This window comes from Rhodococcus sp. T2V (assembly GCF_029269925.1).
Lineage (GTDB): Bacteria > Actinomycetota > Actinomycetes > Mycobacteriales > Mycobacteriaceae > Rhodococcus_F > Rhodococcus_F koreensis.
On record NZ_JARJBD010000066.1, the window covers coordinates 1 to 55,878 of the forward strand.

Annotated in this window: 48 protein-coding genes and 7 pseudogenes; 28 read left to right on the plus strand and 27 right to left on the minus strand. The window is 67.5% G+C overall.

Annotation, left to right across the window (positions count from 1 at the left end):
* Nucleotides 1-43 precede the first annotated feature (43 nt).
* The 4 genes from P3H15_RS37335 to P3H15_RS37350 form a co-directional block, all read right to left on the minus strand.
* Nucleotides 44-418, minus strand: coding sequence for a hypothetical protein (locus tag P3H15_RS37335; protein WP_276141861.1), 375 nt, complete (start codon nucleotides 416-418; stop codon nucleotides 44-46).
* A 150-nt stretch (nucleotides 419-568) separates the two neighbouring features.
* Entirely contained in the window at nucleotides 569-841 is a 273-nt protein-coding gene (locus P3H15_RS37340) for a hypothetical protein (RefSeq protein WP_276141862.1), read from the minus strand.
* Between the two features lie 241 nt (nucleotides 842-1,082).
* Nucleotides 1,083-1,883: an ester cyclase gene (locus P3H15_RS37345; protein ID WP_276141863.1), complete on the minus strand. Its 801-nt coding sequence runs from the start codon at nucleotides 1,881-1,883 to the stop codon at nucleotides 1,083-1,085.
* 944 nt (nucleotides 1,884-2,827) lie between these two features.
* On the minus strand, nucleotides 2,828-3,376 hold the full coding sequence (locus tag P3H15_RS37350) for a GNAT family N-acetyltransferase (RefSeq protein ID WP_276141864.1): 549 nt from the start codon (nucleotides 3,374-3,376) through the stop codon (nucleotides 2,828-2,830).
* A 424-nt stretch (nucleotides 3,377-3,800) separates the two neighbouring features.
* Here P3H15_RS37350 and P3H15_RS37355 point away from each other — a divergent pair, with 424 nt between their 5' ends.
* Nucleotides 3,801-4,970, plus strand: a complete 1,170-nt coding sequence (locus tag P3H15_RS37355) for a hypothetical protein (protein WP_276141865.1) — start codon at nucleotides 3,801-3,803, stop codon at nucleotides 4,968-4,970.
* Between the two features lie 41 nt (nucleotides 4,971-5,011).
* Entirely contained in the window at nucleotides 5,012-5,236 is a 225-nt protein-coding gene (locus P3H15_RS37360) for a hypothetical protein (RefSeq protein ID WP_276141866.1), read from the plus strand.
* Between the two features lie 389 nt (nucleotides 5,237-5,625).
* Here the strand turns inward: P3H15_RS37360 and P3H15_RS37365 are convergent, their stop codons facing one another.
* A complete protein-coding gene (locus tag P3H15_RS37365; RefSeq protein WP_276141867.1) occupies nucleotides 5,626-6,000 on the minus strand; it encodes an alpha/beta hydrolase in 375 nt (124 codons plus the stop codon).
* A gap of 421 nt (nucleotides 6,001-6,421) precedes the next feature.
* On the opposite strand from P3H15_RS37365, the gene P3H15_RS37370 reads away from it, so the two are divergent.
* Nucleotides 6,422-6,880 (plus strand): SRPBCC family protein, encoded by a 459-nt coding sequence (locus tag P3H15_RS37370; protein ID WP_276141868.1) that lies wholly within the window; start codon nucleotides 6,422-6,424, stop codon nucleotides 6,878-6,880.
* A 224-nt stretch (nucleotides 6,881-7,104) separates the two neighbouring features.
* Here P3H15_RS37370 and P3H15_RS37375 read toward each other — a convergent pair whose 3' ends face one another.
* Nucleotides 7,105-7,764: a hemerythrin domain-containing protein gene (locus P3H15_RS37375; RefSeq protein WP_276141869.1), complete on the minus strand. Its 660-nt coding sequence runs from the start codon at nucleotides 7,762-7,764 to the stop codon at nucleotides 7,105-7,107.
* A gap of 97 nt (nucleotides 7,765-7,861) precedes the next feature.
* On the opposite strand from P3H15_RS37375, the gene P3H15_RS55555 reads away from it, so the two are divergent.
* From P3H15_RS55555 to P3H15_RS37385, 3 genes are all read left to right on the plus strand, one after another.
* On the plus strand, nucleotides 7,862-8,116 hold the full coding sequence (locus P3H15_RS55555; RefSeq protein ID WP_346348820.1) for a hypothetical protein: 255 nt from the start codon (nucleotides 7,862-7,864) through the stop codon (nucleotides 8,114-8,116).
* The gene (locus P3H15_RS37380) at nucleotides 8,113-9,051 is read left to right on the plus strand and encodes a LuxR C-terminal-related transcriptional regulator (RefSeq protein ID WP_346348821.1); all 939 of its coding nucleotides are present in this window, start codon (nucleotides 8,113-8,115) and stop codon (nucleotides 9,049-9,051) included. The genes P3H15_RS55555 and P3H15_RS37380 overlap by 4 nt, the downstream gene beginning before the upstream one ends.
* Nucleotides 9,052-9,391: 340 nt before the next feature.
* Nucleotides 9,392-9,580: a hypothetical protein gene (locus P3H15_RS37385; protein WP_276141870.1), complete on the plus strand. Its 189-nt coding sequence runs from the start codon at nucleotides 9,392-9,394 to the stop codon at nucleotides 9,578-9,580.
* Nucleotides 9,581-9,864: 284 nt separating this feature from the next.
* Here the strand turns inward: P3H15_RS37385 and P3H15_RS37390 are convergent, their stop codons facing one another.
* The 4 genes and pseudogenes from P3H15_RS37390 to P3H15_RS37405 form a co-directional block, all read right to left on the minus strand.
* Nucleotides 9,865-12,102, minus strand: a complete 2,238-nt coding sequence (locus P3H15_RS37390) for a bifunctional diguanylate cyclase/phosphodiesterase (RefSeq protein WP_276141871.1) — start codon at nucleotides 12,100-12,102, stop codon at nucleotides 9,865-9,867.
* A gap of 28 nt (nucleotides 12,103-12,130) precedes the next feature.
* Nucleotides 12,131-12,568 carry a hypothetical protein gene (locus P3H15_RS37395; RefSeq protein WP_276141872.1) on the minus strand — a complete coding sequence of 146 codons (438 nt, stop codon included), beginning with the start codon at nucleotides 12,566-12,568 and terminating at the stop codon, nucleotides 12,131-12,133.
* The gene (locus P3H15_RS37400; protein WP_276141873.1) at nucleotides 12,535-12,720 is read right to left on the minus strand and encodes a hypothetical protein; all 186 of its coding nucleotides are present in this window, start codon (nucleotides 12,718-12,720) and stop codon (nucleotides 12,535-12,537) included. Before P3H15_RS37400 ends, P3H15_RS37395 begins: the two co-directional genes overlap by 34 nt.
* A gap of 445 nt (nucleotides 12,721-13,165) precedes the next feature.
* Nucleotides 13,166-13,270 (minus strand): annotated as a pseudogene (locus P3H15_RS37405) (alpha/beta hydrolase); the annotation flags it as partial.
* Between the two features lie 61 nt (nucleotides 13,271-13,331).
* Here P3H15_RS37405 and P3H15_RS37410 point away from each other — a divergent pair.
* Entirely contained in the window at nucleotides 13,332-13,595 is a 264-nt protein-coding gene (locus P3H15_RS37410; protein WP_276141875.1) for a hypothetical protein, read from the plus strand.
* A gap of 58 nt (nucleotides 13,596-13,653) precedes the next feature.
* Here the strand turns inward: P3H15_RS37410 and P3H15_RS37415 are convergent.
* The 6 genes and pseudogenes from P3H15_RS37415 to P3H15_RS37440 form a co-directional block, all read right to left on the minus strand.
* Nucleotides 13,654-13,907, minus strand: a pseudogene (locus P3H15_RS37415) (hypothetical protein).
* Nucleotides 13,908-14,006: 99 nt separating this feature from the next.
* Nucleotides 14,007-14,653 (minus strand): annotated as a pseudogene (gene phoU / locus P3H15_RS37420) (phosphate signaling complex protein PhoU).
* Between the two features lie 1,287 nt (nucleotides 14,654-15,940).
* Nucleotides 15,941-16,150, minus strand: coding sequence for a hypothetical protein (locus P3H15_RS37425; protein ID WP_276141876.1), 210 nt, complete (start codon nucleotides 16,148-16,150; stop codon nucleotides 15,941-15,943).
* Nucleotides 16,151-16,168: 18 nt separating this feature from the next.
* Complete coding sequence (locus P3H15_RS37430) at nucleotides 16,169-16,450, minus strand: molybdopterin-dependent oxidoreductase (protein WP_276141877.1); 282 nt, start codon at nucleotides 16,448-16,450, stop codon at nucleotides 16,169-16,171.
* Between the two features lie 262 nt (nucleotides 16,451-16,712).
* Entirely contained in the window at nucleotides 16,713-18,296 is a 1,584-nt protein-coding gene (locus P3H15_RS37435) for an ABC transporter substrate-binding protein (protein WP_276141903.1), read from the minus strand.
* Nucleotides 18,296-19,510 carry an MFS transporter gene (locus tag P3H15_RS37440; RefSeq protein ID WP_276141878.1) on the minus strand — a complete coding sequence of 405 codons (1,215 nt, stop codon included), beginning with the start codon at nucleotides 19,508-19,510 and terminating at the stop codon, nucleotides 18,296-18,298. The genes P3H15_RS37435 and P3H15_RS37440 overlap by 1 nt, the downstream gene beginning before the upstream one ends.
* Before the next feature lie 336 nt (nucleotides 19,511-19,846).
* On the opposite strand from P3H15_RS37440, the gene P3H15_RS37445 reads away from it, so the two are divergent.
* The 12 genes and pseudogenes from P3H15_RS37445 to P3H15_RS55870 all read left to right on the plus strand — a co-directional run.
* Complete coding sequence (locus P3H15_RS37445) at nucleotides 19,847-21,136, plus strand: lysine N(6)-hydroxylase/L-ornithine N(5)-oxygenase family protein (protein WP_276141879.1); 1,290 nt, start codon at nucleotides 19,847-19,849, stop codon at nucleotides 21,134-21,136.
* Nucleotides 21,137-21,174: 38 nt separating this feature from the next.
* A complete protein-coding gene (locus P3H15_RS37450; protein WP_276141880.1) occupies nucleotides 21,175-21,516 on the plus strand; it encodes a cupin domain-containing protein in 342 nt (113 codons plus the stop codon).
* Nucleotides 21,517-21,524: 8 nt separating this feature from the next.
* Nucleotides 21,525-23,039, plus strand: a complete 1,515-nt coding sequence (locus P3H15_RS37455) for a class I tRNA ligase family protein (RefSeq protein ID WP_276141904.1) — start codon at nucleotides 21,525-21,527, stop codon at nucleotides 23,037-23,039.
* Between the two features lies 1 nt (nucleotide 23,040).
* Complete coding sequence (locus P3H15_RS37460) at nucleotides 23,041-24,111, plus strand: FAD-dependent oxidoreductase (protein ID WP_276141881.1); 1,071 nt, start codon at nucleotides 23,041-23,043, stop codon at nucleotides 24,109-24,111.
* Nucleotides 24,108-25,406 carry an acetyl-CoA carboxylase biotin carboxylase subunit family protein gene (locus P3H15_RS37465; protein WP_276141882.1) on the plus strand — a complete coding sequence of 433 codons (1,299 nt, stop codon included), beginning with the start codon at nucleotides 24,108-24,110 and terminating at the stop codon, nucleotides 25,404-25,406. The genes P3H15_RS37460 and P3H15_RS37465 overlap by 4 nt, the downstream gene beginning before the upstream one ends.
* A complete protein-coding gene (locus P3H15_RS37470; protein WP_276141883.1) occupies nucleotides 25,403-25,726 on the plus strand; it encodes a hypothetical protein in 324 nt (107 codons plus the stop codon). Before P3H15_RS37465 ends, P3H15_RS37470 begins: the two co-directional genes overlap by 4 nt.
* Nucleotides 25,723-27,069 (plus strand): FAD-binding oxidoreductase, encoded by a 1,347-nt coding sequence (locus P3H15_RS37475; protein ID WP_276141884.1) that lies wholly within the window; start codon nucleotides 25,723-25,725, stop codon nucleotides 27,067-27,069. The genes P3H15_RS37470 and P3H15_RS37475 overlap by 4 nt, the downstream gene beginning before the upstream one ends.
* A gap of 2 nt (nucleotides 27,070-27,071) precedes the next feature.
* Nucleotides 27,072-27,605, plus strand: coding sequence for a flavin reductase family protein (locus P3H15_RS37480; RefSeq protein WP_276141885.1), 534 nt, complete (start codon nucleotides 27,072-27,074; stop codon nucleotides 27,603-27,605).
* The gene (locus tag P3H15_RS37485; protein WP_276141886.1) at nucleotides 27,602-28,795 is read left to right on the plus strand and encodes an acyl-CoA dehydrogenase family protein; all 1,194 of its coding nucleotides are present in this window, start codon (nucleotides 27,602-27,604) and stop codon (nucleotides 28,793-28,795) included. Before P3H15_RS37480 ends, P3H15_RS37485 begins: the two co-directional genes overlap by 4 nt.
* Entirely contained in the window at nucleotides 28,792-29,016 is a 225-nt protein-coding gene (locus P3H15_RS37490) for a hypothetical protein (protein ID WP_276141887.1), read from the plus strand. The genes P3H15_RS37485 and P3H15_RS37490 overlap by 4 nt, the downstream gene beginning before the upstream one ends.
* A gap of 335 nt (nucleotides 29,017-29,351) precedes the next feature.
* Nucleotides 29,352-29,492: pseudogene (locus P3H15_RS55865) on the plus strand (hypothetical protein); the annotation flags it as partial.
* An 88-nt stretch (nucleotides 29,493-29,580) separates the two neighbouring features.
* A pseudogene (locus P3H15_RS55870) lies at nucleotides 29,581-29,646 on the plus strand (hypothetical protein); the annotation flags it as partial.
* Between the two features lie 229 nt (nucleotides 29,647-29,875).
* Here the strand turns inward: P3H15_RS55870 and P3H15_RS37500 are convergent.
* The gene (locus P3H15_RS37500) at nucleotides 29,876-30,646 is read right to left on the minus strand and encodes an ABC transporter permease (RefSeq protein ID WP_276141905.1); all 771 of its coding nucleotides are present in this window, start codon (nucleotides 30,644-30,646) and stop codon (nucleotides 29,876-29,878) included.
* A 258-nt stretch (nucleotides 30,647-30,904) separates the two neighbouring features.
* Between P3H15_RS37500 and P3H15_RS37505 the strand changes: the two genes are divergently transcribed.
* Nucleotides 30,905-32,341 carry an amidase gene (locus tag P3H15_RS37505; RefSeq protein ID WP_276141889.1) on the plus strand — a complete coding sequence of 479 codons (1,437 nt, stop codon included), beginning with the start codon at nucleotides 30,905-30,907 and terminating at the stop codon, nucleotides 32,339-32,341.
* Between the two features lie 420 nt (nucleotides 32,342-32,761).
* Here P3H15_RS37505 and P3H15_RS37510 read toward each other — a convergent pair whose 3' ends face one another.
* Genes P3H15_RS37510 through P3H15_RS37530 form a run of 5 tightly spaced genes read right to left on the minus strand, consistent with a single transcriptional unit; the run spans nucleotide 32,762 to nucleotide 36,474 of the window.
* On the minus strand, nucleotides 32,762-33,220 hold the full coding sequence (locus P3H15_RS37510) for a hypothetical protein (RefSeq protein WP_276141890.1): 459 nt from the start codon (nucleotides 33,218-33,220) through the stop codon (nucleotides 32,762-32,764).
* The gene (locus P3H15_RS37515; RefSeq protein WP_276141891.1) at nucleotides 33,217-34,950 is read right to left on the minus strand and encodes an aminotransferase class V-fold PLP-dependent enzyme; all 1,734 of its coding nucleotides are present in this window, start codon (nucleotides 34,948-34,950) and stop codon (nucleotides 33,217-33,219) included. Before P3H15_RS37515 ends, P3H15_RS37510 begins: the two co-directional genes overlap by 4 nt.
* Complete coding sequence (locus P3H15_RS37520) at nucleotides 34,947-35,384, minus strand: MBL fold metallo-hydrolase (protein WP_346348822.1); 438 nt, start codon at nucleotides 35,382-35,384, stop codon at nucleotides 34,947-34,949. Before P3H15_RS37520 ends, P3H15_RS37515 begins: the two co-directional genes overlap by 4 nt.
* Before the next feature lie 45 nt (nucleotides 35,385-35,429).
* A complete protein-coding gene (locus tag P3H15_RS37525; RefSeq protein WP_276141892.1) occupies nucleotides 35,430-36,086 on the minus strand; it encodes a peroxiredoxin in 657 nt (218 codons plus the stop codon).
* A gap of 13 nt (nucleotides 36,087-36,099) precedes the next feature.
* Complete coding sequence (locus P3H15_RS37530) at nucleotides 36,100-36,474, minus strand: helix-turn-helix transcriptional regulator (protein WP_276141893.1); 375 nt, start codon at nucleotides 36,472-36,474, stop codon at nucleotides 36,100-36,102.
* A gap of 1,069 nt (nucleotides 36,475-37,543) precedes the next feature.
* Between P3H15_RS37530 and P3H15_RS37535 the strand changes: the two genes are divergently transcribed.
* From P3H15_RS37535 to P3H15_RS37555, 5 genes are all read left to right on the plus strand, one after another.
* A complete protein-coding gene (locus tag P3H15_RS37535) occupies nucleotides 37,544-38,680 on the plus strand; it encodes an NAD(P)/FAD-dependent oxidoreductase (RefSeq protein WP_276141894.1) in 1,137 nt (378 codons plus the stop codon).
* A gap of 55 nt (nucleotides 38,681-38,735) precedes the next feature.
* Nucleotides 38,736-39,047: a hypothetical protein gene (locus P3H15_RS37540; protein ID WP_276141895.1), complete on the plus strand. Its 312-nt coding sequence runs from the start codon at nucleotides 38,736-38,738 to the stop codon at nucleotides 39,045-39,047.
* A 141-nt stretch (nucleotides 39,048-39,188) separates the two neighbouring features.
* Nucleotides 39,189-39,860 (plus strand): cytochrome P450, encoded by a 672-nt coding sequence (locus P3H15_RS37545; RefSeq protein ID WP_346348823.1) that lies wholly within the window; start codon nucleotides 39,189-39,191, stop codon nucleotides 39,858-39,860.
* A 229-nt stretch (nucleotides 39,861-40,089) separates the two neighbouring features.
* Entirely contained in the window at nucleotides 40,090-40,320 is a 231-nt protein-coding gene (locus P3H15_RS37550; protein ID WP_276141896.1) for a hypothetical protein, read from the plus strand.
* Between the two features lie 197 nt (nucleotides 40,321-40,517).
* Entirely contained in the window at nucleotides 40,518-40,874 is a 357-nt protein-coding gene (locus P3H15_RS37555; RefSeq protein WP_276141897.1) for a hypothetical protein, read from the plus strand.
* 665 nt (nucleotides 40,875-41,539) lie between these two features.
* Here P3H15_RS37555 and P3H15_RS37560 read toward each other — a convergent pair.
* The 3 genes and pseudogenes from P3H15_RS37560 to P3H15_RS37570 form a co-directional block, all read right to left on the minus strand.
* Nucleotides 41,540-43,777, minus strand: a complete 2,238-nt coding sequence (locus P3H15_RS37560; protein ID WP_276141898.1) for an ATP-dependent RecD-like DNA helicase — start codon at nucleotides 43,775-43,777, stop codon at nucleotides 41,540-41,542.
* 427 nt (nucleotides 43,778-44,204) lie between these two features.
* A pseudogene (locus tag P3H15_RS37565) lies at nucleotides 44,205-44,411 on the minus strand (hypothetical protein); the annotation flags it as partial.
* A 439-nt stretch (nucleotides 44,412-44,850) separates the two neighbouring features.
* On the minus strand, nucleotides 44,851-44,982 hold the full coding sequence (locus P3H15_RS37570; RefSeq protein ID WP_276141906.1) for a hypothetical protein: 132 nt from the start codon (nucleotides 44,980-44,982) through the stop codon (nucleotides 44,851-44,853).
* Here P3H15_RS37570 and P3H15_RS37575 point away from each other — a divergent pair.
* A pseudogene (locus P3H15_RS37575) lies at nucleotides 44,927-45,240 on the plus strand (heme-dependent oxidative N-demethylase subunit alpha family protein); the annotation flags it as partial. The gene P3H15_RS37570 and the pseudogene P3H15_RS37575 overlap by 56 nt on opposite strands.
* 269 nt (nucleotides 45,241-45,509) lie before the next feature.
* On the opposite strand, the gene P3H15_RS37580 reads toward P3H15_RS37575, so the two are convergent.
* Complete coding sequence (locus P3H15_RS37580; RefSeq protein WP_276141899.1) at nucleotides 45,510-48,992, minus strand: serine/threonine-protein kinase; 3,483 nt, start codon at nucleotides 48,990-48,992, stop codon at nucleotides 45,510-45,512.
* A 692-nt stretch (nucleotides 48,993-49,684) separates the two neighbouring features.
* Between P3H15_RS37580 and P3H15_RS37585 the strand changes: the two genes are divergently transcribed.
* Both P3H15_RS37585 and P3H15_RS37590 read left to right on the plus strand, forming a co-directional pair.
* Nucleotides 49,685-51,154, plus strand: coding sequence for an APC family permease (locus P3H15_RS37585; protein ID WP_276141900.1), 1,470 nt, complete (start codon nucleotides 49,685-49,687; stop codon nucleotides 51,152-51,154).
* Between the two features lie 76 nt (nucleotides 51,155-51,230).
* Nucleotides 51,231-52,571, plus strand: coding sequence for an FAD-binding oxidoreductase (locus tag P3H15_RS37590; RefSeq protein ID WP_276141901.1), 1,341 nt, complete (start codon nucleotides 51,231-51,233; stop codon nucleotides 52,569-52,571).
* A 652-nt stretch (nucleotides 52,572-53,223) separates the two neighbouring features.
* Here P3H15_RS37590 and P3H15_RS37595 read toward each other — a convergent pair.
* Nucleotides 53,224-54,972, minus strand: a complete 1,749-nt coding sequence (locus P3H15_RS37595) for a DUF4407 domain-containing protein (RefSeq protein ID WP_276141902.1) — start codon at nucleotides 54,970-54,972, stop codon at nucleotides 53,224-53,226.
* Nucleotides 54,973-55,878: the final 906 nt, after the last annotated feature.

Below are 55,878 nucleotides of genomic sequence, written 5' to 3' on the forward strand. Positions count from 1 at the left end.
GCACCGTTCGGTCCGGCGATGGCGTGCAGGACGGGATCGGGGCTCAAGCGTCGGCCGACCCGCCCTCGTGTGCGGGGTGCCGAACGATGTTCCCGTGTTTGTCCAGCTCGACGTAGGAACGGCCGGAGTCGGCGAACTGTTCTGCCAGGTTCAGTCCTTCGCGGCGCTCGGTGATGCGCTCGGTCCATTCGGCGCGGACGACCGCCTGTTCCCGGTCGGTCAGCTCGTCGTAGTCGCGTCGGCCGTCCAGCACGTCGGCGACGTCGCGGTAGGACACGCTGTGAGAGGCCTCCAGCTCGCGGCCGATCCGCGCCCAGTGCGCGATCTGTTGCGCGGCGCTGCGGCTCATCCGTCCACCGACCAGTTTCGCCGATGCGTAGAGCTCGTTGTCGATTCGAGTGGGGGATGTGGCTGCCATGTCGTGCACCTTCCTCTCGACACCACTGTAGCAGTCTGCAACAGCCCAGGTGGGTGTGGTGCCGGAGGTCACGCCCGAAGCGTTTCCGAGCGGGCCTGCTGCGGACATTTTGCTGTTATCGGCGAGTGGATCGGTCGGCACCGGCGGCGGTCATGGGCGTTCTGTCAACCGTGCGGTGTGCCGCTTCGCTACGTCGAGGTCGGCGTCGGCGATTCCGAGGGTGTCCTGGGCGGCGCGGAGGGCGTCGACGGCGCTCTCCAACGTCTCCGGTGCGGTGGTCGGGTCGCCGGGCTCGTTCACGTCGAGCGTGTGCGCGTCGAGGGCTGCGTAGGTGCGCTCGAGGTCGAGGAGGGTCCGGCGCAGGGCGTGCAGCGCATCCCGGATCTGGGTTACCTGCTCGTCGAGGTCGGCGGGGGTGCTCACACGATCACGTCCCGGAGTGCCGCGGCGGCGTTGGTGAGGTGCAGCTGAACGTCGGCCGGGGTGCCGGGCTGCTGGCGTGCGCCGGCTGTCGGTTGGTCGAGGTCGGTCATGCGATCACTCTGTCTGTATGTGAATGACTCGGGCAAGTCGTGCCCACGGCCCGCTCGATACCTCGGTGAGGATCGCGCTCGTGGTGACACGTTCTGTGCTGGGAGGATGACACGTCCCGGTGTGGGGTGGCTCAGGAGCGGGTGAGGCGGGATCTGAGTTTGTGCATGCCGATCATGACTTTCTCTGCGGTGCTTCCGGGTGCGGGGAGCAGGCCCAGTTGCATGGCGATGTCGTTCATGTTGCAGATGATCCTTAGTGTGCCGATTTTGTGGTTGCGGTATTTGTGGATGTCGACGCCGTCGAATTCGATGTGTTTGCCAGTGACGGGGATGCCGGGTGGGTCGATGGGGCCCTGGTGGGTGGTGGCCGTGGCTTGCCACCAGTAGGCGGCGCGGGCGCCGCCACCGGCGATGTGGGGGCTGGCGATCAGCTCGAAGGTCAGATCGGGGTATGCGCGCCAGGTGTGGTCGAGGAATTCGCGTACGTCGGCTTTGCCGCGCATGGTCGTGGGCCAGGCGGAGTTGTGATAGACGATGTCGTCGGTGAGTAGTTCGAGGAGCTGTGCGGGGTCGCGGGCGTTCCAGGTGGTGCCCCAGCGGTCGACGAACTCGTCCGCACATGCGGGGTCGACCTTCTGTGCCGAGGGCTGCTCTTCCACGGTCTCCAGGCTACGGGGGTACGGGTCGGTTCTTCCGGGTGTGATGGGGCTGTGACCTGGTGTGATGGCTTGTCCCCGGTTTGTGATGTGGGGGTACCGACGAGGTGTCGGGGCGACATCATCCTGGCGGGCTCGGGTCGCCAATTGCAGCGCGCAGACGGCGAACACGAATACCCCGACCGGCAGGAGTGCGTTCGCCACGAGCAGGACCATCAGGACGCCGCCGAGCGTGACGGTGGCCAGTGCCGCCGCGGCTGTTGCGGCGAGGGGCATTGTCAGTGCCAGGGCCTCCCACCAGCGCTGCTGGTGCGGGCGCCGGAAAGTTGCCGAGCTGCAGACGCGCCGCGGCCCGGACTCGGGGTCCGGGCGGCGGGTTCGCAGTCCTCTATCGGTCGACGCCGTCGAAGAATCGTGTGGTGGTGTCCTCGCCGCCGGGCCATCCCTTGTCCGTGTCGATCACCGCGCGTTCCTATCACTGAACTGGGCGGATGACACGTCCCGGGGACGTCGGAAGGGCCACGCCCGCAACCCGATACTGTCCACACGACCTCCAGTCAGCTCAGACGATGGGGGAGATGCCGTGATCGGGAATGCCGCAACCACGCCGCGGCCGACACCGCCCCTGATTGTTGGGCCCGGCGCGTAGCGAACCCGTGAGAGTGGCGGCCGCTGTGGCCAGTGGCCCCCTCCGGGGTCGGCCGGTAGTTGCGGTCGAGGCCACAGGGCCCCGGAGCGCGTTCCGGTGTTGTACTCGGCCATCCGCGATGGTGCGCCATCATCCACCGCTGCTGGACATCACTTGCTGCCACCACTGGTCCAGCGGACTGGGATCGGGCCACCGGATGGGGTCATCGGTGAGTTCGGGTGGGTGGCGGGGGTAAGGGTGTTCGTCGGAGTGGTCGGCGTGGACCGCAACATCGGCATCTCGGGCATCGGTGGGCCGGAACACCGGCATGTCAGATCGTCGGCGGGTCTCGCACACTCATCGACGCCCGCTCCGTGCTCGGGCACCACCCCGGCGACTTTCGCGCTCGGTGAACGCGTCCGCCGCGAAGCCGGCGCACATTGGGACGCCGACGGCGGTACCGAATTGGCGGACGGTCGGATGCGGGCGTACCGGTACGGGTTCTGGTCATGGTGGTGTGATGTGGCCGTTAAGACAATTTCCGCCCATGGAAAGGACGATCTGTGACTGTCTTGGGTGGCCTTCGGGAACGTCACCTTCGTGGCCGACTGTCGTGCTCGGTCAGGGTGATGGACATCCGATCCTCCGGGATGGGTGGATGGAACTCGTTGTCCCACTTGGTGATGCCGTCCGAGGTCCATCCGTGCTGGAGGTAGAAGTCGATCGCGCGGATGTTGCCGGACGCCACCCACAGGTAGGCGGCGCGGTATCCGAGTTGTGTCAGCGCACGCTGCGACTGGGTGAGTAGTTGGGCACCGAGTCCGGTACCCCACCGGTCGGGGTGCACGTTGATCGCGTAGAGCTGGCCGACGCCGGTGGGTACGGCATCGTGGGGGCGCCCCACCGCGGAGAATCCGGTTAGCGCGCCGTCCTCGACGACGACGAGCACCCGACTGTCCGGATGGCCGGCTGCGAGGATCTCTCGCCACCGACGTGTCGACGCGTGGTGGGTGAATCCCGCGAGATATGCCGGATCCATGAGAGTGGTGTAGGCCGCGCGCCAGGCGGCGACGTGCACGGCGGCGATCGCGGGAGCATCACTGATACCTGCGGGGCGTATCACGGGACCGGCCGTTTCCACGAGCATCAGCCTATGTCGGCCGGTCGGTGCCCGCAGCATCGCCGTTGCCGGAGGAATGGCGCCGCGAACTCGGCGTGCTCCTCTATGTGGCGCACCGCCTCGCTACTGCTCCGCACCCTCCCCGTGACGGGCCCCCGCGGGGGCCGGTACCCACCGGAGGTGGCGAATCGAGACACCCGGGGCTCGGGTGCGGGCACCCGAGGGTGGTGGCGTCGTGTGCTGGCGGTGACGAGGATGGGCTGTGCCCACTGAGGAATGCCGAGTCACGGGGCGACGGCCGCACGAAGCGAATCATGAACTCTTGTGCAGCGAATCGGCGGCGACACCGATGTGCCGCCGACCGTTCCCGGGGTGCGGGCGGAGGGCGTCGGCTGTCCGCACGCGGTGCGGGTGTGGGCCCGGTCGAGGATCGAGGTGGCATCCGGTGTTGCGAGGGTCGATGACGCTCGGCGCCTCGGCCGCGACTGTTCTGGCGGCTGTGGTGGCGGTGTCCGTCGACTGGCGGGTGGTCGAGGACGCGGTCGGTCCGGTGGAGTTCGGGCTCTTCTTGATGGTCGGTGCGGTATTCGTGGGGGCGGGGCTCGTCGCGGGCTGGCATCGGCCACGGGACAGCCTCGGCTGGCTGCTTGTGGTGGCTGGGGTGCTGTGGCTGACGAAGGGATTTCGGCTCGCGGGCGTTCCCGTGCTCTTCACCGGCGGCGTGCTTCTGACGAACATGTATGTGCCGGTTCTGATTCAGTTGGTCCTCAGTTTTCCCTGGGGGCGGTTGCGTCACCGATGGGAACGACGGTTCGTCGGCGGCTGCTACGTGTATTCCGCAGTGTCGGTGGTGTCTGAGCTGGCGTTCCTCGGCCCGGGCTCGCTCACACCGCCCCGCCCGGCGACGGTGAACCTGCTGCTGGTGCGCGACGATCCGGCGATGTTCCGGGCGCTGCAGGTGGGGTGGGGTGTGGTGGGGGTCGTGATGAGCGTCGTCCTGATCGGTGTTGTGGCCGCCCGGTGGCGGTCGGGCTCGCGGGCGTATCGGGCCGCGGTCGCACCGTTGTGGTTTGCGGTCCTGATCGGCACGGCGGCCACATTCTGGACGCCGCTCGCGTCGGTCTGGGTGCACGGTCCGCAGTACGCGTGGACCCTGCTGCTGCGGTATCCCTCGACCGCGCTGATTCCCCTTGCGGTGTTGGTCGGACTGTGGCGGTACCGGGTCGCCCGAGTGGAGGTGCGCGATTTGATGATCGAGATCGGTGCCGCCCCGGTCGGTGACGGCTTCGTCGAAACCATTCGGCGCGCGCTGCGCGACCCCGGCCTCGACGTGTGGGCGTTCTCGCGCACCCGGGAGGGGTACGTCGACGCACAGGGTCGTCCGCAGGTTCTGCCGCATCGGGACGATCCCCGAGCGGCGACAGCATTGAAACGCGACGGTGTCCTGGTGGGAGCGTTGGTCTACGACAAGGCTGTGGCAGATCAGCCGCGGCTGATCGCGGCCGTCCGCGCCGCGACGGCCCTGGCGCTGGACGATCGTCGACTGCACCGCGAACTCGAGGCGCAACGCGCCGAGGTGCGCCGGTCCCGGTCGGCTGGCCGCAAATCCGTGTAGTGGGCGGGGAGGGCTGGCGGTCAAGAATGCGGGTCTTGGGCGTGTGGTGCACGGATGGGGTCGCGGAGCTCCGGTGGAAGTGGGCGTCCTCCAAGGCGTCCTCGGCCCGGGAGTTCGCGGACTGCCGCTTCGTCATCACCGGTGTCACCGTCGCGGGAGGCTGGTTCGCCTCGGGTCATCTCGGCGGGCTGACCCGAATCGTGGGCTTCGACGTGGTCGACATCGCATTGACCGAGACCGGCAAGTTCTGGGGCCCGAGTGTGTGATCTGCCTTCGCGGGTGGTGGTCTACCTGCTGCTGGCCGAGGGAATGTTCGCCGAGGTGGTTCGGGTTGGTGCCGTGAGGTCCTGACTTCACTTCATGCATAGGAGATTCACAGTCCCAGCTGATGTCCCTCAACCGACCACTACCCGCACTCGCGAAGTCGACGGATGCGACTCACTGACCGGTGCCTGGTGAAATCGGTGGGCCATGACGTCTCCGGGCGCTGAGCAGCGTTTCACGATCGGAGGCCCGCCCTGATCGGTTTCGAACCTGTTCGTCGACAAGCGATCGATTCTCGACGATGTGAAACATGAAGAGGTGTCCGGTCCCGCCGCTAGGCGCGGACAGGCGCACTGGCCGAGGAATTCTGGCGGCTTCTGGCACGTCATGATCAACGGGGAAGCCCTGAGCCGGGGCAATGCCTACTGGTGGCGACGGAGCCGAGCAGGAAGTCGGCGACGGCGTCGTCGACGCAGGGGAGGTGTTGGCTGGCGAATACTCCGTGCGACCAGGTGTCGGTTGAGCTGATCAGCCCGCTTCGCGCCCATTGTTGTTGGCGACGTAGGGCATCGGCGATCGGCGTGACGGGGTCGTGGGTTCCGGCGACCAGGAGAAGGTGCGAGCCCACCTGTGGGCGGGGTGCGGGAGGTGGGTCGGTGTGGTGGTTCATCGGCCAGAAGGCGCACACGTCGGCTTCGAGTCCGGTGGTGATCGGTTGCGGGTCCAGTGCCCGGAGTCGGGCGCGGCCGGCGAAGATCGTGGTCACCGCAGGTGGGTGGGCGGCGTCGGCGCAGACGACGGTGCGGTTGGTGGCCTCGGTGTTTCGGCGGAAGGATGGCCGGCACGTCCCGAAAGTCGGCCGTGACCGGAACGAGCTGAGCTGCAGCGATCCCGATGGCCCCGACCGGAGACGAATCCCGAATCGGGGCGACGAACGGGACACCAGACGACGTGCTCTGGATAGTTATGCGCTGTTTTGGGTTGTCTGTCATTCGACCGTTACTGGCACTGGACTTGCGAGACACCTTTCGTCTACACCGTCTGCCAGCGCTTTGTCGTGCTAACCATCAGTGACAGCGACGCTGGCATGAGAGGACCATTAGACGGACCGGTCTTTATTCTTCTGCCCACGCACCGGGAGCGTGAAGAGGCCGGTCACGGCCCGATCCAGTCACCACCAAAAAGGGATGATCACCATGCCGGTTTCCGAACAGTCCGTCGTCATTGCCCGCCCTGCGTCGGAAGTATGGGACTTTCTCACCGATGCGGCGAACTGGCCGTCGTGGGAGGCGTCGATGGTCGAATGCGAGCAGGTCACCGACGGGGAGCTTGGGGTGGGTACCCGGTGGCGCGGGGTGACCCGAGTCCTCGGTAAGCGGATCGACTGGGAGAGCGAATTCGTCGAGTACCAGCCAGGAAAGGTGGCCACGTCCAAGTCGGTGGACGGGAGCAAGGTCGGTTTCACCGCGACGACGCGGCTCGAGGAGGTCGACGGCGGGACACTGTTCACCTATCGGGTCGACACAGAAAGCGGTCTCGGAGGGGTCTTCGGCAAGCTGGCGGACCCACTCGTCACGAAGGCGTACTCCCGCATGATGCGGGCGAGCCTGGACAACCTCGCCGACCTGCTTACCCCCGACAGCTGACCCGCCAATACAAGCATTGATTGCATTCGAATCGCTTCGCTGGCTCCACCACCGCCGCGATTGATGTGTCTCACGGGATCAGTGCGTCAGAAACGACCGATATCTTCAGTCGGGTGACACGTCCGACTCACGACCTGCGCGTTTGCGTCGTGGACAGTGTGCGTCAGGCAAATCGATGCGGGGATCGATGGGAATTATCGCCTCGACGTCGAGGGGTCACGGCGTCACTCCCACCGCCGCACTCGGAGGTAGCGCGGGTTCCAGCGGTGGCGGTACATCAACCGCAGCGGCGGGGGCAGCATGTCGAGAAGAACACGGACCCGTTCCTCCGAGGCGCCCTCGAGTAAATATGGTGCCGCGTCGGCCTTCTCCCGGTACGTCAGGTCGTGCATCGCGTCCTTGGAGATGCGCTGCCATTCCTTGGCCGTGATCGTCTCCCGGATCAGCGGCACGGCCTCGCGTTCTTCGTGGGCGAGGTGCGAGTGCAGGACGCCCAGGAGATGGTCGACTCGGTCGGCGAGCCGTTCGTGTCCGTGATCGGGATCGTCGAACGCCGTCTGCACCTGTGCCAACGCCGGGTCGAGGAGCGCATGCTCGGCCTCCATCGCATCGAGCACGGCCACGGCATCCGGATTTCCGGCAAGCTTGCGGCGCATCAGCGGCCAGATGTAGGTGTCCTCGATCGTGTGATGGTGGTGCAGTCCGTGTCTGAACCCGTGCCAGCCGACGAGCAGGGCGGCGTGGGTCGCCGGGTCCTCGCTGCCGTATCGCTGTGCCGCGCGAGCGAGGCGCGCCGCGCCCCGACGGAACGCGTCGTGCACAATGCCCATGATCTCGATGTCGGTGTCGGACATCATGGTGGTCTTCGTGGTCTTCGTCGTCATGGCGGTCACCTCGGCTTCCTTCGCATTCGTCGCTATTCGAGCGTGGACCGGATGCCGCAGGTACTCAATCCCAGATTGGAGGGGGATACTTCTGACCATGACCCCGGCACGAGCCGACCCGGCGCTGCGTTCGCGGGTCCGTGATGCGGCGTCAGGAGCGGTCGACAACGCCGAGTTCCGGAACGTCGTCCTGGGCGCAATCCGTGACCGTGTCTGGTTCGACGGCGCCTGCCTGTGCCCGGTCGATCCGGCGCTACCCGTGCCGACAGCGGTGACTGCCATCGGCTTCGACGACGCCCCCAGGGCGGCCCAGCTAGCGCTCGAACTCGACTTCGATCCACACCCAATGTGAACAGTTTCCAATCGTTGCTGCGGCGACCACTCGGGATCAGGACGATCGCTGAGGCCACCGGGGGCAAGGTTCGTGACAGCCGACCGTACGCCGAGCTTCTCGCACCGCTCGGAATGCGCGACGAGGTCCGCATGGCGCTGCGCGGGCGGGACGGCACGTGCTGGGGAGTGTGCGACCTGCTGCGGGGGCGGGGACCGGGCTTCAACGACGACGAGGTCGAACTCCTGGCCGGTGTCCTCCGGGACATCGGCGACGGCATGCGCGCGACACTGCTCCGGCAGGCACCGCGAGTGCTGCCCGCGGTCTCGGGCGGACCGGCCGTGGCGATCGTCGGCGCGGACAACCAGTTCGAGTCGGTGACCCCTGCGGTACTGGACCGTTTCGAGCGCCTCGGCTGGTCGCCCGACGGGCCCGGTCGAGTGTCGCCCGCGATCGCCGCGGCCCTTCGGCTGCGCAACTCGGGCGCGGACTGCATCGTCCTGCGCACACGCTCACCCGACGGCGAATGGGTCGTGGTAAGGGCCGGCCGCCTCGACGGCCGGGGCCCGGCGGCGCGGGTCGTGGTGACCCTCGAACGGGCCCAGCTTCCGGAGATCGTGTCGCTCGTGGCGGCCGCGCGCGGGCTCACCCCCCGCGAGACCGCCGTGCTGGAGCAGGTTCTCGCAGGGAGAACGTGCGAGGAGATCGGCCGGCGGCTGTACATCAGTCCCTACACCGTCCAGGACCATCTCAAGAGCATCTTCGCCAAGACCGGCGTCAACAGCCGCAGAAGTCTGGTCGCGCAGCTGGTCTACACCGAGTACCTGCCGCGCGTCGGCTCGGAGGTCGGACCCGACGGGTGGTTCGCCGGCAGCCGAGCGGAGGCGGCCAGGGGTCACTCCCGGATGAGCTTCCGCGAAACCGAGGGAAGCCACAGGGCACGCGAAGTCGGATGACCGGCTTCGCGTGGTCACAACCGATTCGCTTCCGGGACATCCGCCGAGCAGCCTTCGACACCGACAGCCGATGCGCGGCCCGGCACACCCAAATCCGGCCGGTGTCTCACCTGTGGGCGTCTCAGTAACGGCCGTTTCCTGGCGCACTGATCCGTGACCCACATCAATTCGAATGCAAACAAGGTTGGTATTGCCTGCATTGCAGGTGTGAATCCTCTTGGGGCCGTGCGCGGGCAGATCATCTCGGCATGGCAGGGTCGGATGTCTCGAGCAAGTCTTAGTCGAGGCTGCCTATATCCGCAAGGTTCGGACCGCGTCGGGGGCGACGGCGGTCCAGATCGTGGCCAAGAACGGCGGGCGGCGCACGATTCTCGAACATCTCGGCTCGGCCAACACCGACAGCGAGTTGGCCGCGTTGATGCAGGTCACCCGCGACAAACTCGACGAGGGTCAGGAGGAACTCGACCTGGGGCTGGATGCGCTCGCCGAGAAGACCCGCACCACGAAACCGCGAGGAGACCGACGTTGACCGATGACGACGACCGGCGTGCCATCACCGCGGCCATGCAGCGATTTGTTCGCGGGAACACCGCTGCGGTCGTCCGGCAAGCTGGACATCGTCACCCTCGCGCAAGAAGCCGGGGTGAAGCGAAACAAACTGACCCACAAGCACACCGACCTCAAAGATCTCTTCTACGTACAGCGACGAACCCGCCACGGAATACCCGACAACGAGGTCAAGCTCCGCGAGCAGATCGCCACCCTGCAGAAGTCGAACCAGTCGCTGCGAGACGAACGGGGACCGCTACCGTGTCAGTGGGCTGGTGGAGGTGCCGAGTTCGGTCCGTCGCCGCCGGCCCGGTGGTCTGCCTGCTGTGCGGTGATGGCGGGGGCGGGTTCGGCGAGGTAGGAGCCTTGGGCGAGGTCGCAGCCGCAGGCGTGGAGGGTGTCGAGTTGGGTCTGGGTTTGTACTCCGTTGCCGATGACGGTGGCGCCGTAGGCGCGGGCGATGGTGACGAAGGCGGTGACGACGGACTCGGGGCGTGGCCCGGGGAGGGCGGTGATGTAGGATCTGTCGATCTTGAGGGAGTCGAAGATCGGGTAGCGGATGAGATATCCGAGTGGGCCGTGTCCGGTGCCGAGGTGATCGAGCAGCAGCACTACTCCTAACTCGTGCAGCGCGGTCAGGGTGTCGACGGTGCGGGCGGTCACCGATGCCGATGCGGTCTCGCTGATCTCGAGGCCCAGGCGGTGTGCGGGCAGCCCGGTGTCGGCGAGGATGTCGGCGATCTGGTCGGCGAACAGGGGGTCGCGCAGTTGCACGGTGCTGACATTGACGTGGACGCGGACGTCGGTCCCGGGGTGCGTCGGCCAGGCGGCGGCCTGCCGGCAGGCGGTGCGCAGCCCCCAGGTGCCGAGAGGGCCGATCAGGCCGGTGCGTTCGGCGACGGCGACGAATTCGGTGCGACTGATGTTCCCGAGGGTGGGGTGCGCCCACCGGACCAGGGCCTCGACGGCGACGACGGCGCGGTTCCTCAGGTCGACGATCGGCTGGTAGAGCAGGGTCAGCTGGTTGCGGTCGAGTGCGGTGCGCAGGTCGGTGGACATTCGCAGCACCCGGTCGGCGTCGTAGCTCCCGCTCTCGTCCGGGTGGTAGACCGCGTGACCGCCGGCGCCGGCGCTCTTGGCCCGGTACATCGCCAGGTCGGCCCGCCGGATCAGCTCTTCGGTGGTGCAGGTGGGGTCGGAGACGGCGATGCCGATGCTGGCGCGCAGCGGCACCGGGGTTCCGTTGGAGTGGTCCGGGGTGCGTAGCGCGGTGGTGATCCGGGTAGCGAGGTCGACCGCGGTGTCTGCGGTGCCGATGTCCTCGCAGACGATGACGAATTCGTCGCCGCCGAGGCGGGCGACGGTGTCGGCGGGGCGGACCGCCCGGACCAGTCGCTCCGCCAGCCGGATCAGCGCTGCGTCGCCGTGGGCGTGGCCGAGGCTGTCGTTGACGACCTTGAAGTCGTCGACATCGACCAGCAGCAGAGCGAGCGGGGTGCGATCGCGGTGGGCGGTGTGGAGGGCGGCGGTGATCCGCCGGTACGCGGCGGTGCGGTTCGGCAGCCCGGTGAGCGGGTCGCGGTTGCTCTGCTGCCGCACCCGGGTTTCGGTGTCGATCCGGCCGATCGCGGCAGACAGCACGGCGGCGACCGCCCGCAGGAACGCGATGTCGCGGTCCGTGTAGTCGCGGGGGTGGGCGCTGTGCACGGTGAGCACGCCCCACGGGGTTCCGTCGCTGATCGGCACGCTGATGCCGCTGCGCAGCCCGCGGCCGGCCATCGTGGTGGTGGCGAACCGGGTTTCGTGCTCCCGGTTCGGGCAGACCACCACGTCACCGGTGGCCAGGGCGTATCCCGGTTGGGTTGCCGGCCCGGCGGCGAAGCTGTGCGGGGTCGGGGGTTGTCCGCGGTAGGCGACGATGTCGAGCGCGTCGCCGGTGTCGGTGAGCCGGGCGATCGAGGCGCACTGTACCCCGATGAGGGTGGCGGCCGCACCGGCGGCGGCGGGCAGCAGGGTGTCGAGGTCGGCGTCGACGGCGAGCTGACCGAGCTCGGCCAGGGCGTGTTGTTCGCGGGCCCGGTGCGCGGTCTCATCGAGTGCCTTCCGGAATCGGCGATCCTGGGTTCGGCGACCTCGGCGGTCGCGGGCGATGATGGCGATCACCGCCGGGCCGGCCTGCCCGGTGCGCACGGTGAAGGTGGAGACGGACACCGGGATCGGCGCCCCGGTGCCGAAGTGCCGCAGCTCGCTGATCCCTTCCCAGTGCCCGTCGCGGGTCAGGGCGGCCTCCACTACGGGGGTCTGGGCCAGCCCTGCGTCGGTGAGGAATTCGGCGGTGGTCCGGGCGCGGGCGTCCGTGTCGTCGCGCAGGCCCACCAACTGGATTCCCGCCGGGTTGAGAGACAGGATGCGTCCGGAGGCGAAGTCCGACACCATCACGAGGTCCGTGGCCCGCTCGAACACCGACCGCCACAGGTCGGGGCCCTGCGACTCGAACACCATTGCACCCTCTCCCCGTTGCCCGAGCTGCTCATCGGACCGGTGGTTCCGGTCCGGGGACCGAGGGTCGGGTCGTCGGATGCGACCGTGCGTCTCCACCGGCGGCGGCGGGTGTCGTCGCCACGATCGACAGATCCGTGACGAGCCCCAGGAAGGCGCGTGCATAGGGGGAGTCGGCGGTGGTGTCGGTGACGGCCGACCAGTCGACCCGTTCGCCCAGGGCCCGGGCGAGCTGCACCATCGGCACGAAGTCGCACCGGTGCGTGCCGAGTTCGTGAAGTTTGTCGGTCATCAGATCGGTGGCAGTGATCACCGGGGCCGCGGCGCTCCCGATCTGCATCGGTGAGGCCCGGTCCAGCAGACGCTCGGTGACCGCGACGGAGTTCGGGCGCCCGAACACCAGCTCGACCGGGGTGTCGCCGGCATAGACCGTGTTCAGCCGGTCCTCGCGTCGCCCGGCGGGCCGCATCCGGCGGTGGCCAAGGCCTCGGCTGCGCACGGCGCATCGCCTGGTGTGAGGACGATGGGCACGTCCTGCTCGGCGGGTGGCCCGCCGAGCAGGTGGGCGGCGCAGTCGCCGGCCACGGCGAACCGGATCCCCTTGGCCGAGAGGAGCTTCACCACCCGCACCAGGGATTGCTGTAGCTCCTCCTCCCTGGCATCCGTCGCCCGGGGGGGCGGGGAACTCGCTCGACCGCGGGGGATCCCGATGGGGTTGCTGTTCGGTGACCATGGAGCGGGCGTACCCAATCCCGATGCGATAAACCCTCCCCCTCCCAGCACGAGCCGCAGGCGTCGCACCGACGGCGGAGGCTCGCTCGACGGAAGGGGTGGTGAACGTCCCCGGGGGCTGACACCGGGAAGTCACGGGGCATGCCCCAGACAGGGGTTCGGCCGGGAATGCTTTCACATTCTCGGCCGGATCTCTGCTTCTCGAGTCTTTCACCGTTACCGATGACTCTCTCGATCCGCGAATTCTAATTTACGCGCGCTCAGCGACCCACCGCAATGCCACGCATCAACTCGTCACAAGTGCTGTTCGCCAGTGACGAGGATGAGGGCGTAATCCCCGTGCGAACGGCGCGACGGCCCGCCAGCCCTCGGCGGCCAGTGCCGGCCCGAGGTGGCGCCAGGTGTGCCCGGTGTCCGGGAAGCCATGCAGAAGCACCAGCCAGCGGCGCGTCATTAGTGCTTATGATCCAGACGTGTAACCGAGCGGAAGGCGCAGACCGATGCCCGAGAAGAAGGATCGCAGTCCGAAACCCGAACCCGGGCCGCTCGGCGCGGGCGCGCGGGTGCTGGTGCGCCGGCCGTCCGAACCGGCGCAGACCGGTCGGATCATCGAGGACTACGCCGAGCTGACCGACACCGAGGAGCGCGGGCACGCCTGGGCGCCGGTGCACCGGTGGGCTATCGCCCTCGACGACGGGCGCCTGGTCTTCGCCGACACCGACGACCTCACCGCCGACCCGAGCACGCCAGGATCCACCGGGTAGACCGACCCGGCCGGTGGACGAACCAGCCCGAGACCATGTCCCGGGCGACTGACCAGAGTTATTTCACCGCCACGCTGCCGGTGAAGGAGAACGGCGCCGTGCCGCCGAAGCAGAAGACGGTCGCGTTCCCGTCGCGAAACCGCTGACCTTTCCCGCAACCCCGGGCCCGAACGCACCGGTCTCGACGTTGAAGCCGGAGTCGAATCCGAAGCAGGTCCAGCTCTCACCGGCAGGTACCGTCACCACCACTTCACCGGACGCCCCGGCGCTCAGCGCCGGTACCGCGGCGCCGGTACCGCCCGTGAAGACCATAGCGGGCGCGATGACCGCCGACGCGATGCGGTGCGGAGAGCCACCATCGCAATTGCGGCCAGGCCGAGCCGGTTTGCCGTCGCCCGGGTGGCCGCTGATCTATGGGTTCAACTGTTCGCCGGTCACCAGGAAGATCACCCGGCGCCCGACCACGACGGTGTGGTCGCCGAAGCGTTCGTAGAAGCGGCCGAGCAGGGTGACTTCTACAGCGGCCGGGATGCTGCCGAGCCAGGACGGATCCTGGATGAGGGTGAGCAGTTGCCGGTGCAGGTCGTCGAGGTCGTCGTCGCGCCTGCCGAGCTCGGCGGCCAGCTCGGGATCATGCGTGCGGAGAACCTGTTCGGCGCCTCGGGCCAGCTCGCCCGCCACCCGCCCCATCCGGGCGAGCAATTCCTCCGCCTCCCCGGACGCGACGTGCTCGGGATGCCGGCGGCGCACGCTCTCGGCCACATGCTGCACCAGCCCGCCCATCCGGCTCAGATCCGTCACCAGGTGCGCACCGGTGACGACTTGGCGCAGGTCCCGGGCGACGGGGCCTGCAGCGCCAGCAGCGCCATCGCCTGCTCCTCGCGCGAACCGCGTAACTCCTCGATCTGTTCGGTGAGGTCGAACACCCGCTCGGCCAGCGGAAGGGCGGCATTGACGAGGGCGTCGGTGGCCGTCTCGATGGCTTCCCCGGCCAGGTGGCACATCAGTGCCAATCGGTCGGTCAGTGCGTCGAGCTGCTCGTGAAACTTCATCCGCATACGCATCATCATCGTGTAGTCCGCCGGGCCGGGCTCGTCGTTTTCGACAAACGGGTTCAGAACCGATGAGTGAGGCGACCGGTCGAAATGCCCCCTGCTCCTGGACAATCGGTGTGATCGGCAGCTGCCTGGGTCCGATGACAGCTCGCGTCTGACGGCCAGTGCGGTTCTTCCGGCGATCGCACCGCGACCACGGCGGGCACCGGATCCGGCACGATCCCGGCCGGTGAGCTGCCGATCCGGGCGTGCCAGTGCTGCGAATGACCTGTTCAACCCATCAATCTGCTCGATGAGGGCCCGTCGACTGCACTCGACGGACGGGCACGAGAACCAACGCATCCGCAGCACGAGACGGCTGGGCCGGTTACCGATCGAGGCGTCGGCGAGAGTGCGGTCGAATCGACTGTGGATCCGCCTCGACACACCCTCGCGGGCCGGGCACGAAGCGAACTGCGCCAGCGGAGACGCCGCCCGGAGTCGGATCCCGCCGGCGGTTACGTCGATGGAATCGATCGCGACTCCGGTCAGATGGGGAAGCAGTACACGCAGGTCACAGAAGTTCTGAGAACACCGGCCGATCATCTCCTGTGCGTTCAACGTCTTCGCGGAGCGACACGCGGACCGTCACGGAAAGTGGGCAAGAACCAATTTTCGGCCGTCGTTGATAACGCGCGGTGCCGTTTCCTGTACCGGCATCGCGCGCTGGACGACGGTGACGCAGGCGAGGCGGCCCCTGGAGAGCATCCAGGGGCCGTTCCCGTTGGGAAGGTCAGGCGCTGTCGAACTCAGCGGCGATCAGAATCGCGGCGTGGGCCATCGGTTTCGATCAGAGCTCGCTCGGGTCCGACTGCACGACAAGGTCGCCACCAACGAGCCGGCCGGGCCCGGCGGCCGTTTCCCCCGACGGTCCCGATCACCGGCCACGTCGTTTCCTACGAGGAGTTTCGACTGCAAGAATCCGCCGCCGACACCGCGCGAGCCATTGACGCGGCCCCACCACCGCGCACCGCGACCGAGCGGTTCGCCGCCATGCTCGGATCGCTCTTCCGGTGGTGCGTTGCGCGGCGTTTGCGCGTACCCGTACTTGCTGTATTACGTTGCTGCCGTAACCGATCCGGTTCCATTCCGGTTCTGCTGGCTGGGTGCGACCCGCGAGGTCGGTGGCTCGCGCACAAATCGTGTGGGCGCCGGGCCGAGCCAGTTCCGTGATCAGTTCCTACCGCTGCCAGCCGTGCCGGTAGCGACTGCCGACAAGGCGCGCCGCCTGCCAGGGCCCGCCGTCCACGCTCACGTCCACCCGGGCGATCGGGGCTGCTCCCGACCACGCCACACCGCGGAGGTCAGGTCGCCGAACTCGACGTGCTGCTCGTGATTCGGCTCGGTGATCAGGGCGCGCACCCGCTGCAGGGTGACCTGCTCCTTGACTTGCTTGCCGTCGCGGGTCCACTCGGAGAAGTATCGGTCGGCCTGGAAGAAGCCGTCGAAGCGGCGGTCCACAGACTCGATTTCGGTGAGTCACTTGACCGACGCCACGCCGTACCGCCCGGGCACGATGAGGCGTACCGGGTAGCCATGTTGGACTGGTAGCCGTTCACCGTTCATCGCATATGCGAGTAGCGCGTCCGAGTCCCGCGCGTCGGCCACGGCGAGACTGCGTTCACACCGAGCGCTCCGGGCCGAGGAGATCCGGGACGATCTCGCCACCGCGCGCCGATCTCGCCGCCTCCCGCGCACAAAAAGAGTCCACCCGCGAACGCATCGAGGACCTCCGCATCGAACTCGGGGGAGTGCGGTCATGGAGAACACCCGAGGTGAATCCGGCGCGGACCAGGACGCGCACCTATCTGCCGGCGATCTGGCAGGCGTGGTCGAAGCACATCCGGGCTTATACGCAGCGCGCTCGCGCACTCGATGCGGATACCCGGACTGATCAACCCGACGCCGGTGGAACCGAAGGCGAGCACACCGCGAGGATCGATGGGCTCGGGCAGATCGCGAGGTCGACCGTCGGTGGGTTCACGGTTGGGCGGCCGGCGGTAGTACTGGACCGGTCAGCGGATTACGACACAGTGACGCTGAACAAGTCGAGTTCCCGAAACGGTGTCACGACCACGTTATGCAGCCGCGTGGACCAACCTGACTGCACGGTCTGGAACCAGAGCGGAATTGCGGGCATGTCCTGCAGCAGTATCTGTCGCTCGGCCTCTTGATAGAGCGCCCACCCCTCCTGTTCGGTCGGTGCCGCGTCTGCGCGGGCAAGCAGTGCATCGACCGCCGGGTTCGAGTACTGTCCGCCGTTCACCGCCGCGTGGGTGCGGTAGATCGGGTTGAGGAAGTTCTCGATCGACGGGTAGTCGGCGACCCAGCCTGAGCGGTAGATCGCGGTCATTCGATGGTCATTGATCGCCTTGCGGAACTCACCGAGCGTCGGCACCGGGACGAACCGACATTCCCGGCCGAGTGCTCGTGTGATCGTGGCACAGGTCGCCTCGACCCAGTCCTGGTTGGCGGTGTCGTTGTTCGCCGTCAGCTCGATGGGTCCTTCGAAGCCGGTCGCGTCGAACAACTGCCGGGCCCGAGCCGGCTGATATGTGCACAGCTGTCCGCACTGGCCGTCGGCGCGTCCCGGCACGCTCGGGGGGACCACGCCGTCGGCAACGACCTTGTCGCCGTCGAACACCGTGTCGATGACGAACTGGCGGTCGATTGCCATCGACAGTGCCTGCCTTAGTTGAGGATTCGCGTAGCGCTCGTCATAGAGCGGGAATGATATCGATTGCACACCCAGATATGTCTGGGACAGGTGCCGGTCCGGGAGCTCCGCGCGGTACCTGCCCTCCGCGAGGGCGGAAGCAGGAGTGATCTCGATGAAGTCGAGCTTGTCCGCCACGACGTCGGCGTAGGCATTCTCCAGCGCCGGGTAGAAGCGAAACTCGACGCGCACGACGTGCGGTTTCTGCGCACCGGCGAACTGCTCATACCGTTCGACGACGATGTTGTGTCCGCGATCGCGCGAGACGAACCGGAACGGCCCATTGCCGACGGGATGTGCCTCGAACGCCGCCTTGTCGGCGAAAAAGCTCGTCGGCAACGGGAAGAACGCCGCGAAACCGAGCTGAGTTCGGAACGCAGAGAACGGTTCGGTCAGGGTGACCACGAACGTGCGGTCGTCGACGACGCGCAGGCCCGACATCGTCGTCGTGGACGGCTGCGGCGACTGGAGCTGGGCGTAACCCTGTATGTGCGAGAGGTAGCCGGCGCCGTGCTGGTTGTTGGGTGCGTATGCCGTGTAGTTCCACGCGTCGACGAAACTGCTCGCCGTGACCGGTGTGCCGTCGTGGAACGTCCAGCCGGATTTCAGGGTGATTGTGTACACGCGAGAGTCGGTGGTCTCGATCGATTCGGCGACCGCGTTGCGCGGTTCGGCGGTGCGTGCGTCGTACTCGACGAGACCACGAAAAAGCGCGCCGATGACCTTGATTCCCCCGCTTTCGGTGGTGTCGCCGGGAATTAGAGCGTTCTCCGGTTCGGTGCCGTTGTAACTGATCGTGGTCTGATTCTCATCGATTCCGGAACCTGTGCAACCGACGGCGAGGAGTAGCACGACGAGGCCGACGATCGCAGTGACCATTCGGGAGGGCATCACGACGGCGACTCCTCGCGCATTCCGACGAGGGCACACCAGGCCGCGGCGACGCCGAGCGCGCCGCAGAGGGCCCACATGCCGCTCGACATCGTCTCCCAGGCCAGCACGCCGAGCGCTGGCCCGAGCGCCATCCCGAGCCCGAACGTCGCCTGGTGGGCGCCGATGTAACGGGCCTTCACTGCCGCTGGGAACTTCGCGGGGTGGGCAAACATGGTGGGGCCGTTGATCATCACGCCGAACACGAACACGACCGTGCATACCAGGATCGCTGCGCCCGAGTGGGTCGCCAGACCGTAGGCGGCGACGCCGAGGCCCATCACCGCGGTGCCGACCGCGCCGACGGTGTTGGGCCGTAGCTTCGTGACATGCGAGGTGATCTTCAGTTCGCAGGCGATCAGCACGAGCGAGGCGGTCATCAGCACGGCACTGTAGAGCGCCGTCGGATAACCGGCGGCGGTGATCTGCAGCGGCAATGCGACGGTGTACTGCACATAGATGATCGTGCCGATCAGGCACGACGCGAGGAACAGCAGGTACCGCCAGTCCCGCAGCAGAATCGCGTATGCGGAGCGCCGATCCGGCGCCGGCTCCTCGGTCTCCCGGGCGGCGCGAACGCTCGGCAGCAGGATGCGTGCCACCGCCGCGTAGACCAACGCGGTGAGGGCGTCGAACCAGAACAGCAGGTTCCAGTCCACCAGGATCAGGCCGGCAGCGATCAGTGGCCCCAGGGCGGCGCCGATGTTCAACGCGGTCCGCATCATTGAGAACGCCATCACCCGGTGCTCGTCCGGCATCAGGTCGGAGAGCAATACCGCCGCCGCCGGCCGGTAGCACTGAGTCGCCAGACCTGCGAGCGCGATTGCCATCAGCAAGGCGAGATACAGGTCGGAGCGGCTCAGCAGCGGAACCGCGCCGAGGATCAGCCCAGACGTCGTCATCGCTGCCACGATTGTCGCGCGTGGACCGATCCGGTGGGTCAGTTCACCGCCGAGCAGGGTGCCCAGCACCGAGCCCGCACTATAGGTAGTCAGCGCTATTCCGGCCGCGCCGATCGAGAAGTCCCGATGCATCAGGTAGAGCAGCAGGAACGTCTGCACAAAGGCGCCGACCTGATTCACTAAGACGCCGCCGAGCAGATATCTGACCGGCGGCGGTGTGGCGTGAACGGCGGCGAGGACGCCCGTCCGCGTCGCGGTCTTCGTTGCAGTCATGGATGAATCCTCATCAGATGTAGGGACCGCCGAATGCGCGGCAGTCGGATTCGAGTCGAACCGGGGCCAGCGCGACACACGTTGACCCGGTGGAGAAACGGTAGGGCCGGCGAGAGCTGCGCGCCACCCCCGAGGGGGCTCGAGGACAACCCTCCGGGGTGCGGTTCCTGCACCCTAGGGGGTGCTGACTCGGAGCTGGCCAATGCGGACAGTTTGAGCAGGACGACATCAGACGTCCGCGGCGAAGACCGCCGAACCGGCTGGCCGAATGCCGGAAAGCCTCGGCTTCAAGAAGTCGACTCGTACTCCATCGAGTCGAGCCCATCGACATTCCGGGTGGAAATTGTGATAGATCAATACGTTGACGTACTGGCCATCGGGGCCGGCCCGGCGAACCTTGCGCTCGCGATCGCCGTCGAGGAATCCGGTTCCCCCGACCTTGCGCACAACACCGTACTGCTCGAGCAGCATCCCGACGTGAAATGGCAGCGGAACATGCTCCTGCCTTGGGCGCGCAGCCAGGTGTCCTTCCTGAAAGACCTTGTTACCCTACGTAATCCGCGTAGCCGCTTCTCGTTCCTGAGTTTCCTGCACGAGCGCGGGCGGTTGGACGAGTTCGTCAACCTGTCCACGTTCAATCCGTACCGCTGGGAGCTGTCCGACTACCAGCAGTGGGTCGCCCACTCCCTCGAGCATGTCTCGGTGCGTTACAACGCCCGCACCGAGAAGGTCGAGCCACGACGCGCGGGCAACGGCGAAATCGTCGGCTGGACCGTGACGCTCACCAGCGGCAGCCGCATGCACTGCCGTGACCTCGTGATCGGCGTCGGCCGGGATCCGCACGTGCCCGAAGTTTTCCGCGACCTGCCCGAGGATCGGGTGATTCACAGCACCCAGTACTGCAACCGGATTGCGCGAGTGCCTGCCGACCGAGCGTTGCGACCTGTCGTCATCGGCGGCGCGCAGAGTGCCGCCGAAATGTTCATGGCGGTACACGACCACCTGCCGAACAGCACGCCGACGCTGGTGCTGCGCTCGATCGGGCTACAGAACTATCAGACGAGCAAGTTCGTCAATGAACTGTTCTTCCCGTCGTTCGTGGACGAGTTCTACGGCACAGGCGACGATGTGCGCGGCCAGATCCTCCAGGAGATGAACCTCACCAACTACGCAGGCCTCGCACCGCCATTCCTCGACGAGATCTATTCACGGCTCTACCAGCAGAAGATGCTGGGCGACAACCGAACGAGCGTCCTGTCGATGACCGAGGTGGTCGCGGCCAGGATGGACGGCGACGAGGTTGTGCTCGATCTACGCGACCGCAAGACCGGCAAGGTCTCACCGCTACGCTGCGACATCGTGCTGCTCGGCACCGGATACGAACCGCAGATGCCCGCGATCGTGCGCGACCTCGCCGAGAGGATTGGTCTCGACGAGATCGTGGTGAGCCGCCGATACCGCGTCGATCACGGCGACTCTGCCGGGGGCGCAGTGTATCTGCAAGGCGTGAACGAGCAGACGCACGGCATCTCCGACTCGCTGATCAGTGTGCTCGCACACCGTAGCCAGGACATCGTCGACGACCTGCTCGATCGTCGCGCAGCCGACGAGGCGAGGTCGGCGTGATGGACATCCGCAGACTGGACCGAGCGAACTTGACGAGGGTGTACGGCCTGGATTCCGAGCGGCTGCTGCCTTGGTCGGCGCTCAATGCACCGTTCGAAGGCGCGTGGTGCGTGCTGCGGCCCGGCGAGGCATCGGATCCGCACGCACACCACGAAAGCGAGATCTTCATCGCGATGAGCGGTCGCGCGGCGCTGGTGGTGGACGGCGCACGGCGCGAGTTCGTTGCCGGCGACATCGCGCATCTTCCGCCGGGAAGCATGCACAACATCGTGAACGACGAAGCCGACGACTTCGAGTACTACGGCATCTGGTGGGACGTCGACATGTCGGCGAGATTCGTGGCACGACACCATGAGGAGGCCCCGAAATTAACGCGCTGACCATCGTCATCTCGCCGGCGCCGACGGCCAACGGCGATCTGCATCTCGGCCACATCGCCGGACCGTTTCTGGCCGCCGACGTCTACACGCGATACGCCCGCGCCGCCGGGCGTGAGGTGCTGTTCGGTACGGGCGTACAGGACACGCCGACCTACGTGGTCACCACCGCCGCGCGGCTGGGTACGACACCGCGGGAGCTGGCCGACCGGTCGGCCAAGGAGATCCAGTCGACCCTCGCCTCGCTCGGCATCGCGGTCGACGCGTTCACCCGCGACGAGGAGCGCTTCACCTCGTTCGTCACGCGGATCGTCGGAGACCTATGGAAGGCTGGTGCGCTGCGGCTGGAATCGGTGAAGCTACCCTTCTCGCCACGCACACGACAGTACCTGGTGGACGGTCATGTTCGCGGCGGATGTCCGGTCTGCCTCGCCGACGGATGCGCGGGGCTCTGCGAGAGCTGCGGTCATCCGATCGCAGCCGGTGAACTCGTCGATCCGCGTTCGACGCAGTCCTCGGACGATCCGCTGGAGTTGCGGGACGCATGGGTGCTGGTGTTGCCGATGGAGCAATACCGCGCCCGGTTGCGCGAACACTTCGCCGGCCTCGGCACGGTGATGCGCCCGCACATGGCACAGGCGATCGAGGAGATGCTGTCACGGCCGCTGCCGAACTTCCCGGTCACCTACCCGGTCTCCTGGGGTATCTCCGCACCGAAAGGCGCGGTGGCGGCCCAGGTGATCAACCCGAATGCGGAACCGGTGGCGTGGGCGATGTACTGCTCGATGCTCGCCGCCGAGAACCGCGGGATTGAGGTGGCGTCCGAGGACGCGCTGTGGCGGCCGGAAGCGGCGTCCGAAGTGGTGTACTTCCTCGGATTCGACAACATCTTCCCGTTCGCGATCTCCGGCCTCGCGATGCTGCTGGCCCTCTCGGACCGGTACGTGTTGCCGAAGAAGTTTCTCACCAACGAGTTCTACGAACTCGACTACCAGAAGTTCTCCACGAGCCGCGGGCACGCGATCTGGGGCAGGGATCTGGCGAGGTCCGCACCGCGCGACCTCATCCGGTTCTATCTCGCCTCGACGAGCCCGGAGCATCAGCGAACCAACTTCGACCGCGGAGCACTCGACACGGTCACGCGGGCACGACTGGTGGAACCGTGGAACGCGGTGGCGGCGAGGGTCGAGGCGTGGGTGGGCCACGGACCCCTCAACGTCTCGGAACATGCCCGAGCAGCTGCCGCGTGTATCGTCGAGCGCTTTACCGCGGCGTACGAGTTGCCCCGGTTCAGCGTGAGCCGGGTTGCGGAGACGCTGACTCAGCAGCTCGACCGGCTGCAACGGTTGACCGCGTACTCGCCCGGCGACTTCTGTCACGAGGTGGACGTCGTGCTGCGGTGTGCGGCCCCGATTCTGATCGATCTGGCTGCGGAGGCTTTGGTGGAGAAGGAAATTCACGCGGTCACCGACCGTGCCGAGATCACGCCGAGGCTTTTGCCCCGGCTGCGGCCCGTGGGAGGGTGACGTGTCGCGCATCGTCATTGCCGGTGCCGGTGTGACCGGGCTGCTCGCCGCCGTCGAGTGCGCCCGCGGGGGCCACCGTGTGATCGTGGTGGACCGGGGCGCCATACCGAACCCGGCGTCCAGCTCGTTCGATCAGCACAGGGTGCTTCGTGCGTTGCACCCCGCAGACGCCCTGCGTACCCGCGACGGGGTGCGCGCACGGCGTCGCTGGCGGGAGCTGGAAAGGCTGCTGGGCGCGCGCCTCTACCGCCGGGTCGGTGTGGTCACCTCATGGCCCGAGAATCGGGTCGACGCGGTGCTCGACACCGCGCACCGCGCGAACGTCGCGGTGCGCTTCCACGATCCGAATTCTGTGCCGCACATCGTCGTCCCGGACGGGCATGTCGTGATGCGGGAACCGGAGGCGGGCGTCCTGCTGGCGGACCGGGTGTTGCGCGCGGCCACCGAATGGCTGCGTGCGCACCCCGCCGTGATGCTGCGGTCTGGGTGCGAAGTCGTGGGCGTCGACATCGACCGGGCGCGACTCACATTGGCCGGCGGCGAGATTCTCGGCGGCGATCTCGTCCTGATCGCCACCGGGGCGTGGTCGTCGACCCTGGTGGACCGTCCGATCGCGCTGCACCGCCAAACGATGATGTACCTGCGCCCGCCCGCCGACACGCGGTCTTGGTGGGAGCAGGCTCCCAGCGCGGGACGCATCGGTGCCGGCGGGCAGGCGTGGCTGCTTCCGCCGGGCGCGGGGACGCTGCTGAAGATCAGCTCCGACAACGTGTGCCGGGAGGTGCGGGAGGTGGGCATCTCCGACGACTCTTGTTGGGCTGCTCGACTTCTGGCCGAGCCCATCCTGACCGACCAACACCGGTACACCATCGCGGCGGTCAAACACTGCCACTACACGGTCGACGCGCGCACCGGCGGCGGCGCGCTCGACCGGATCGGTCCGGCGGTGTGGGCGCGGGCCGCTACCGGCGGCGACGGCTTCCGGACCGCACCGCTGATCGCCGACCGAATTGCCGAGGTTGCGAGCGCGGACCTCGCTGCCGGACCACCCCTCGAGAAGGAACACCGATGAACACCAAGAACGATGCCATCCTCGCCATCGGCAGCGGATTGCGACGCTACCGCGAGTATCTCGTCCGGTCGGTTGCGGCGCGCGCCCGGGAAGTGGGGCTCGACCTCGTGCTGATCAACAACCTGACACCGACCTGGCAGCACGAGTACTTCGACGAGATCACCGTTGTCGACGTCTTCGACCACGCGGTCCTCGCCGACGCGGCGCGCGCGGTCGCCGCGCAACGGCGCGTCGTCGGCGTCGTGTGTTGGGACGAGCCGCTGGTCCAGCCGGCGGCCGACATCGCCGACGAGCTCGGCGTGCCCGGTCTGAGCGCCGCGGGCGTGCGGGGCTGCCGAGACAAGAACCGCACCCGCTCGGTGCTCACCGCGGCCGGCCTCGTGCAGCCCGGATTCGAGCTCACGACCTCGATCGAGCAGGCGCGGGCGGCGGCCGAGCGGATCGGCTACCCGGTCGTCGTGAAGCCGCAGGCGCTCGGCGCCAGCATGGGCGTCATCCTCGCCTCGGACCGAGGCGAACTCGATGCCGCGTTCGGGATCGCCTCGGGCGCCAGCCAGATCGGCGACGCACCGTTCCGCGGCACCGCGATCGTCGAGGAGTTCGCCGTCGGCCCCGAGATCAGCATCGACGCCGCCGTGCACAAGTGCGAATATCTTCCGATGTATTTGGCGCGCAAACGAACCGGCATGGAGCCGTACTTCGAGGAGGTCGGGCACATCGTGGACGCCACCGATCCGCTGCTGTACGACCAGGACCTCATGGCAACGCTCGCGAAGGCGCACCTGGCGATCGGGATCGAGAACGGCATCACCCACACGGAGGTGCGGCTCACCCAGCGCGGTCCACTGATCATCGAGATCAACGGCCGCCTCGGCGGCGACCTGATCCCGTTCCTCGGCAAGATCGCGACAGGCATCGACCCGGGTGAGGTTCTCGTCGACGTCGCCCTCGGCCGCCGACCCGTTGTCACACCAACGCGCAGCGATGTCGCCGGAATCCGGTTCGGCTACCCCGAGCGTGACCTCACCGTTCGCTCAGTCGCGGTACCACACGAGGCGCCGGGGCTGGTGACCGCGGTCGCGATGGTCGAGCCCCGCGCGGAACTGCGCCTGCCGCCCGGCGGATACCTCGCCCGCCATTCGTTCGTCGTGTGCCAGGCCGACGGCGCCGCCACATGCGACACATTGCTCGATGCCGCAGCCGCAGCCGTCCGCGTCGACGGCGACCCGCTCGGCCCACCGGCTTCCGGCGCGACCTTCGGGCTGCCGGCCGGACTGCTGGACGTGGACGAATGATCGACTACGACGGACGGCGCTTTTGCAACCCCGCCGACGACGACGGTGTGATCGCGCAGTACCACCAGCAGGGCAACCTGGTGTGGGCCGACTTCTCCGGCGGGAATGTGCGACGTGGCACGGTCAACGGCACCTGCGACAGCGAGGGCATCCTGGGGCTGGCCTACACCATGGTGCTCGTCAGCGGAGAGGTCGTGGTCGGCTACACACTGTCCACTCCCGAATCAGACGCGAGCGGACGGATCCGGCTCCGCGAGGAGTGGGAGCGTTACGGCGCGAGCGCCACGACCGGCATCTCGTATCTGGAGGAGATCCGGTGAAGGGGCTGCAGAGTCTCGTCGGCGGTGTGGTCCGATATCCCGGCGATCGCGAATTCGAGTCGACCAGTGCCGCGTTCAACAAGCGCTACGCCGGCGTACGGCCGGCCGCCGTGCTGTCGGTCGAAACGGTCACCGATATCGCACACGCGATCGACTGGTCGCGTCAGGAGCAGGTGCCGCTGGTGGCCCGCGGCGGCGGGCACAGCTACGCCGGCAACTCGGTGAACACCGGTCTGGTGCTCGACCTCCGTGGACTCGACGAGGTGCGGATCGACGAATCGAGCGGGCTGGTTACGGTCGGCGGCGGCACCCGGATGGGCAAGCTGTACGCCGAACTCGAGCGCTACGACCTCGCGGTGCCGCTCGGCAACTCCAACGAGGTCGGCATCGGCGGTCTGGTTCTCGGCGGCGGGGTCTCGGCGGTCTCGCGAGCCTTCGGCCTCACCTGCGACGCGCTGGTGGAGACCGACATCGTCCTGGCCGACGGCCGCGTCCTGACGTGCAACGCGAGCGAGAACGCCGACCTGTTCTGGGCCTGCCGCGGCGGGGGAGGCGGCAACTTCGGCGTGAATACCTCGTTCACATTCCAGGCACGCCTTCCTCGCCCGAGTGCGACGTGCCTGCTCCGGTGGCGATGGGACGACGCGAGAGAGGTCGTGGTTCGGATGCAGGAGATCATGCACGACGCACCGGACGAGTTCGCGGCGCGGATCGGCGTGACGCGGGTCGCCGGGTCCGAAGGCGTCGTGTCCGTGGTCGGCCAGCATCTCGGCTCCGCCGACGAGTTGCGCGAGATGTTGGCGCCGGTGCTCACCGTCGCGACGCCCGAGCGCTGCGACCTCGCCGACCGGTCCTACTGGGAAGCCAAGGAGATCCTGCACCACGAGACATCCGGTGATCCCTTCGCGGTGCGGACCCGAGGCACGCCGAAGCCCCTGCCGGAGGCCGGGGTCGAACGCTTCCTCGCGGCGCTCGAACGCTGGCCCGGCAGCACCAACCCCGACGGTGCGGGTGTCGCTCTCTTCACCTGGGGCGGCAAGATCAACCGGGTTCCGGTCGCCGACACGGCATTCGCACATCGAGACCTGCTGTTCCTGGTCTCCATGGACACGTCCTGGAGCACCGGTGACTCGCCGCACACCGTTTCGGCCAATCTCGAATGGCTCGACGATCTGCACACCGAGATGGGCGAATTCGCCGGCGACGCAGCATATGTGAACTTCACCGATCCGGCGTTGCGGGACTGGAGATCCGGGTACTACGGCGCAAACCATCCACGGCTCGCGCAGATCAAGCGGCGTTACGACCCGGACCGGCTGTTCGACTTCGGCCAGGCGGTGTGATCATGTCGAGGCAACGCGCCACCGAACGCGACCTGCGCGGCACCATGCGCGGTTTCGCGACCGGGGTCGCCATCGCGACCACCTTCGCCGACACCGACGGCGGACGCAGACACGATGCAGTCACGGTCAACTCGCTGACCTCCGTGTCGCTGAACCCGCCGCTGGTATCGCTGTGCTTCGGCCGGGAGTCACGGTTCCTCGCTGACCTGCTCGAATCGAAGGTGTGGGCCGCCTCGATCCTCGACGGCGGAGCCAGCTATCTGGCACGGCGTTTCGCACAGGAGCGCGATAGCCGCACCACATCGCTGAGCGCATTGGGCGCCACCGCCGGCGAGTACACCGGGGCCCTGGTGCTCGACGCACCGGCCTGGCTGGAGTGTGTCCTGCAAGCCGCCCACGACATCGGCGACCACACCATGGTCGTCGGCGAGGTGGTCGCCGCCGGAACCCGGCCGGATGGCACCCGCCTCGTCTTCCTCCACGGTGCCTTCCACGTTCTCGACAACCCGAATTCCCGACAAGGAGATCCCACATGACCATCGTCGACGACACCATCAACGAACTCGAGGATCGAGACGTGTACTCGGCCGGCGAGATCCTGGCCCGCGCCAGGGACATCGCCCCCCGGCTGCGCGAGCGATCCGACGACATCGAGCGCGCCCGGCGGCTGCCCTCAGACGTTGTCGAGTTGCTACGGAACACCGGAGTGTTCCGGATGGGATTCTCCCGCAACTTCGGCGGTCCCGAACTGACCTCGATCGAGCAAACCGAGGTCATCGAGGCGATCGCCTACGGCGACGCCTCCGCCGGTTGGTGCGCGATGATCGGCTCCGACTCCGGGCTCTACGCGTCCTTTCTCGCCGAGCCGGTCGCACGGAAGATGTTTCCCAGTCTGGACATGACGACCGCGGGACTGCTGTTCCCAACCGGCCGGGCAGAGCGCGTACCCGGCGGGTATCGGTTGTCTGGAAACTGGCAGTTCGGCAGCGGGATAACACATTCGGACTGGGTGGTGTCCGGGGCGTTCATCTACCGTGACGGTCACCCGGAGCCGAGCCCCGAGGGCGACCCGCACGACTCACGTCTGATGATCGTCCCCCGCTCGCAGGTGGAGGTCATCGACACCTGGCACACGACGGGCCTGGCGGGCAGCGGCAGTTGCGACTACACGATCACCGACGTGTTCGTTCCCGAGGAGCATACACTCGAGTTCGGCACCGTCCACGGTCGGCCGAGCCCGCTCGCCCAGCCCGAAGTGCACATGCGCAACATGCCGGGGGTGCCGCTCGGAGTGGCCCGCGCGGCGCTGGACCACGTGCTCGACGGCGGTGCCGCCCACGCCGACGACTATCGCCTGCAGGTGACCCTGGCCGAATGCGAGGCGGACCTCAACGCCGCCCGGCACGGGGTGTACGGCAGTATGCGGCGCCAGTGGGAGGTACTATCCGCCGGTGCCGCCCTCGACGACCTGACCGCGCACGAGCGCGCGGCACTGCCGCTCTCACGGCTGCATGCGTTCCGGACCGCACGGTCGATCGTCACTCGGCTCTACGACCTGCGCCAGACCGCATCGATCTACCGCCCGTCGCCGCTGGATCGCTGGTTGCGGGACACCACCACCATGTGCCAGCACGTCGTGGCGCAAGACCGGATCCTGCAGTCGGCCGGAGCCTATCTCATCGGTGGCACGCCGAGCTTCAAGCTGAGCCTGGGACTTACCTCGTGACCGCCGACTGGATTGCCATCGAGCAGTACATCGCCGCGCAGCTGATCGGGCGTCCGCCGGTTCAGATGCGAGCCGACGTCCCACACACGCTCGACGCGCTCATCGCGCGCGAGATAGCGAAGGAGGCAACGGGATTGACCCGCATATGGCGACCAGCAGCCTGGGCCCGATCGATGCTGCGGAGCGTCCGCGGCAACTACTCGAATCCCCAGGACTCCTGACATAGCGCAGGAATCGTTGCAGGGTCACCGGTGGGGTTTGGTGCTGTAGCGCAGGGTGAGGGTGGTGCCAGGGTAGACGGTGTGGGTGTCGTTGAGCAGCCGTCAGAGTTCGTCGATGGCGGCGGTGTGAACCGCCCTGGATCGAGTGGCAATGCCGTTACTTCGGCATCGCCGCTGGTCACGTCGTTGCGCCTGCGGAAGGTGTTGATGTGGTTCATGTCCGGAGTGTGCCGAGTGGGTTGATCCAGCGAGGGTGATTTGATGGGTGGTGGGAATTCCAGCCCTCAGATTGACTTCTGGAGTTATTGCGCAGCAACGTTATCCACGCATCCTAGATGGCTGTGGCGGACAACGATTCAGGTGAGGAACGCGGTGGCCACGACCGGTTGACCGATTGTATCGGTCTCGGCGTGCTCACCCGAGTTGTCCACCGCGATCTCGTCGACGAAGTCTTGACGGAAACCGGGGCCGTCGAGCGCCGACGACGCCTGCTGCCCACCCGAGTCATGGTCTATTTCGCGTCGGCGATGACATTGTTTCTTCGACGACACCTACGAAGAGGTGATGTCCAAGTTGGTGCAGGGACTGCGGTTTCTGCGGTCATGGGACGAGGTCTGGCAGGCCCTGAGTTCTTCGGCGTTGTGTCAGGCCCGTGCCCGGCTCGGTGAGCGGCCGCTGCGCGAACTCTACCTGCGGGTTGCCCTGCCACTGGCCGGTTCCGGAACCGCCGGCGGGTGGCTCTGTGAGCTGCAGGTGGTGGCGATCGACGGGGTGCAACTCGATGTCCCCGGCACCACCGCGAACGAAACCGCATGCGGTCGTGGCAACAGCCACGGGCTCGACGCCCCGTACCCGAAGGTCAAAGTGGTCGGTCTCGGTGAATGCCGCACCGACACCGTCGTCGGCGCACCCATCGGTGGAGTGCTGGTCGACGAGCGGGCACTCGCCCGGCCCCTGCTATCAAGTTTCGAGCCGGGCATGCTGGTCCTTGCCGACCGCGGGTTCTTCGGGCGCGAGTTCTGGCACGAAGCCGCCGACACAGGAGCCGACCTGCTCTGGCGAGTGCGGCCCACCACTCGATCGGCGCGAACGCACTCGACACGAACATCAGCGCCATCATCACCATCATCCCGGCGAACTGGACCACGTCCGGGCGCCGCAGCCAGTCCCCGATCAGCCCGAACAACGCGCTCATCGCCCCGGCCAGTACCACCAGCACCACGGCCGCGGCGACGGCATCGACGGCGGTGCCGTAGAACTCGAAACCCAAAGCCACGGTGACGATCCCGAGCAATGCTGCCCGGGCGAGGGTGAACACGGCCTCGTTGATGGTGCGAGCGATTCCCCGGCAGGGCCGCCCGTATCGGCAGGGCCGCGAAGCGGTCGCGCAGGCCGGGGGGTGATCGATCGCGGCGGACACCCCGGCGTTGGTGCCGGCCATCACCGTGGAGACGGCGAGCATCGCCGGGGTGAGGAAGACGATGTAGCTCACCCCGGCCGGCAAGCGGGGTCCGGCGGCGACGCTGCGGAACACCTGACTGAACAGCACCAGCATCGCCATCGGCATGGTCAGCGAGAACATCAGCAACTGCGGAACCCGGGCGCCGGTGCGCAGCTTCCGGACGGTCAGGGCGGCGAGCTGATCCCCGACCGAGGGGCGCCCGCATGTCTGTCAGTTTATTTGGACCACGCGGTGTCGAGATCATCCGTATTGAAACCGAAGTCGGCTTCCTCGTCCTTCGCAAGACATGGGTCGGCCAGCAGGATCGACCAGTGCTGGCGGCGATTATTCCGGGGTGCAGAAATCGCACCCCGGGGGTGCCTGTTCGTTGTCGCGGTGCGCGCAGAAAATCGTCATACGCGCAGATCTGGGAAAGGAGGTGGCCGCATGACCTGGGTGACGGGGTCCGTCGACCCGGGTCACGAGAACACCGCGGCGGCGATCGCGGTGCGGGTGCGTTCCGGTGCTCTGGCGCCGGTCGACGCGGTCAGCGACGCTCTGAACCGAATCGCGGAACGCGATCCCGTGTTGAACGCCTTCGTGTCCGTGCGCGCCGACGAGGCGCTCGCCGAGGCGACGGCGTTGGCCACGCGAGCGGATCTCGTGAAGTTGCCGCTAGCCGGAGTGCCGGTCGCGGTCAAGGACAAGGTAGCGCTCGTGGGGGCACCGCTGCGCGACGGCTCCGCAGCCACCAGCGTCGAGCCGTCGGCGACCGACCACCCGGTGGTGGCGCGGTTGCGCGCGGCCGGCGCCGTGCCCGTGGGGCTGACGGCCGTGTCCGAACTCTGTGTGTGGGGCACAACCGATTCACCGGGTTTTGTCACTCGCAACCCGTGGAATACCGGTCTGTCGGCGGGTGGATCCTCGGGCGGTGCGGCCGCCGCGGTGGCCGCGGGCATGGTCCCGATTTCGCACGGCACCGACTGTCTGGGATCGATCCGCATTCCCGCCGCCGCCTGCGGCCTGGTTGGCCTCAAACCCGGTCGTGGCCTCGTGCCGTCCGAGATCGGGGCAAATTCGATGCACTCGATGGCGGAAAACGGGCCGCTGACGACCACGGTGGCCGACGCGGCGCTGATGCTGTCTGTGCTCGCCGGCCGCCCCGAGCTCGCGGAGATCGGCGATCCGGGCCGTGCCCGGATCGCGGTGGTGCTCGGCCATCCCAACCCGATGGTGCGCACCGACGCGCACTGGGCATGTGGCGTGGAGGAGACGGCACGGATCCTCGACGCGGCCGGCCATCTCACCACCGCCGCGAAAGCGACGCAGGTGTACTCGGCCACCTCGGTACCGGATCTGGTGCGATGGTTCGCCGGTGTCGCCGCGGACGCGGAAACTCTGGATCGTGCAATGCTGCAGCCGAGGACCCGGCGGCATGCCGCGGTGGGGCGGGCTGTCAACAGAGTCGGTTTGGTCCGGCCCGGCCCGGTGGCGCGGGTCGAGCGACGACTGCGCGCCCTCGCCGAGCATTTCGACGTGGTGGTCACTCCCGCGCTGGCGCACCCGCCGCCCGCAGCGGTGGAGTGGAGTCGACGGTCGTGGCTCGCGAACGCGATCGCCTGCATGCGCTTCGCACCCTACAACTCGCTGTGGAATCTGGTGGGATGGCCGGCCGTGACCGTCCCGGTCGGAATCCACCCGCACACCCGGACCCCGCTGGCCGTGCAGATCGCCGCCCCGCCGGGCGGCGAGACCACCGTTTTGGCGCTCGCTGCCCAATTGGAGCAGCTCCAGCCCTGGCCGCGGCTCGCCCGGGCAGCGCCTCGCCACCCCGGACACGGGTGGCATGACTCTGCAATTTTGAGCGTGCAACCAGAGCATTGAGGGTATTCGTCGCGTCGATCTGCTGAGGGCACTTGGTCTCCTGAAGTGTGAATGAAGTGCCCTCATAGCGGCTGCCCTCTCCCACGACAGGCGGGCACATAATGATCGGGCCGCAGGTGGTCCGTACCGCGCGGTGACCCCGGCGGTGGGGTTGTGGCGGTCGGTCCAGGCTCAGTTCCCGGGGGCCTCGTCACGGACCAGCGGATTCGCTCGTTGAGGCCGTTGGCGTCTGTGCCTGGCACAATGGTGGCCGGGCCGGACCCGAATGCCCACGCGGCGTCGGGGGTCTGGACGAGCACCGAGCCGTGCGGACGGGCTGCGACGTTGCGTAGAGCCGCCGGCCGAGGACCTGGCGTACCTGCGCGCTGACGCCGCGGTGGGCGCGGAGGGCGGGATGGATCGTGGCGGTGGTGGCGTCGCTCATGGCCGGCGTGCCGCCACGATGTTGCATTCGAAGGGCGCCTCGATGCTGCCGTCGGGGGTGGTGAACGGTGCCAGAACGTCGTGGGCGTCGGCGCGGATGCGCCGGTACACGTCGTCGGAGATTCGTTCGAGCAGCGGTGTGCTCTCGACTTCGGTGGTCACGAACGCGTCGACAGACGGGGCCCGGTAGGTGCCCGAATTCGTGCGAACGGTCGTGACCTGCAGCCCGGCGGACTCGACCAGGCCGGTGAGCTCTTCGCGGTTGCCGCACACGAAGTAGGTGCTCAGCAGGGACATGGCTTCGGGGCCGGCGTGGCGGGCGCGGGCGGTGCCCTCGAGTGCGGGTGGAGCAGATTCCGTTTCAGCGCGTGCAACAACTCGCCCTTGCCGTAGTCCCTGGCTGTACCTCCGGTAGGACGTGGTGGGGGTGCGGCTGTTTGTCGGTGCCGATCTCATCCGTCGGCGGTCAGGCACTGGGGAGGCAGCGGAAACCAGCGCAGAGCTTCGAAGTGCGAGGGAAGGCCGGTCGGTCCGTCGGGGACCTCGTCTGGACGGGATTCGAGGAGGATACGAGCATCACGCAGGTGATCGGTCAGCGCGGTCTCGTCGAGGCTGTCGCGGTCGGCCGGGTATCGCAGGATCCCGGCGTCGTCGTAGAACAGGTCCGTCAGCCGCAGGGGTGGCCGCGGGGAACCGACACGATGGTGCCACAGGCCGGTGTCTGGACTGAAGGTGTAGTCGGTGAGGAGTCGGTGACCGTACCGGGCCAGCAAGTCCACGGCGTCGATCAGATAATCCCGCACGGTGTCGGAAATGAAATAGTTGAAATTGATCCGCGTCCAGCCCGGTTTGATGCCTTCGCAACCCAACTCGATCTCGTCTTCGTAGGCACGAGAATGTGGTGGATCGATGGTCAGGAGGCGATGCCCGTACGGGCCGGCGCAGGAGCAGCCGCCGCGGGCCTGGATCCCGAACAGGTCGTTGAGCAGGGCAACGACGTAATTGTGGTGCAGGTAGCGCTGCGCGCCCGACCGGACCCGGAACGACACGATCGACAGGCGCTGCGCCCCAGGGCGGCCGAGGATGTCGATGTTCGGGTGATGCTGCCACCGGCCGAAAGCGTGGCGCCACAGCCGCCGCTCTCGTTGTCCGATGAGGTCGGTACCGACAGCATCCTTGAGCGCGAAGACCAGCCCAGCACGGATGGATTCGACGATTGCCGGCGTGCCGCCCTCTTCCCGGGCGACGGGGTCGTCGAGGTAGCGGTGCCCGGTCGGGTCGACGAAAGCCACCGTGCCTCCTCCCGGTGTGGTGGGCACGGCATTGCGGACCAGTTCACGGCGGAGCACCAGCACCCCGGGGGTCTGGGGACCGCCGATGAATTTGTGCGGCGACAGGAAGATCGCATCCTTGTGATCGCCGCGGCCGGCAGCGCTTTCCCGCATCCGGATCGGGACGTAAGGCCCGGCGGCGGCGTAATCCCAGAACGACAACGCGCCGTGCCCGTGCAACAGCTCTGCGATCCGGTCGGTGTCGGACAGGACGCCGGTGACGTTGGAGGCAGCCGAGAAGCTGCCGATGAGTGTCGGCCGGTCCGCGTAGTGGGTGAGCCGCTCCTCCAGTTGTCCCTGATCGATATGACCGTCGGCGTCCTCGTCGATCACCACCACCTCGGCGATGGATTCACGCCACGGCAACTCGTTGGAGTGGTGTTCGTAGGGGCCCACGAACACCACCGGACGCTGCCGCTCGGGAATCTGTCCGCCCTGCCAGTGCTGCGCGGCCACACCGGATCGGGCGCGGAGTCCCAGAATGTCCACCAGCTTGTTCACCGCCGTCGTCGCCCCGGACCCGCAGAAGATCACCAGATCCGCCTCGGTGCCGCCGACCGAGTCGTGGATGAGCTGTCGTGCATCCTCCCGCAGCAGCGAAGTCTGCAGACCGGTGCCGGAGCTCTCGGTATGGGTGTTGGCGTAGCGTGGGAGCACCTGCCGGCGGATGAAGCCCTCGAGGAAGTCGAGAGACCGCCCGGAAGCGGTGTAATCGGCGTAGGTGATCCGGCGTGGACCGTAGGGTCCGTCCAACACCTCCCCCTCACCGATGATCCCGAGACGGATCCGGTCGAGCAGCGGCGATGTGGGTACCGCTGCCGCCGGGACGTCCATGCTTCCGGTCACCGTCGTCATCGACGTACCCCTTCCTCCGGAGGATCCACCAGGCCCCTGCTGTCGCCAGGCTGCCCCGGGGCGCTCGGCCGCGCCAGGGCACAGATCGACTCCGGCGTGTGGCCAGGGGTGGCGAGGACCGTGGGCGTCACTTCGCCGAGCGAGAGCCGCTGGCCGTCGAGCAACGGTTCGATCGGGAACTCCGCCTGGGCGCCCTCGCCATTGGAGATGACCGCGCCCGTACGAGCCGCCAGCTCGAGGTGGCCGCTCAGGAAGTCCACGTGCAGGTGGGTTTCGATCACCCGTTCGATAGTCAGGCCCGCCGCCGCGGCCTCTTCGATGTAGACGCCGATGTCGCGGCGCGGGTCGACGACGACCGCCCTGCCCGAGGTCCCGTCACCGATCAGGTGCGAGGCGGGGGACAAGCAGCGGGGGTAGTGCTGGGTGAAGATCATCGCCTTGCCTCACTCGAACCCCTACGTTGTTCGTGTCCCGCGCCGTCAACTGGGCTGGGGCACGATGCGGATGTAGGGCTTGGGCTCTGTCCAGCTACCGAAGAGCTGTTTGGCCTCGTCGTTGGACACCGAGCCGGCGATGATCACGTCCTCGCCCTGCTTCCAATTCACCGGTGTCGAAACCCGGTGGTGGGCGGTGAGCTGGAGCGAGTCGATGACCCGCAGCACCTCGTCGAAGTTGCGGCCGGTCGTCATCGGGTAGACGAGGATCAGCTTGACCTTCTTGTCCGGCCCGATCACAAACACGTTCCGCACGGTCTGGTTGTCGGCCGGCGTCCTGGTCTTGGGGTCGCCCGACGTGCCCGCCGGCAGCATCCCGTAGAGCTTGGACACGTTGAAGTCGGCGTCGCCGATGATCGGATAGTTGGGCCGGGCGCCCTGGGTGTCCTCGATGTCCTGGGCCCAGGCCTCGTGGTCGGTGGTGGTGTCCACCGACAGCCCGATGACCTTCACGCCACGACGTCCGAACTCGGGCTCGAGCGTGGCCATATAGCCGAGCTCGGTCGTACAGACCGGTGTGAAGTCCTTGGGGTGCGAGAACAGCACCGCCCACGAGTCACCGATCCAGTCATGGAACTCGATCCGCCCTTCGGTGGTGTCGGCCTCGAAGTTCGGTGCCGTGTCGCCAATCTGCAGTCCCATCGTCTTGCTCCTCTCATTTGTCTTGTCTCCGGCTGTCCGGAATTGATGGATCCCCCAGCGGCGCGGTGCCGCTGTCGGAGCTCGCCGCCAGCGGCTGCAGGACGTCCAGCGCAGCGCGCACAGCGTCCGTGGCCAGGCAGTAGAACACGTAGCCGCCGCGCCGCTCACCGCGCACCAGCCCACGATCGCGCAGGATCCGCAGGTGGTGCGAGACGGTCGGCTGCCGGATCCCGGTCGCCTCCACGATCGCCGTCACGGGCACGCACACCGTGTCCAGTGCAGTGAGGATCCGCAGCCTGGTCGGGTCGCCGAGTGTCCGCAGCAGCGACGCCAGCACCTGCGCCTCCACCACCGGAATCGGCGCATGGAGAATCTTGCTCACCGTCATGCAACCATCACCTGCAGATATCTAGGTATGCATATATCTACATATTTCCAAATAGGCTCGCTCTCCACAAGGGTCGAGGGTGCCGAGATGGCCGTCTCATCCGGCCCTCGAGTCCGCATTTCGTGCGGAACCTACAGCCGCTCCGACCTGGGGATTTCGCTGTCCATTGCCATTCGATCTGAGGCACGAACGGGTTATCGACCAGGGGTGCCTCAGCAATGTGGCAGCGCAACCTGGTCGCCTTCACGCCCACATTGTTGAGGCAACGGGCCGCCGGACAGGTACGCAGAAACTCCTAAACGTGCAGGTAGACAGCCGGTCTTCCTCAACTTGACAGCAGAAGGCCGCGGTTACCTCAGGCTCATTGGCAATGCCTCAGATCAGATGGCGGAGGACAACCGACCTGGGGATTTGGGATCCGATGTCCGCCGCGCCGAGGCGCTTCCCCGATATGCGGTGAGACACGTGCTCAAAGGTGTTATCCGTGGCAAGCCCGGGTGTGGTTAGCTGTGCAGCAGGCGCACCGAGCTGAGCGATCTCACCGGTACCGGCCCAGTCTTGCTGACGGGAGACAATCACCGGGCCGCCACCGTCATCGTCGGACTCAACAGCATGCGGGTGCTGTCCAGGCGGGCGTGGACATGGACAGGAACCAACCGATGCGTCTACTGCATGAGACGCGCCGGGCGGGTGCCTCACGTCGAGGGGGCTGCGCAGATCAGCGCAGACAAGAGACGATCCGGATCGCCGACCCGACCGGCGTCACCGCGGTTGTCTCATACCGGAACTCGCTCGATATCCTCGCGTTCCTCGATCGCTACCCCGGCACGCGCTCCTCGCCCAGCACCTCGACGAGACCGCGGACCTCTCCGTATTCGCCGAGCGGGCCGGATACGTTGACCGGCCACTGTCGGGCGCAGGACCGCCCCGCCGTCGCGTCGAACACGATCCCACGGTCGGCCCACCGGCCCCCGGTGCGGGCCCCGTTGCGGTCGTCGGCGGTGCGCCGATCCGGACGCTGCGGTCGATTCGCCTGCGAACGGCCCGGGCGCGGGAGGATGCTGGTGGCATGCGGACCGTGCTGATCCTCGGCGCTGGGTTCGGCGGCCTGGAGCTGGCCGCCGGTCTCTCCGAGTCGCTGGCCGGCGAGGTCCACGTCGTGCTGATCGACCGGAACGACGCGTTCATGTTCGGCTTCTCCAAGATGGACATCCTCTTCCACGACCAGCCGCCCGAGGCGGTCCGAATTCCGTACGCCGACCTCACCCGGCCGGGTGTCGAATTCCGGCAGGAGGCGGTGACCTCGATTGACCCACACACCCGGCGCGTGACCACCGACCGGTCCGAGTACCAGCCGGACATCCTCGTCGTCGCGCTCGGTGCCGACTACGACCCGGCCGCCACCCCGGGTTTCGTTGAGGACGGGCACGAGTACTACTCCATCGACGGTGCCCGCCGGTTGCGGGAGCGGCTCGAGAGCTTCGCCGGCGGGACCGTGCTGCTCGCGATCCTCAGTGTCCCGTTCAAGTGCCCACCGGCACCCTACGAGGGCGCGATGCTGCTGCACGAGAAGCTGACCCGGCGCGGAATCCGGGACAGCACCCGCATCCATGTGCTCAGCCCGATGGACTCGCCGATCCCGGTGTCCGCGGACACCTCGTCCGCGCTCGTGGCGGCGCTGGCCGACCGCGACATCGCGTACTCGCCGGGCCTGCGGGTGCACGCGCTGGACCCGCAGCAGCATGTGGCGACCACCCGCACCGGTGACCTCGCCTACGACCTGTTCATCGGGATCCCGACGCATCGTGTCCCGGCGGTCGTCGAGGCGTCGGGCCTCACCGAGGGCGGCACCGACGGCTGGGTCGCCGTCGACCCGCGCACCCTCGCCACCCCCTACCCGGGGGTCTACGCCATCGGGGACTGCGCCGACGCGCCCGTTCCCCGGGCCGGCGTCTTCGCCGAGAACGCCGCCCGCACCGTCGCCGCCGGCATCGCCGCGCACCTGCACGGATCACCCCCGCCGGAGAAATACCGCGGCCAGGGCACCTGCTACATCGAGTTCGGGGACGGGCTGGTCGGCAAGGTGGACGCGGACTTCCTCTCCGGCCCCGCCCCGGTCGCCCCGTTCTCCGGGCCCTCGATCGAACTCGCCCGGGAGAAGGCAGAATTCGCCGCCACCCGCCGCCACCGCTGGTTCACCGGCTGACCAGCGTGCTGGTGGCCACCGAATAAGAGACTGGACGCGGTCGATCGTTCGAAGGATGACCATGACGCTGTTCCTGGTGCGACATCATCATTCGGCCGAGCGATGCCCCGCGCAGGATCCGGAGATGGGTGCGATGATCCTCAATCACCTCAGCCGCCCGAACGTCCGGCGGTGTGGTGTCCGGGTCCGGGGCGAGGCCGTCGTGCGGGACGAACACACGCTCTATTTCATCCCAGACGCCGACGACGAGGACAGCCTGCGCGAGTTGGGGCCCTTCCGGCGGGTGGGCAGCCTCGACATCTACCCGGCCACCACGTGCGCGCGCCGTCGCGAGCGGCGGTTGCGCCGCGCCGCCACCGGTGAGTGACTTCGTCGCGGCGGTCGATCCCGAGGACGCCTGCCAGCAGGCCTTCGACGCCGGCCTGGTGGTACATCGGGCGTATCCGCTCAACTGCGAAACCTCGATCCCGGCGCTGATCGGCGTGGCCGTGATGCCCAATGCCCACTTATACGTGCGCAATCAGTTTCAGACGCCGCAGCTCGACCCGGACGACTTTCGGCTCACCGTCGGCGGGCTGACGGATCGGCCGCTGCAGCTCCGGATGGGCGAGTTGCACAACCTGCCGTCTGCAGGCCCTCACCGTCACCCTCGAGTGCGCAGGCAACGACCGCGCGCTGTTTCGAGTCGGCGCCTGCGTTGTCCCGGAGGGCAAGTCGCGACGTCGTTGTGGACGGATACCGGGTCGTCGCGGGAACGGACGTCACCGTGGGAACGGACGTCACCGTGGGAACCTATGCCATTCACCATGACTCGGCACTGTGGGATGACCCGGAGCAGTTCGGGGCCGACCGTTCGGCAGGCCGTGACCGTTGGCAGTTCCTGCCGTTCAGCGGTCGGCCACGCACCTGGATCGGCGCGCACGTTGCGATGCTCGAGGCGACGCTGGGCCTCGCCCGGGTGCGAGCACCGAACCCGATCCGGCTCGTTCCCGGCCCGACCACCGCTGAGGGTGGCACACCCACCGACCGGGACTGGCAGAACGCTGTCGCCGACCGCGAGAACACCCGAGCGCAGCAACGTCACCGCGGCCGAAACCAGCACACGCAAGAGCACGCCGACCCGCCAGACCTCGACATGATCGTTATCGCCGACGCCATCAGCGAACCACCCTTCCCATAACAGCTGAATACATCGGACACCACCGGCGGCGGGGCCGCATTGACATAGACCGCTGCGGGTACCGAGCGCACTCGTCTCTCGCTAGTGATCCGCGTGCCCGGAGTGCGCCCGGCCAACTTTGCCCCTACAGGCAGCAGGGATCGACTCCACCGGAGTAAGCGATCATGATGGGACACTGAGTACAGATCCACGACCGAGGCCCAGGGAACGTCCGCGCAGGGAGACCGCAATGTCCACCAGCGGCCTGCACACCATCACCGTCGAGGTTGACGAGGTGGGGGCTCTCCATGCAGCCCATCGAGCGGCCGAGCTCGAGGCATGGGACGACGTTCGCGCAGCGGGCGGGAACGATGGGACCTACCTCCGCCTGGTGTCGATCGACCGGAGCCCGGAGGAACCTGGGAAGATCCTGGTCACCGCCCCATACTCCAGTGTCCACGGCGGTCTGCGGGCGAGTTGACACGAGCAGGGTGAGGCACAGCATTCGAGGCCGGTCGCCGACGGCGTACAGCTCGTCGAACCAGGCCCTCGGCTGGCGGCCAGCTTCTGACGCACAGATCCGTGAGACACCGATCGCGACAGCGAACCGTGTGGGGGATCGGCTACGTGCAGCAGGGTCGCTGTCACCTGTCCTGTGGGATCGCTACTGTGCCAGGTGTGAGAGAACCGGTGCTGGATCGGCACGTCGACGTTGCACAGCTGTGGCGACTGGCCAGTGACGCGGCCCGGAAGGGCGAGAAGTGGGGGCAGCGCAAGAAGTCGGTGAGCGATGCCATGGTGACCTACTACGCCCAGCTGCGACGCGACAGACGCGGCGCGAAACGATGGGTCGCCGACGTCGTTGATCTCCTGGGATATTTCGACCAGTCAGCGGACTGGCGTGCAGTGGAGAAAGGCCTGCAAATACTCGACCAAGCTGATGGCGACGTCACCGGTGCCGGTGCTGAGCTACAGCGGCTGGAGATCGTGCCGGCTTCCTCGACGAAGAACTCTCTCTTCAAGAGCGCCAAGTAGGGCCGAGTCAGGCGACCCGCGCGTTCGCGACCCCTCGTCGAGGACGTCACGCGTCATTGGAAGATCGACGAGATCGCCGCGACGGTGAGAGTGCGACGATGAGGCCAAACATTACCGCAGTCGCCGCGAACTCGTGGTCAGCGAGGAAGTGCTGCACCCGCCCAGTATCGGCCCAGCCGGCTCCGCCGTGCGGGCCAGTCGTGTACCGGACCGACCGAGCCGCGGCGACGAGCCGGGGGAGAGAAGTCATGTCGAGCGTTGGTCGTCGGGCTCGGTGCGCTGACCGCCCGGCGATAGTCGTGGTCGCTCTGACCACTGCCGGATTCCTCGCGGCGGGTGTGGTGACTCGTCCAGGGTTTGATGGCGATTCACAGTAACCCGTTGCGCGGATGCACTATTCATCACAGCGGCGCCTGGTCAATATACGGCTCTGCGCTTCGGGGAGACCCTGTTCCTGCAGGGACTGCTGCCGTCGATCGGTGGCCGACGCCTTCGACTGTGTGCATCGGACCCGGGACGGTTCGTTCCGCAGGTAGGAGCTTCAGTCTCGGCGGGGGCTGGACAGTACCTCGGTGGCCTGGTGCACCGAGGCCAGGCCGGGTTTGACGTAGCGTTGGGCGCTGCGCAGGCTCTTGTGGCCGGTCCCGGTGGGGTTTGTGTGGGCGTTATCTGGTCTGGAGCCGGTGGGTGAGGGCGGTGTGGCGGCGGCCCGCGCCCGGGGTGCGGACCGCCGCGGCCAGCGCTTTGCGGGAGCCGACCAGGACGACGAGTTTCTTGGCGCGGGTGACGCCGGTGTAGAGCAGGTTGCGTTGCAGCATCATCCAGGACGAGGTGGTGAGGGGGATGACGACCGCGGGGTATTCGCTGCCTTGGGAGCGGTGGATGGTGACGGCGTAGGCGTGGGCGAGTTCGTCGAGTTCTGAGAAGTCGTAGTCGATGGATTCTTCCTCGTCGGTGAGCACGGTCAGCGTCTGGTCCTCGGTGGTGACGACGCCGACGGTGCCGTTGAACACCCCGGCTTTGCCTTTGTCGTAGTTGTTGCGGAGCTGGGTGACCTTGTCGCCGATCCGGAACGCTCGGCCGCCGTAGCGGCGTTCGGGCTGTCCGTCCTTCGGTGGGGTGAGCGCTTGCTGCAACAACGCGTTGAGGTTGCCGGCCCCGGCGGGGCCGCGGTGCATCGGTGTCAGGACCTGCACGTCCTGGCGCGGGTCGAGCCCGAACTTGTGGGGGATGCGGCGGGCGACGATGTCGACCACCAGCTTGGCGGTCTCCTCGGCTGGGTGCAGATCCGACTGTTCCGCGGGTTCGCAGGCGAACCAGAAGAAGTCGTCGAACCCGGTGAGCTGCGGGCCGGTTGCGGCGTTGATGCGGTGGGCGTTGACCACGATCCCGGACTGCCGGGCCTGCCGGAAGATCTTCGTCAACCTCACCCGCGGAATCGTGTCGGCGGCCAGCAGGTCGCGCAGTACTTCGCCGGCACCGACGGAGGGGAGCTGGTCGACGTCACCGACCAGCAACAGATGCGCCCCCTCCGGGATGGCTTTGACCAGTTTGTTGGCCAGGATGACGTCCATCATCGACGACTCGTCCACCACAACAAGGTCAGCGTCCAGCGGGTCGTCGCGGTCGTATTTCGGGTCGCCGCCGGGTTGCAGCTCCAGCAGACGGTGGACGGTGAAGGCCTGGTGGCCGGTCAGCTCGGCCAGCCGTTTGGCGGCCCGCCCGGTCGGCGCAACCAGCACCACCTTGGCTTTCTTCGCCGTGGCCAGCTCGACGATGGAGCGGACGGTGAAGCTTTTACCGCAGCCGGGCCCGCCGGTGAGTACCGCGACCCTGCGGGTGAGGGCGAGTGTGACCGCGCCCTTCTGCTCGTCGGCCAGGTCCTGCCCGGTCCGGCCCCGCAGCCACGTGAACGCCGTGTCCCAGTCGACCCGAGTGAACGCGGCGAGCCTGTCGGCCGGGGAGTGGAGCAGGCCGAGCAGGCCGCCGGCGAGGGAGCTCTCGGCGCGGTGGAAGGGCACCAGATAGACCGCCGGGACGCTCCCGTCCCCGGCGGGGACCGGTTCGCAGATCACGCCTTCGTCTGTGGCGAGCTGGTCCAGGCAGGGGCCGATCAGGTCCCGGTTGACCTCCAGGGTCTTGGCGGCCTCGGTGATCAGGTTGGGTTCGGGCAGGTAGCAGTGCCCGTTGTCGGCGGCCTGCGACAGGGTGTACTGCAGCCCGGCCTTGATCCGCTCGGGGCTCTCGTGCGGTATCCCGACCGCTTGGGCGATGGTGTCGGCGGTCTTGAACCCGATGCCCCACACGTCGGAGGCGAGCCGGTACGGCTCGGCGCGGACGACACCGATGGAGGCGTCGCCGTAGTTCTTGTAGATCCGCACCGCCAGCGAGGTGGACACCCCCACCCCCTGCAGGAACACCATCACCTCTTTGATCGCCTTCTGCTCCTCCCACGCATCGGCGATCTTCTGGGTGCGTTTGGGGCCGAGCCCGTGCACCTCGATCAGCCGCTGCGGCTGGTGTTCGATGATGGTCAGGATGTCGAGACCGAAGTGGGTGACCATGCGTTCGGCCATCATCGGCCCGATCCCCTTGATCAGCCCGGAGCCGAGGTAACGGCGAATGCCCGCGATGGTGGCGGGCAGCACGGTGGTGTAGGAGCGCACCTGGAACTGCTTGCCGTACTTGGCGTGGTTGCCCCACTGACCGGTCAGCCGCAGGCTCTCACCGATCTGGGCGCCGAGCAGCGGCCCGACCACGGTCACCAGATCCGGGCCGGACCGCTCGGTGGCCAGGCGGGCGATGGTGTAGCCGGTGTCCTCGTTGGCGTAGGTGATCCGCTCCAGCACCCCCTCCACCACCGCCTGGGGTGCGGCATCGGTCGAAGATCGCGCAGCGGTCATGGTCATCATTGTGCCGAGTGCAACCGACATGGTCAGCCGTGGTGCCCGGCCCCCAGGCGTCCCAGATCCCCGGTCGGAGTTTGCCCCTGCACCGAAGAAGTACGATGCCGACACCCAGGAGCGTGCCGGGCGGTACCTGGGACGAGTACTCGAGCTGGCCGACGGGATGCGCGAATAGCGTGGACCCCGCCCGATTCGACTGGAGCGCAAGTGTCCGTGGCCGCACGCTCGCATGTCGGTCGTCCTGTGTAGTCTGTGCGGAGTTCCGGGACTCCCCCCCCATTCGATCGATTCTCGGAACCCCCGCCCCGGCGTCCCCCGTGCGGTGTCCCCGGGATCGAGAGATACCCGTCGCGCAGGGCGGCGACATCTGCACAGGATGCCTCGACGCATTCAGGCCCATGCGGCAACCCCGACCCTGCAGGACCGGCACGTGGATGACGTCGCCCGGGTCGACGTCGAGTTCGCGCAGGAGGAGGTCGAGCATGTGCTCGGTCATATCGTTGGCAACCTCGAGTCGCACCGGGGATCCGAAGCGGCGGTGGGCCAACTCCCGCTCGAGCGCCTGCAGAAGGTCTTCGCCGCGGTCCTCTTCGGCCTCGAAGTCTGCGTTGCGGGTGATGTGGAAGGCGTGCAGTATTCGGTGGACGAGTGGTGACTGCGAGCGCTAGGGTACGTAATGCGACCGGATGGAGTTCCGGGTCTGGCGCGGCGAGGTCCTCCTCGGTCAACTCCCACCGACAGTTCAGTAGCGGCTGGCCCGTCCTCCACCCGCGGAGCGGGGCGGAAGCCGTCCGCTGTCAGCTCCAAACGCGAGCGTCGGCGCGGGAGGTCCGCGGTGACCGGAGTGGGGCGTCGAGTAGCCCGCGGAGCGCGATCCGCACCGCCGCGCACGTGCGTCACTCTCTCGCTGACGGACAGCCTCAATCCACCCAGCCAACATTGACACGTTCTCGACTCAGGACAAAGGTGAGTCGAGATCAATCGCCGCGTCATCTTCGTGATCACCGGAGATTTTCCCAACGAATGATTGTTCGGGCTGTGGGTTCTCGGGTCGAGTTCGAGCATCCCGGTCACCGGGGGCAGGGTGTGCAGGCGACACCGCGGCCGATCCGGGCGCCGAGCGCGCGGGCGTGGTAGAGCATCCACGGCAATCTGTGATTCGACGCCGCGCTGGTCACCTTGTCGGCGGACTGGTCCGTCAAGTTCGGGATGAGCCTGCACCAAATACACCGACCCGTACCCGGGCTGACACCGAACGGCGTGACCGACCGCGCCGAGCAATTCATGAAACGCCTCACTCCGGACCAGACATACCGCCGGGTCAACTGGACGTTTCCGCGGTAGGCATCTCAGCTCGCCGACACCGTCGAGGACTTACCGGCCGACATCGCCGCATACAAAGGCATCGACGGATGCCGGCGACGGCGTGGTTGCGGTCCCACACCCGAGCTGACGCATAGCAGAGGTCGGCATCTCGTCGAGGGTGGACCACGTCGTCCTCGGAAAACGTAGCAGTGCGACTCGCTCCCGTTTGTTGTTCGACAACCAGGAGTTCGGCGGACACGTCTTCGGTAGCCGGGCGGGGCGTTCATGGATGCACGGTTACGGCATGCGGTGCTGCTTCGGCTGATCGACATGAGGTCCGCTCCCTCCCCGGATTCCGCGCTGCGTCGGGGCCGGTCGTCAACAACACGAACGCTGCCCGATGCGGCTGTGGTTGATCGTATGGCTACGGTTGAGTCCTCGGTGATGTCGGTGCGTCGCACGCAGTTTCGAGGAAAGCGCTCGGTACCATTGTCCACTCCGGCCGCCACCGTCCGTGCCGTTGCTCGTCGCGGAGATCGCGCAGGGTGGACATAACATCGGGTCCGCCGTCGGGGAGGTAGCGGATCATGCCGTGATCGGCGCACTGCGCCGCGATCGAGGCCAGTACCTGTCTCGCTTCGACTTTGCGGCCCGCGGCCGCGAGGCAGCCGACGAGGAGTCGATTCGCTTGTAGTAGTGCACGGTGCCGTCCTCTGCCGTCGATCCGCTGTACCCACTCGTCGGCCCACACACAGGCCGTCGCGGTGGCCTGCGATGATCCTCGATCGAGGAGGAGGGTGATGGCCGTGGCATCCTCGAGCTGCGCGGTGATCTCGTCGAGTCCGTCGACCGGGTGACGCCGTTGGGCGAACTCGACAGTTCGACCGGGTTCGAGGGGCAGGCCCAGCATGACGCGCTCATTGTCGATCCGGGCCCGTAGACGTGGCAGGGATCGAGATTCGGCGGCCTCGGCTCCCTCGTCCAACCGTTTCTCCGCACCGCCGCGGTCCCCTCGCAGCGCCATGATGTGCGCGCCGACGACGCATGGGCCGAGGATGAAATCCACACACACGTCGAATCCGAGTTCGCGGCTGTCGTTCAACATCCGCTCGGCGGTGCTGAGGTCACCGCTTTCGTAGAGCAGTTCGCCGAGCAGTGCGCCGGCCAGACGCGCGGCGTGGGAGTGGGCTTCCCCGGACCTCACCGCAAGCTGCATCGCCCTCCGGAAGTGGTATTCGGCCGCAACGACATCGAGCTGTTCATTGGCGGCGATCCCCTCGTAGCAGTATCCCCAGGCGCCGCTGTACGGGCCGCGCGTGCGCTCGTGGTACGTCGCTGCCCAGTCCTGCATCCGGGCTGCCGCGTCGAAATCGAACTCGAAGACCTTGGCGAAGGTGGCGATGTCGGCCGCGGCGGAGACGACCCACGGGGGAAGCGTCGCCGGCCTGGACAGGCATGGCGCCATCAACTCGTCGACACCATCGATCCGGTCCGAGAAAATGGCGATGTCACCCTGAACGACATCGGCCTCAACTCGAAGGTCGGCGACCTCGGCAGAGGTGGGCGGGGCACGATCGAGGAGGGCGTAGGCGCGGTCCAATGCGACCTGCGCGGGCTGAACGCGCTGGAGTTCGCAGTGGGCCCACGCCAGTGTGAGCTGGAGACGAGCGCTGGAGGCGACGAGTCCTGGGGGAAGTTTCGCCACCAGACCGAGCAGGGTGGACATTTTCGCTTGCTCGAGCAGAACCGCCCCATCATGTTTGACCAGATCGACAGCATGCTGGTCGTCTCCCGCAGCCAGTGCATGATCGACGGCCCCGCTGAGCAATTGGCGATCGGCGAACCACCGCGAAGCCGCGCTGTGGAGGGTACCGACCCGCTCGGGATCATTACGCTCGAGTCGTCTGCGCAGGTGTTCGGCGAACAGGTGGTGATACCGGAACCACTCACCGTCGTCGTCGATCCGGCGGAGGAACAGGTCTCGGCGCTCGATATCTTCGAGCATCGCCTGCGCCCGCTCGACGTGCGCGAGTGCCGACGCGAGACTGCAGCAGATACGTTCGGTGATCGAAGTGGCGAGGAGGAACTCGAGCAGTTCCGGGTCGAGGGTGTCGAGTACGTTCTCGGCCAGGAACTCGCCGATGGCGTGATGGCGGCCGGACAGGTGCCCGATCAGCGACGTGGGGTCATTGCGTCCACGCAGGGACAAGGACGCGAGTTGCAGAGCGGCAACCCATCCATCTGTCGACTCGGTCAATGCGGTGACATCGTCCTGGTCGAGCGCCAGCCCTGCGCGATCGACCAGGAATGACGTTGCCTCCGCAACATCGAAACGCAGGTATTCCGAATCGATTTCGACGAGCTCGTCACGCACTCTCATCCGGCTCAAGGGCAGACCGGTTCGGGTGCGACTGGTGACGATGATCGGCAGGTGGTGACAGCCGTGGTCGAGAAGGAACTCCATCGCCGCGATCGTCTCCGCACTGGTGATCCGGTGCCAGTCGTCGATGACCATGGCCAGGCGCAGACCACTGTCGTGGATCTCGTCGATCAGGCTCGACATGACGTAATGTCCGACCGCATCGCCCTGTTGCTCGAGCATGTCACCGAGACCATTCCCCACGGCCGGCCTGATCTTCCGGATGGCCTCGACCAGGTGCGCGAGAAACCATACGACGTTGTCGTCGTCCTGGTCGACTCCAAGCCATGCCACTGCCACACCGTCCTCGGTGAGGACGTCACGCCACTGAGCGGCGAGTGTGCTCTTGCCGAATCCCGCCGGCGCATGGATCACGGTCAGCCGTCGTGACCGGCCCGCGCGGAGGACATCGATGAGCCGAGTCCGGGCGACGAGCACATGGGCGGGAGTCGGCGGGCGGAACTTGGCCGCCGGAGTGGGTGGGGGGCCTGTTGTCGGTGTGTGCCGCCGGGCACCAGTGCTCAGCGGGTGGGAGCCCCCCGATGTGACGTCCAGGGCCCCGCTGAGCGAATGCTGCGTGTCGGGCGGCGCGAGCGGAAGGGCCATGTGATCGACGGACAGACCATGTCGACGCTGGCACTGCTGCAGTTCGTACCCGAACGAGGCGGCGCTCGGCGGGCGCCGCCCCAGGTCGGCGGACATGGCGCGTTCGACGATGTCGCCAACGTCCTGTGGGACATCTTCCGCATCGAGATCTGGGATGGGTCCGGAGGTGATGCGCAGGAACTGGGCCACAACCCTCTCACCGGTGCGCCGCTCGACCGCGACGTGGCCAGTGATCGCACAGAACAGTGTCGCCGCGAGGCTGTAGACGTCGGAGCTCGCCGTGGGCGTCCCACCCGCGAGGATCTCGGGGGCGGTGAAGGCCGGCGACCCGAGGTTGGATCTGGCGGCGGTCTCGAAGCCGCCCGCGATGCGAGCGATACCGAAGTCGGTGAGCTGGGGCTCGCCGTACTCGGTGAGCAGGATGTTCGCCGGCTTGACGTCGCGATGGACGATGCCGCGGCAGTGTGCGGTTTCGAGGGCACCGGCGAGTTTGATCCCCAGCCGCAACGCCGCGGGCCACCCGATCGGTCCTGTACGAATGCGGGCACTGAGCGAATCGCTCGCGTGATACTGCATCACGATGTAGGGGCAACCCGACGAGGTAGCGCCAACCCGGTAGATGTTGACGATGTGGGGGTGCCCGGACAGCTGACCCATCGCGCGCTGCTCACGCAGGAACCGTTCGAGGTTGTCGGGGTCGAGGTCGTCGGTGAGGAGTTTCACCGCGACTGTGCGGTCCAGAGATGGTTGCAGGCAGCGATACACGACGCCGAATCCGCCACGACCGATCTCCCGGGGGTCGTCGAATCCAGCCGCGGCCAGCTCCGCGGCCATCGCGGGACGGGGAGCGGGCTGAGCGATGTGCGGATCGAACTCGGCCATCGTCGACACTCACTTCTGAAATCGGCACCCACCGGCGTCGATGCAACCCGGAGACTGCACGACGTGGATGCTTCTCCAGGATATGGCCGGCACGTCGTGATGTCTGATTGGGGCAGGTGGTCAGCGGTGTCGGATACGTCGGGCTGCCGAGCTCGGGCCCATATCGACGTGTCGCTCAGGCCCCGGGCGGTCCGCTCCGGCCTCGCAATCCAACCAGGGCGAACCGATACAGAGACGCGTCAGTGGAGAGTACGCGGCGCCTGTGGTGTCGTCGGCGACGGCAGCGGAGGAGTGCTGCCCGAGCGATTGTATTCGCAAGCCATGTGAATAACCAACTACAAATTGACATATATAAACTAGATGAAAAGTAATGCCTGCCAGCATATTTGACGCACAGTCCGCCGAGATGATTGCGATTCGCTGCGTTGGGCGGGACGAGCCGCATCCAGGATCAGTCCTTCGCGGAGATCGCCACCGGGGCCCGCGGCGGTGAACACACGCCTGACGATCGTCCCCGCTGGACCGAGTTGCTGCGGGCACCCATTCAACCGCGGGAGTGTTTAGGGGGCCGAAGCATCGCTGACATCGGGTACCGGCGTGGTGGAGGATGAAACAGACCGGTCTCGCTGGCTGCGGGACGGGTCGCGTGGTGGCGGTTCCCGTAGTCCCGATGGAAACGTGAGGCGGCCGAGATGACGACGGACAAGTCGATGAGCACGCAGACCGCCGATCAGGAATGCCGCGACTGCGGTTACACACCCGAACTGAAGCGCACGCTGGGGTCCTTTCAGGTGTTCGCGATCTCGTTCGCATTCATCTCCGTGGCGGTCGGGATCTTCGGCACCTATGACGATGTCCTGCGAGACGCCGGGCCGGTGGGGATCTGGCTCTGGGTGGTCGTGGCCGTGGGGCAGACCCTGGTGGCGCTGGTGATCGCGCAGTTCGCGGCCCGGATACCCCTGAGCGGCTCGTCCTACCAGTGGGCCTCACGGTTGGCCAACCCGAAGATCGGTTGGGTGTTCGGGTGGCTGACCTTCTGCGGCCTGGCGCTCGGTGTGGTGGCCGTCGACAACGCGATGGCAAGCTCCGCAGTCATGCCGCTGTTCGGCATGGCGCCGGACGAGGACACCGCCCGCGTGATCACGCTCGTCGTCGTGCTCGTCCAGGCGGTCCTCGTCGTCTTCTCCACCCGCCTCGTCGGTTTGATCACCTCCGGCGCGGTCGGCCTCGAACTGGTCATCGTCGTGGTGCTGACGATCGCCCTGTTCGCCGCCGTTCTGTTCACCGGCGACGGCTCGGTCGGCAACCTCACCTCCCGCGGCATCACCGCGGGCACCCCCGACTACTTCGCCGTCGGCGGCGGATTGATGGCCGCGATGATCATGGGGCTGGCCACCCTCGTCGGCTTCGACTCCGCGGCGAACATGGCCGAGGAAGCCAAAGATCCCTTCCGCAGCGTCCCGCGCGCGATCGTGGGATCGGTCGTGGCCGCGGCGGTGCTGGGAATGATCTTCCTGATCGCGCTCACCATCGCGATCACCGACATCCCACGGATCAGCGCCAGCAACAGCCCGGTGGCGGCGATCCTGCGCGACCAACTCGGACCGGTGATGGAGCGCTCGCTGCTGGTCGCGATCGCGTTCGCCTTCTTCGGTGCCGGGATGGTCACCGTGGCGACCTGCTCACGCATGGTGTTCGCGATGGCGCGGGACGCACGGTTCCCGGCCTACCGACTGATGCGCCGGGTCAACCCGCGCACCCAGACACCGATTCCGGCGACCATCCTGATCGTCGGCGTCGGGGTCGTCCTGATGGCCGCCTTGCCCGGTGGCGCCCTCCTGGAGTTGCTCACGGCGGGAACGGTCATCTCGGCGGTCCTCTACGGCGGGATCATCATCCTCTACCTCGCGGTCCGCAGAAGACTCGGTCACCACCAGGACGCGTTCGATCTCGGGCGGTTCGAAGTGCCGGTCGCGATCGGCGCGCTGGTGTGGTCGGCGGCCGTGGTGTTCGTGATCGTCTCACCGCCCGAGGCCCTGACCTCGATCCTGATCGCGATCGGCCTGCTCCTGCTGGGCGGGATCTACTTCGGGTACCTGTGGTTCTTCCACCGCGAGGTCCTCGACACCGAACCCGGGGACGCCGATGTCTTCTCCCACTGACCCTGACGTCTTCTCGTACCGACCAGATGTCGTCTCCCACTGACCAATCGATGCCCCGATGCCGGAGGATGAACCGATGACTGCCACCACCACGAAACTGACCGGTGAGGTCGTGCGCGCCGGGGATTCCGGGTACGAGGCGGCGCGGGTCGGCTGGAACCGCCTGTATTCCCGGTATCCCGACGCCCTCGTCTTCTGCTGCGACACCCAGGACGTGGTCAACGCCGTGCGGTGGGCCCGCACCGAGGGCATCACGCTGCGCGCCCGCAGCGGCCGCCACAGCCTCGAGGGCTGGTCGTCGATCGACGGCGGCCTGGTCATCGACGTCAGCCGAATGAAGAGCCTGACGGTCGACACGCAGGCCCGCACGGCGACGGTCGGGACGGGCCTGACCCAGGCGGAGACGGTCGCGGCGCTCGGGCAGCGCGACTTCGTGATTCCCACCGGCTCCGAGGGCGGCGTCGGTCTCGGTGGTGTGGTGCTCGGCGGCGGCTTCGGATTACTGACCCGCAGCATGGGTTTGGCGTGCGACAATCTGCTCGCCGCCGAGATCGTGGTCGCCGACGGTGCACGTTCGGCGAAGGTCGTGGACGCCACCGAGCACCACAATGCCGACCTGCTGTGGGCGTGCCGCGGCGGGGGCGGCGGCAACTTCGGCATCGCGACGTCCTACACGCTGAAGCTGCAGGAATTGTCCGACGTCACGTTTCTGGTCGCCCGCTGGACCGGACACGATCACCTCGGCGCACTGCTGCGCACTTGGCAGCGCGAGGCCCCGGTCGCCGACGACCGGCTGACCAGTGCGCTCGAGGCGGATTCCACCGCGGTCGAACTCTCCGCGCTGCTGTACGGCGGCACCCGGGGAGAGATGGAAGACCAGTTGCATTCGCTGCTGGCGATCGGCGACCCCGAGGTGAGCGTCGTCGAGGACGCCTGGCCCACCGTCTACGGGCAGGTCGACCGGGGGCCGAACGACGTCCCCTTCTGGAAGTTCTACTCTCAGTTCGTCACCCGCCCGTTCCCCGACGAGGCGATCGATCTCGTCGTGCGCTTCATGGACAACACCCCCAGTGGACCGAGCAACTTCTTCTGCTCGAGCTTCGGTGGGACCGTGCGGGACGACCCGCCCGGCGGGTCGGCGTTCGGGCACCGGAACGCCCTGTTCTACTGCGAACCGGGCGCCGCGTGGAACGACCCCGCCCTGAACGCGGCAGCCCTGGGCTGGGCGTCCGACTTCTGGCGCGCCCTGCGCCCCTACGGCGACGGCGGTTACGTCAACGTGCCCAACGCCGCTGCCGCGGACTGGGAACTCGAGTACTACGGCTCCCACCGTCGGCGGCTGCGCCAGGTGAAGGCCATGTACGACCCGGAGAACGTCTTCAGCTTCGAGCAGAGTGTGCCGCCCTGCGCCGACTGAACCCGGGCGCACAGACGCCGGACCAGCGTCATGGCACTGGATTGATCCCGCGACGCGCTACGTCAAGGCCGCCAGACTCTTTCGAACACATGCGCATTTGGCGTTTTGGAGTGCACAGCATGTGTTCCCCGAGGGCGGGGACGCGTTCGTGTGCGACATCCAGCCGATCTACGACGAGATCGGGGCAGGTCTCTCCACAAGTGCGCGCTGGCCGCGCTCTGGTGAGCTGATCGATGATCGGGCCGGATCGGTGTGGGCAGAGTCTCGCCGCTCGCGGGCCTCGCGTGGGGCGCGCTGATACCGTCCTTCCGCCCCTTCCGCTTTCCTGCCGCAGGTAGGCATGGCGTGCATGCGCCGGGGGATCGGCGTGAGGTCGGCGACACGCCTCGGTTACCGAGACCGAGTTGGTGTCACACGAACGGTGGACGAAGGTCGCCGACAGCGCCGCGTGGCACAGTCTTGATTGCCTGGATGGGGTAGAGGCGAGGCTCAGCTGCCCGTCGAACGAGTGCCGCCCGGTGCGACCCGGGGTGCATGAGAGGTGACCCGAGGTGGACGAGGGTGGCCGCGTCGAACGTGTGCACCGAGACCAGTGCGGCCGACGGAGGGCTGACGCTGGCGACCCGGTGTCGCTCGAATTGCGGTGGCCGCTTCACGTGCCCGGCGGCAGCTCCCGCGGGTCCGTCCGCGCGGTCACGGCGCCGCGGCGGTCCGCTTCGGCGAGGGTGTGCGAGGGGTCGTCGTTCGATGCCGCATCCGGCGGGTCCATCCGCCACGCGGACCCCGATCCGGTGTGCGTAGGCTCGGGCGGCTCGGTCACCCGGGTGCTGATCACCCGGGTGCGGGGCGAGGGTTCGGTGTCCGCGGATGTGGTTTGCTGCTCGTCGACGGTCACCGTGCGGCGGCGGGTGTAGCTGACGCTGACCTCCTCGAATTCCTCGACGAGGGTGCGCTGCGTGTGGCCGACCGCCCGGGCGAGGATCGGGGGCACGAACGGGCGGACCATTCCGGTCACCGCCCTGGTGATGTCCGGCAGCGGATTGCTCAGCGACAGAACGGCGGGCAGCACGCGCAGCGGTCCGCTTCGGCGCTGCTCGACCGGTGCCGTGCCGACCGGCACCGGCAGATTCTTGGTGTCGGCTCCGTCGGTCTCCGCCGCCGGCGGCTCGTCCGAGGCGGACGGCGCGGTCAGCGCCGCCGCCGTGGGTAGTTCCGCCGCCGCCGTGGGCTCGAGGGGATGGTCCGACGATTCCACCGCGTGTGACGGGGCGGTCGGCTCGCCACCGCGCGCCGCGACGACCCGTCGTCGCTGCCGTTCCCGGTCGATCGCGGTCTCGGCCTCGGCCGCGAGACGGAGGGCGGCCAAGTGCTGCTCCGCTTTCAGGGTTTCGGTGGCGACCCTGATCTGCGCCAGCCTCGCCGCGATCGCGGTGTCGGCCTCACGGTCGACCCGCTGCTGTTCGGCGCGGGCGACGTCGCGGCGATCCTGCTCGGTTTCCCCGCGCCACAGCTTCAGCACCAGCGGCAGCAGGCTCAGCACCGCGAAGAGGGCGAACGACACCAGTCGCAGCAGCAATGCGCCGGTGTGGCCGACGGTGAACTCGTGCATCGCCGTCCAGCGCGCGCCGAGGCCGCGGTCGACCTCGGACGGCGCCGCCGCCCGGGCGGCGGTGAGACCGTCGGCGGCCCGGACGATCTCCGTGTCGAGGCCGGGTGCGTCGCGGTCGCGGGTCGCGAGGGCGTCGTCGAGTTCCTGCCGGGAGCCGGCGAGTAGTTCGTTGGCGGTGCGGGTCTCGGGGCCGGCGCCGGGCACACCGGTGATCTTGTCCGGCGGGCACGCCGGGGACGGGTTGAATTCACAGCGGGCGACGACGAGGGCCTCGTCGCGTCGCGAGCGGGCCTGGCGCACCGACTCGTCGAGACCGGCCCGCTGGTCCCGCAGCCCGTCCAGGGTCTGCGCCGAGTGCACGACTTCCGGAACCGCGGCGGCCCGATCCTCGAGGACCCGGTCGATCGATCCGGCGAGGAGGCCGACGCAGGCCAGCTCACCGAGCACCGCCCCGAGGAACAGCGCGACGGCGGCCCGACCCACCAGCCCGGACCACCGAACCGGGCGGCCGGCGGCCAGGGTGCGGGCCAGGGCGCCCACCAGAAGGCCGACGGTCACGGTGCACGGCAGCAGCGCGAGGACCGGCCACGACGTCGCGGCGGCGAGGGCCACGGTTGTGACCAGCCAGGCGAGCAGTCCATTGATCAGCACGATCAGCCCGGCGACCTGGTACGTGGGACGCTCGCCGGGTTCGGCGTAGTCGTTCGCGTGGCCGCCGCCCAGCCAGAGGAGCGAATCGCCGATCGGGGAATCGGCGGTACGAGGTTCGTGGGGTGTTCGGTCAGCGCTCATGGGACTCCGAATTTCTTTCGGTGGTCTTCCGGTGGTTCCTCCAGCCTCGCAGACACCCCCGAACGCATCGACCGCTCCGCCGTTCCCCGCACGGAGCTTTACCCAGGGTTCACACTGCCGTGGTGTCGAACAGTGCCACCCCGCCCGGGCGGACCGGACAGCACCGGACCGCGGCATCGCGGACCGACCTGGCCGGGTGCTCCTGGCGGCCCGGCTCATCAGCTGCGTGCCGGGACGTACTCGACGCGCTTCGAGTACGCCGAGTTCCTGAATGCGCGAGGCCTATCCGCATTGGGCGGCAATTGCCGACCACCCGGAAGATGATCGCGCACTGCTTCATTGCGTGGCAGCCACTTCGGGTAAAGACTCCCGGGACAGCTGGGCCGGGAGTCTCTCGGTTAGGTCTGACCACGGTCGTCGGACCGAGCCCGACATCCGGGTCCTGCGTCCGCCCGAGGTGGCTACTGGCCGGCGGTGAGGTGATTGTTGGGACGAGTGCTCGAGCTCGCCGACGGGATGAGCGAATAGTGTGGACCCCGCCGAGTCGACCTGACCGCAGATCCGTAGCCGCACGAGTACATGTCGGTCGCGCTGTGTACTCTTTGCGCAGTTCCGGAACTCCTCCGACCATTCGATTCCCGGAACGCCCCGCCCCAGCGTCACCCCCCGACGTCGGGGCACATAATGCCCGGAATTTCCTCTGACTGCCCACCGTCGACGGCCGCAGTCCTGCCGCCCGCGCGAGGCCACCTTCGGATCGATGTAGAGATGCCATGGCTTGAATACCGGGTATCGGCCGCGCTTGTCCCTGAGGATTCCGTCCGGTCGATTGCGGAGGGGTCGCGTAGGGGACAGCGAATCCTGTGGCTCTGCCGCCGAATGTCGGTGCCGCGGGCTAGCGTCGGG

Bases quoted from the DNA above. Each gene is read 5' to 3' on its own strand.
- P3H15_RS37395 (WP_276141872.1), bottom strand. From the start codon at position 12,568: ATGCGGCCCGCCGGGCGACGCGAGGACCGGCTGAACACGGTCTATGCC.
- P3H15_RS37525 (WP_276141892.1), bottom strand. From the start codon at position 36,086: ATGGGACTGCAGATTGGCGACACGGCACCGAACTTCGAGGCCGACACC.
- P3H15_RS37585 (WP_276141900.1), top strand. From the start codon at position 49,685: ATGACGACGGACAAGTCGATGAGCACGCAGACCGCCGATCAGGAATGC.
- P3H15_RS37410 (WP_276141875.1), top strand. From the start codon at position 13,332: ATGCCCGAGAAGAAGGATCGCAGTCCGAAACCCGAACCCGGGCCGCTC.
- P3H15_RS37390 (WP_276141871.1), bottom strand. From the start codon at position 12,102: ATGGTGTTCGAGTCGCAGGGCCCCGACCTGTGGCGGTCGGTGTTCGAG.
- P3H15_RS37485 (WP_276141886.1), top strand. From the start codon at position 27,602: ATGACCATCGTCGACGACACCATCAACGAACTCGAGGATCGAGACGTG.
- P3H15_RS37580 (WP_276141899.1), bottom strand. From the start codon at position 48,992: ATGGCCGAGTTCGATCCGCACATCGCTCAGCCCGCTCCCCGTCCCGCG.
- P3H15_RS37505 (WP_276141889.1), top strand. From the start codon at position 30,905: ATGACCTGGGTGACGGGGTCCGTCGACCCGGGTCACGAGAACACCGCG.
- P3H15_RS37535 (WP_276141894.1), top strand. From the start codon at position 37,544: ATGCGGACCGTGCTGATCCTCGGCGCTGGGTTCGGCGGCCTGGAGCTG.
- P3H15_RS37550 (WP_276141896.1), top strand. From the start codon at position 40,090: ATGTCCACCAGCGGCCTGCACACCATCACCGTCGAGGTTGACGAGGTG.
- P3H15_RS37480 (WP_276141885.1), top strand. From the start codon at position 27,072: ATGTCGAGGCAACGCGCCACCGAACGCGACCTGCGCGGCACCATGCGC.
- P3H15_RS37435 (WP_276141903.1), bottom strand. From the start codon at position 18,296: ATGCCCTCCCGAATGGTCACTGCGATCGTCGGCCTCGTCGTGCTACTC.
- P3H15_RS37335 (WP_276141861.1), bottom strand. From the start codon at position 418: ATGGCAGCCACATCCCCCACTCGAATCGACAACGAGCTCTACGCATCG.
- P3H15_RS37515 (WP_276141891.1), bottom strand. From the start codon at position 34,950: ATGACGACGGTGACCGGAAGCATGGACGTCCCGGCGGCAGCGGTACCC.
- P3H15_RS37370 (WP_276141868.1), top strand. From the start codon at position 6,422: ATGATCACCATGCCGGTTTCCGAACAGTCCGTCGTCATTGCCCGCCCT.
- P3H15_RS37520 (WP_346348822.1), bottom strand. From the start codon at position 35,384: ATGATCTTCACCCAGCACTACCCCCGCTGCTTGTCCCCCGCCTCGCAC.
- P3H15_RS37560 (WP_276141898.1), bottom strand. From the start codon at position 43,777: ATGACCGCTGCGCGATCTTCGACCGATGCCGCACCCCAGGCGGTGGTG.
- P3H15_RS37510 (WP_276141890.1), bottom strand. From the start codon at position 33,220: ATGAGATCGGCACCGACAAACAGCCGCACCCCCACCACGTCCTACCGG.
- P3H15_RS37465 (WP_276141882.1), top strand. From the start codon at position 24,108: ATGAACACCAAGAACGATGCCATCCTCGCCATCGGCAGCGGATTGCGA.
- P3H15_RS37530 (WP_276141893.1), bottom strand. From the start codon at position 36,474: ATGACGGTGAGCAAGATTCTCCATGCGCCGATTCCGGTGGTGGAGGCG.
- P3H15_RS37540 (WP_276141895.1), top strand. From the start codon at position 38,736: ATGACCATGACGCTGTTCCTGGTGCGACATCATCATTCGGCCGAGCGA.
- P3H15_RS37440 (WP_276141878.1), bottom strand. From the start codon at position 19,510: ATGACTGCAACGAAGACCGCGACGCGGACGGGCGTCCTCGCCGCCGTT.
- P3H15_RS37375 (WP_276141869.1), bottom strand. From the start codon at position 7,764: ATGACGACGAAGACCACGAAGACCACCATGATGTCCGACACCGACATC.
- P3H15_RS37595 (WP_276141902.1), bottom strand. From the start codon at position 54,972: ATGAGCGCTGACCGAACACCCCACGAACCTCGTACCGCCGATTCCCCG.
- P3H15_RS37470 (WP_276141883.1), top strand. From the start codon at position 25,403: ATGATCGACTACGACGGACGGCGCTTTTGCAACCCCGCCGACGACGAC.
- P3H15_RS37590 (WP_276141901.1), top strand. From the start codon at position 51,231: ATGACTGCCACCACCACGAAACTGACCGGTGAGGTCGTGCGCGCCGGG.
- P3H15_RS37430 (WP_276141877.1), bottom strand. From the start codon at position 16,450: ATGACCGCACTCCCCCGAGTTCGATGCGGAGGTCCTCGATGCGTTCGC.
- P3H15_RS55555 (WP_346348820.1), top strand. From the start codon at position 7,862: ATGACCCCGGCACGAGCCGACCCGGCGCTGCGTTCGCGGGTCCGTGAT.
- P3H15_RS37345 (WP_276141863.1), bottom strand. From the start codon at position 1,883: ATGCCCCTCGCCGCAACAGCCGCGGCGGCACTGGCCACCGTCACGCTC.